Genomic DNA, 57,671 nt, shown 5'->3' with positions numbered 1-57,671 from the left:
CAGTACAAGCAATTGATCCGTCAGATGATCTCTGAGCTGGAAGATGTGCTTGTGGTGCTAAAAAAGTAATTCTCTGTTTTAAATACTTCCACTTTTCAAAAGCTTGCGGTATATTCCTCAACGTTTCCTGAGAAGTGAAACAGGTTTCACGCCTAGTCGGGGCGTAGCGCAGTCCGGTAGCGCACTAGCATGGGGTGCTAGGGGTCGAGTGTTCGAATCACTCCGTCCCGACCATATTTTCTGATTTAAATCAGACACTTAAGCCGATCATCTAGATCGGCTTTTTTGTGCCTGCGCAAAACCCGCGCAATAATCGCGCAAAACTATTCGGTAATTTCGCTGATATTTAGGTCTGGAATTGCTTCTGACCATACGATCTCGGCGTGGTCTCGCTGGTAGTTTTTTGGTCATCGTCTCGCTGGAGTGCCCGGTGATCTTCTGACCATCCTTTCCGGCTTTCTGATACAGGTGCAGCGACAGCGCCCGCACTTCGTGGAAGCCCGGTATTTCCTCCTCTTTCCATCCCTTGTAGCAACCCGCCGCTTCCCGGGCTTCTTTGAAGGCTCGCGACAAATATCGCTCTTCGACTTGCGTCCAGTGGTCCTTCGTCTGTGCCTGTTTCTGCTTCTTGCGTTCAGGCCGGCGGAGGATCAAGTAAGGCGAGACGATGTCATCCCGGAACCGACTGATCACGGCCTGTAGTTCTTCGGTCACCTTGAACCGGATCCATGCCGCGTCGCTGGCCTTGGCCGTCTTCTGTTGCACCACATACAAATACCCTTCCTGAACACGATCGAATCGCATGCTCAAGATGTCCGTCCGGCGTTGTGCGGTAATCAGAGCAAGGTCGGTCGCGTTCTGTAGCCAGAGCGGCGACTTCTCCCGGATGGCTTTCAGACCTTCGACGGTGTGCCGCTTGCGATGTCACTGGCGAACTGCTCATCAAGAACTGGAATCCCTCAGGGCTTGGTCAGATCATTTCGCTTCGCACAACCCGTGGCCGGAATCCGTTACTATGCGAGCCTGTGGGAAGCACTCCTGCGAATGAGAATATTTACTTTAGGACGGGCTAATGTTCGCAACATTGAATGGGATTCAAGCGCTTCGAGCGGTCGCTGTAGTGTTTGTTCTTTTTTCACATCTTTTCAGAGTTTAGGGGAAATATGCTGCAGAGACTATTCTGCCGAACGCTACCCTTATCGGCGTGTCCGGAGTGGATATTTTCTTCGTGATTAGTGGGTTCATCATGGTCTACGTAACAGACGGAAAGCGTGATGGACTATTGAGGGCAATCGAGTTCTTGTATCGTAGAGCTGTTCGGATTTACCCAATATATTGGGTGTATACTTCGCTGGTTTTAGTGTTATATATCGTTGCGCCAAGTATGGTTAATAGTGGTGCGCCTGCTGATATTTTGGCATCCTATGCGCTGTGGCCGACAGAAAATCCATTTCTCGTGGCAGTAGGGTGGACGCTTGCTCATGAGATGTATTTCTATATTATCTTCTGTCTACTATTTTTTATATCGGATAGATATCTGAGCTTATTCCTTGTGGCTTGGGCTGTAGTAATTTTCTTAGTTGGCGGACTTTATGATGGGGATTCACCGGTACTTAAGGTGGTATTAAGCCCGCTTACTATAGAGTTTATAGGTGGTGCTATGTTGGGGCAGTTGATTCTGCTTAGAAAACCATTAATGCCAATGTTGATTGCCATATCAGGCCTTGCTGCATCACTTATCGTCTTGATATTTGCTGGTGGGTGGTATCTTGAAGCCACAGGAACTACACCTAGCGGGTGGTGGAGGGTTTTGGTTTCTGGTGTTCCTGCCGTATTCATTGTGTTTTTTATGTGCAGTGCTGAGTTAGCCGGTCTTAAAATACCTAAGCTCCTCACTGTTGTTGGTGATTCATCGTATTCCATCTACCTTTCTCATGTGCTGGTTATGTCAGCGATGGGTCATGTGTGGTTTAAGATTCATGGTTATGTGGATATAAGTAGCGTGGTAGTTCTTCCGGTTATGGTGGTGGCCTGTATTGTGTACGGCTATTTAAGTTATCGGTTTATCGAGAAGCCAATCATTTCATCATCTAAGCTTGTGGGATTGAATAAGTTAGCGCGAGCTTGATATTAGCTGTATGTCATTTTTCTACGAAAGTTTTTTGTGAGCTATATAGCTTTCGTTGTTCCGGCGCTCAACCCCGGTTTCCGGGAAGGACGCCTTTTCGTTCTATCGAAAAATTGGCGTAGGGGATGTGATCGTTCGGCAGGACGCCGGAGGAGGGGATGCCTTGCGTGACTTTTGCGTGACTCTCTCACGCACTTGTAGACGTTCCTGTGCATTCGATTGCAGCGAGCGCAGAGGTTACAAGGCTTTTTCCGTGGCTCGCAGAGAGTACTGCGCGCATGGGGTGCTAGGGGTCGAATGTTCGAATCACTCCGTCCCGACCATATTCCTAAAAGAGATCAAGCACTTAGCGGCTTGATCTCTTTTTTCGTTTAGAGGCGGCGCAAACTGATCGCGCTGGCGGTAGTTGAATTTCGTGCCCCAGTGGTTTTCTCATCGTTCCGTTAAGCATTTAGATAGAGACGCAAACAGCTCTCTGTCACAGGTCGGTACCCCCTTTCTCCTCCCATTCCTATACCAGGCTGGCATTCATTGGATGTTCGGTGTGGTCATGGCTGTTGTAGTGGCCGTCATTTCACGCTGCACACCCAACGATGATTATTCCGGTATGGCGCACGAATGAAGGTCACATCCGTAAGCAGGATCATGCCTTTGTCCTGCAGGGCTTCAGTCAATTCAACAAGTGTCTCTGCTTCGATAGTCATTGCTGTTACCTCGTCAGATTTACTGTGTTCATAGTTGTGGACTGAATCCGCGCTCGTGGAATTCAATTTTCCTGCGCGGTTGATTGGGTTCCCAAGGGGTAGCTGTGACCGGGTTCCAATCTGGGGCTTGGTGCCCGGATTGATGAGCGGGTTCGGCCTGGCTTGCTAGGTTATCGGCTCGATGGGGGGGAGGGCGCACGGGTGGCAACTACTCCTGCCACGTCCATGACTTGGCACTTGTTACGGCTGGATCACGCAGACTAGTGGAGGGTGGCAATGCGCCGGTTTTCGCCAATCCTGATTCGGTCCAGCGCTCGGTTGAGTGCGTCCAGGGCATTGAGCAAGGCTTGTGCCTCGGTTTCCCGACCCTGACCCCAGAGGCGCTCGGCCATCTTGTTCAAGGCCTGGATGGAGCGCTCGATATCGGCGGCAGTGACTGCCTTGGCATCCTCCGGCTCTTTTCTAGGCATGGGCTGAGGCCTCGATTGTGGTTTGCTGGCGAACTGGATGACGGGTTTGCCAGTGTTCGATGGAGGGCTGTTTCCGGTTCGGTCTGGCGAGATTCATGGAAGGCCTGTCACTGACGACATTTCAAGGCCGCGGCTTGTATGTCGGAGGCGCTACCGACGTTGACGACGCTCATGCTGTCGGCGCCAAGTTCGGCTGCTTTATTGAAGGCCATATTCAGCGCGTCCCCATTGGAGGAGCCCTTCACGGTAAATGCCGTCAGAACCTTGCAGGCCTGTGCCGAGGAGGCCGTCACCAGATCGACCTGCCTTCCTGCTTCCGTCAGTTGTGTGGTGCAAGCCGAGACCGAAGCCGCAGCGACGACAAGCAAGACAAGGCCACGCAGATTACGCATCACTGAACACTCCTGTCGACGAGGTTGCCGCCCTATCCCGGCCAGCCAGCCCCGGGCAATCATCGCGAGTACATCGCCCACCAGAACACATGGCCCAGGATCGAGATCTGCTGTTCCTGGATTTCGGCGAAGCTATAGTCTTCGTCCGGATGTTCATCCCGGTTGAAGCTGCGCAGGCGCAGCCCGATCGGCAAACGGTAAACCTGCTTCACGCGCAACTGGCCATTGTGGTTGAGTGCATACATCTCCCCGTCGACTACATCCTTCAGGGCATTCCTGCCGACGTTCACGCCAACGGTTGCGCCGTCGCGCAGCACCGGGACCATGCTGTTGCCGCTGACCGACACGCACTTGGCGTTGTTGAACTGCACCCCGTTCTGACGCAGATCTTTCTTGAAGAAGCGCAGCCGGGCGGTATCGCTTTCTTCGATGACAAACCGGCCCGAGCCTGCAGCCAGCTCCACCTCGTGAAGAAAGGGGACGTAGACCTCGTTGTCATCGAGCGGGGTCGCATCGTCCCAGGTATCGATATCGTCCAAATGCACGCTTGGCTGGGTGCGTGCCGATGCGGTATCCGCCGCCTTGAGCATTTCTCCAACGCCTTCAGCGAGCCACATGGAAGAAACGCCGCATACCGAGGCAATCTGGGCGACAAAGGCCGTGGCCTTCGATTTGCCACGTTCCAGGTCGGAGATTGAGGTTTGGGTCAGGCCGGCACGTTCAGCGAGCTCTGTTTGATTGAGCTGGGCGTGGCGACGAGCTGTTTTGAGTCGATCTTTAAATTCCATTCGCCCAGTATTACGGGGCTTCCCATAAGCTTGCAAATGGGTATTCCTATATCGTACTATATGGGTGTTCCCGTAAGGGTGTCAGGCAGATAATCAAATGGATTTGCAGATGTTAAAAGAATGCAGATGTGGAAGTTGCAATCGACTTCTCGCTCGAGTGGGCGAGTTTACTGAGCTCCAGATCAAATGTTCCCGCTGTGGAACCTTGAATCATGTAAAGGCCGCGAGTCTCGAGCTATCGCCAGGAGCGGCCAGGTGTGACAGCGGCGTCGGTCATTGAGCCTGTGATGCAACGGCTCGTCCGGGACAGAGGCCCGAACTCCTGTTGCATGACGGTTCCAGGCCGCGCGTAGCGCTGTCGCAGTCATTATTGGAATGGGTGGAGCTCTCACGCCGTGGCGGTCATAACTGCGCGTTGAAGCTATCGCCCCCTTCGTGAAAGCCAAGAGCTTCGATTTCCTCGCCTTTGAGCGACATGCAGGCGGAATCCTCCGCATCCATCATTCGACTCAATAGGTAACAACATGGCTTGGATTCGATACGACTTTACCGATAACGGCTCTTCTGTGCTGCCGGCTCGCTACTACATGGCGCCGAACCAGTATCTTCAATCCCCCAACAAGCGCTTCAAGCTGCTCTTCCAGCCCGATGGCAACCTGGCACTGTATGACGGCGCCCAGTTGGCATGGGTGGCTGACCAGAACACGCCGTTCACCAACGTGAGCAAGGGCAACAAGAAAGATCCGATGATGGTCTTCATGAACTACGGCTTTGTCCTGGATGACCCGCTGCGCGGCCGTATCTGGTCGACCACTCCGAGTGACCCCACCATGGGTTCGCGCGAAGATGCCTCGCTGCGTGCGTTCACCCAGCTTCAGGACGACGGGAACATCGTTACTGTCGACACCATCCCGCACTGGTATGCGCCCAATGGTCGTGTATTCACCCCGGCGGTGGGTACGGCAATGATCATCAGCGGTCCGGCCGAGCTGGTACCGGGCCAGTTCTACAGCGCTGGCGATCACGCTCTGGTCTTCCAGGGCGATGGCAACCTGGTGGTGTACGGGCCGAACTGGAGCGTGGTCTGGGCGACCTATACCCAGAACAAAGGTGGTGTGCGCTGCGTCATGCAGGCAGACGGCAACCTGGTGATCTACGCCGCGAACAATGCGGTCGTCTGGCAGAGCGGCACGGCTGGTCACCCCGGCGCAACCATCCGCCTGCAGGCCAACGGCAGTTTCACGATAGTGACCGAGCGGCCGATCTGGGCCCGCTTCGGCTATACCCCGACCATCAAGCCGCCGCGGGTGTTCTACCCCGATCACAAGTGGAAAACCGGTAGCTACACTTGGGACAACGTGTTCTAACGGCCTGCAAGAGGCTCCGCGACGATGCGGGGCTTCTACAGGCTTCACTCAAGGGCCCGGCAGGCTTGTTCTGCCGGGCTCTGCCCATTGGTGGCGCAGATTGAACGGGGTCACGAACGGGCAAGCGACAGCTGGCCTTCAAAGGCCGTGCGTTCAACCTTGAAAAACAGATTCTCCTGAGTACCGCCATTCACCTGCTTCAGGACGGTGTGCGACAACTGCCCGCCGATTTTCTCCATGGCTCGCTGTGAGCGGATATTCGAACCCGCAACATGGAACCAGACGGTGTCGACCCACTGAAAGGCGTGCCCGAGCATCAGGTACTTGAGTTCCTTGTTGGCACGGCCTCCCCATTTTTCGCGCGCCAGAAAGGTGTAGCCGATGGCAACTTCACGCTGGTCCTCGTTGAACTCGTAGTAGCGGGAGCTGCCTGCAACCTTGCCGCTGTCGCGGTCGATCACGATCAGGGTGCTCCTGGCCGCCAGTGCGTCGTCGAACCATTGGCGAAATACCGGCTCCTGATAGCGGGTCGAGCTTTGGTGCTGAGCCCAGATCAAGGGATCGCAGGCGACGCCATACAGCGCCGCGAAGTCCACGGCCTCAAGTGGGCGCAGTTCAAGTGATTCACCAACGAGCAGGGGCGAGAGGGGCAGCGATTGCATCAGTGGTCTCCAAAGGACGAATGCATCTGTTTCGTTGCGCGAGGCTTGCTGGATGAGCAATATGCTCCGGTTGCATCACGGCTACGCGGGAGCCGGAACCTTAACAAGGCTCTGGCAGGCCTGAATAGCGCGGCACGGCTGCTGTTGGCCGCGAGCATCCCTGATCGGCCTGTGGCGCACACCTGGTCAACCCCGCGCAATACTCAACAAGCGCGCAAGCGCTCTGAGCACATCAATGGATGGCAACGCGACGATGAAATACCCCATTAGCCTGTTGGCATGCACGCTCTTACTGGCCTCGCCCGCGTGGGCGCAGGGCAAGCGGGTGATTCCGGGTAGCGAGCAGGTCGAGGCGGGTTATCTCTCGTCGCAATTGTTGCTGAAGCCCTGTACGGACGTGACGACGCTGGGCTTCAGCGCGGACGACAGCGCCCTGCACGATGCCGCCGCCGCGCGCCAGGCCTTGCCTGCGGGAACCTGCAACGACGCAGCGCTGGTGGAGAAACTGTTCAAGGCGCGCTTTGTGCAGTACGGCTCGATCACGCAGGTGTTCACCCCGTGGCAATTGGCACGGCAGGTCGATAGGCAGAACCGCGCCATCAGCCGTTGCCCGGATACCCGATGCCTGGGCCGCGAGCTGGATGCAGTGATTGCCGCGCTGGCGCCGGTGTATCTCGGCGCCCGCCGGGCCTGGCCCAGGGGCAAGGGGCTGTGCGCCAGCGAGCCGGTGGACAGCCCGGCGAACCAGGCCCTGGCGGTTCTGGGCGCCGACACCCGTCAGCAGATCAATGCTCAATGCGCGCAGGAGGGGGTGATTGCCACAACCTGCCGCGGCCCCCATGGCCAATTGCTGTTCTTGAGCTGTGGCATGAGCGGCAATCAGGTCAACTCAAGCCAATGGCTTTATCGTGCCGGCAAGGCACACGCCGAGCCGCTGTTCGCCGTCGAGGATGGCCCCCTGGGCGTACTGGCGACTTCCTGCAACGGCATGCCCGACCTGATGACCAGTGCACGGGTCAGTGCCGGAGAGCACAACGACACCTTCTACCGGTACGACGGCAAGGCCTATCAGCAGGTGTATTCCTACATCAGCACCTTTGTCGGTATCGATGCCAACGGCAATGACCTGGCCATCGCCCAGGCCGGAGCACTGGCCAAGGTCGCGTGCCGCTAGGGGCGCGCATTGCTCACAGCGCGCGGCAAAGATCAAGATTGACCTCCCTGGCCGACGCCCAGAAGATGCGGCCCTTCGTATCCAGTCTCGGGAGAGGGCATGCAGGCTCATGACGCTTACTTCACTATCGACGCCGTGGCGCTGCAGGACCGCTCCCTGGCCGAGCTGGCCGAGCTGGCCGCCGGGCAGCCGCTGCCGCTGCGCTGCGCAGGGCTGGACCTGAGTGGCCAGGACCTGTCCCGCATCAGCCTGCCCGGGGCCTGGTTCGAACGCTGCCTGCTGACCGGCGCCGATCTCACCGCGGCCAACCTGATCAATACCCGCTGGACCAGCTGCCGCGGCGGCCAGGCCAACCTGCGTTCTGCAGTGCTTACCGATGCCCGTTTCGAACGCTGTGACCTGAACAACACGCAATGGCAGCGCAGCAAGGTGGCCCATGCAAGCTTCGATGGCTGCAAGCTCACCGGCGCCCACTTCGGCGACGTGTCGGCCCTGGGCCTGAGCTTTTCCGACTGCCTGCTCAACAGCGCCATGCTCTCGGGCATCTCGTTCTACAAGTCGCAGTTGCACAACATCGATTTCAGCGAAGCCGACCTGACCTACTGCGACTTTCGCAAGGCGGTGTTTGTCGACGGCGGCAGCCTGTCCATGGCCCGGGTCAACAATGCCCGCTTCGATGACGCCGACCTGCGCGAAGCCAGCCTGCATGGGCTGCGCCTGGTGGATGCCAAGCTGTTCAAGGGGGCGATCATTTCCCGCAGCCAGGCCGGCATGCTCCTGGCCGGGCTGGGCCTGACCGTGCTCTGACTAGAGCCCGGCCGCTGCGGGTTGGGCCTGCAGCAATTCGTCGAGCACCCCCATGAACGCTTCCACCAACTGGCTGCGGCCCTGCTTGCGGGTCAGTACCAGCAACTGGGCGGTGGCGCTGGGGTCGGCGAGGGGGCGGTAAGTCACGCCTTTTTTCGCCAGGGTCTGGGTGCAGCGGGGCACCAGGGCAATGCCCTGGCCGGCGGCGACCAGGGCGATGATCGAGGTGATCTGCCGGCCGCTGGGGCCCGGGCGCAATGGCAGGCCGTTGCGTCGGTAGAGTTGTTCGATGGCTTCGTTGAGCCCCGAGCCGTAGTCGGCGGGAAACAGGATCAGCGGATGCTCGCTAAGCTCGGCCAGAGTCACTTGCGCCTGCGCGGCCAGGGGGCTGTCGCTGGAGATCGCCGCCACCAGCGGTTCGTCCCCCAGGGACAGGGACTGGATATCGCTCTGCTCGCTCGGCGGTTGCATGCGGCTCATGCCGATGTCGATGCGCCCGTCGACAATCTGCGACCACTGGCTGACCGAAGCACCTTCCACCAGGGTCAATTGCACGTCCGGGAAGCGCTGGGCGAAGGCCTGGATCGCCTGGCTGAACAGGTCCGAGAGGGCGATGGAACTGGCGTAGCCCAGGGCCAGTTGCCCGGCGCAACCTGCAGCCAGCTTGCCGGCCATGACCTGGGCCAGGTCCACCTGTTCCAGCACGGCCCGGGCGTACGGCAGGAAATGCCGGCCCTGGGCGGTGAGGGTCACGGTGCGGCTGGTGCGGTCGAACAGGCGAAACCCCAGTTCGGTTTCCAGGGCCGAAATCTGCCGGGTCAGCGGCGGTTGCGCCAGGTGCAGGCGCAGGGCGGCGCGACCAAAATGCAGCTCTTCGGCGACCGTCAGAAAATAACGCAACTTGCGTAGATCGAGCATCCTGTTCCCTGGGTATTGATCGGTCGGAATTCGGTATTGGTCTTGGCTTGGCGACGTATTTTATAAAGGCCTTTGGTCATAAAACGAGAGGTTTCATGAATTCGCGTCAGCATTGTGCGCGCATCGCCCTGTTTCTGTGTGGTTGTGCGGCATTTCTCAACCTGTATGCGACCCAGGGCATTCTCCAGGAATTTGCCCAGAGCTTTCAGGTGAGCATCCGGGAAGCCGGCTGGAGCATCACCGTCACCACCCTGGCGGTGGCCTTCACTGCGCCCTTTGTCAGCCGCTTTACCGGGCGTTTCGATCAGCGCCGGGTGATTGTGGTGGCCGCGCTGTTGCTGGCGGTGCCGGCGGGGCTGGCGGCCTGTGCCGGCAGTTTTACCCAGCTGCTGGTCTGGCGCCTGGTGGAGGGCATGCTGATCCCGGTGGTGTTCGCCACCAGCGTGGCCTACATCGGCGACCGCTGGAGCGGCGGCACCGTGACCGAAGTCACCAGCCTGTATGTCGCCGGCACCGTGCTGGGCGGCTTTGCCGGGCGTTTTGTCACCGGTTTCATGACCGAATACGTGGGCTGGCGCGAAGCCTTTGCCTTGCTCGCGGGCCTGAGCCTGCTGATCGGGGTGGCCATTCATTTGCTGCTGCCGACCAACCCGCCCCTGACCGCGCCCCGGGCATCCGGCGGCCTCGGTGCCCTGCGCGAGCTGTGCCGGCGGCCCTTGCTGGCGGCCTACGGCGTGGGCTTCTGCGTGCTGTTCTCGCAAGTGGCCACCTTTACCTACGCCGGGCTCTACCTGAGCCAGGCGCCGTTCGACCTGGGGGCTGCTGCCCTGGGCGCGATCTACAGCGTGTTCCTGCTGGCCCTGGTGGTGATCCCCATCGCCGGGCGCCTGAGCAAGTCGCGGCCCCAGGCCGAGCTGCTGGTGGCCGCGGCGTTGCTCGGGGTCTGCGGTTCGGCCCTGACCCTGCTGCCGTCGCTGTGGCTGATCGTGCTGGGCCTGGCCCTGAGTTCCACCGGAGTGTTCCTGGCCCAGGCCGCCGCCAACTCCTTTACCACCGCCACCGCCCGCCACAACAAGGCCGGCGCCGTGGGCCTGTACCTGACCTGCTACTACCTGGGCGGCAGCTTTGGCGCCGTGGTCCCGGCCCTGCTCTGGAGCCACTGGGGCTGGCAGGGCTGTGTGGCGCTGATCGTGCTGTTCCAACTGCTGTCGCTGCTGATTGCCTGGGGCGGCTGGAAGCCCCTCGAACCCCAAACCCCGGTCGCGGCTCGCGAACCGTCCAACCCGATAGATTCATCATCCAACAAGGAATACGTGAGGTGACCATGAATAACGTACTGACCCGGCAGAGCCAGTTGCTGAAGATTGTCGAACCTGTGTTGAACGACATGCCGGCCAGTGTCTTGAAGCATGCGCTGTTCGAGGCGTTCTGGAGCGAAGAGGGCGCCCTGGTGGACATCGAGCATGCCTTCGAGAAGCTCACCTCCCGTCGCCACGAGCCGGCGGTGCTGCGCAAGTTCTTCGCCAGTTGGTCGAAGACCAACAACTCCGCCACCAGTGTGTCCGGGCTGGCCAACCGCATCACCTTGCTGGCCCGCTCCGGGCAGGGCTCGGAAGCCGCCGACGGCCTGTACCGGGCCTGCGGCAGCCTGCAGCGGATCACCGATGAAGACCTGGGCGCCCTGGGCAATACCCTGCATTCGGACCTGTTCTACAACATGGCCACGCCGATCTGCGGCGATGACCAGTGGCTGCTCAAGGAAAACTGCCTGCCCTCGGCCCAGGGCTTCAAGGACTGGACGGATTTTCGCCGCCTGCGTGACCGCGACCTGCTGCAGGGCCTGCTGACCACCCTGATCCACGAGGTCTACACCCACGGCGAAGTGGAGTTCATCCACCCGCTGTACAAGCAGTGGTTCGTCCGCGACATGGGGGTGCCGGCAGAGAAGGCGCGCACCACCGTGGCCTGGGTCACGGTGCACACCGGCGGCACCGAGAGCAATCACTTCGCCCATGCGGTGGCGGCGGTCAACGAGTTCGTCGATGCCATGCAGGTGCGGGTCGACCCGCAGGCCGCACGGGAAATCTTCGCCGAATACCTGCAGCGCAAGGCTCGGGTAATGCGCGACTGTGCCCAGCTGTTGCGTTGATGGCTCCGGCCCGGCCCCGGCAACGGGGCTTGTGGCTGACCCAGGCTCGCCTATCCTGTTGCTGATTGACCCTTCCTTTTCATTTTGCAGCCTGTCTCGACAATGAATGACCTGAAACATCACGCCTCCCCGGAGGCATTGCCGGCGTCCGATGTGTCGGTGCGCCGCCGTTCCCTGGTGGCCGGTTGCGGCGCCCACGCGGTGCATGACGGCCTGACTGACGTGATCTATGTACTGCTGCCGATCTGGCAGGCGCAGTTCGCCATGAGCTACGCCCAGATCGGCCTGCTGCGCGGCGCCTATTCCGGGATGATGGCCGGCTTCCAGTTGCTGGCCAGCCGTGGAGCCAAGCGCTGGGGGCGCGAGCGCCTGCTGGTGGGTGGCACTGCCCTGGCCGGGCTGGCCTACCTGCTGGCGGGGCAGGCCGGGGGGCTGGGGGTGCTGCTTCTGGCGCTGCTGCTGGGCGGCCTGGGGGCCAGTACCCAGCACCCGCTGGCGTCCTCGATCATCACCGACACCCACGAGGCTGGCGGCGGGGTCAAGGAAGCGCTGTCCCAGTACAACTTCGCCGGGGACATCGGCAAGACCCTGATTCCCGGGTTGGTGGGGCTGCTGCTGACCGTGATCAGCTGGCGTGCCAGCGTGACCCTGATCGGCCTCCTGGGGCTGGCCGCTGCGCTGGCGCTGTGGTGGCTGATCCCGTCCCGGGCGGCGACCCTGGCCATGCAGGAAAAGGCGCCGAAGACGGTCAAGGGCCAGGGCTCGGTCGGCGGCCTGCGGGCACTGATCCTCACCGGCACCCTGGACAGTGCGGTACGCATGGGTTTTCTGACCTTTCTGCCGTTCCTGCTCAAGGCCAAGGGCGCCGGCACCGCCGGTATCGGCCTGGCCCTGACCCTGCTGTTCGTCGGTGGCGCTTTCGGCAAGCTGCTGTGCGGTTACCTCGGGGCGCGCATCGGCATGATGAAGACCGTATGGATCACCGAGTTCACCACCGCCAGCCTGATCGTGCTGGCGGTGTTCCTGCCCTATGTGGGGTTGATGGTGATGTTGCCGCTGCTGGGGCTGGCGCTGAACGGCACCTCGTCGGTGCTCTATGGCGCGGTGCCGGACCTGGCGGGGGCGGGCAAGCGCGAGCAGGCGTTCTCGCTGTTCTACACCGGCACCATCGGCGGCGGGGCGCTGGCGCCGGTGCTGTTCGGCAGCCTCGGCGACGTCACCGGGATTCCCCTGGCGGTGATGGCCCTGGCCGCGACCCTGCTGCTGACCCTGCCGCTGTCCTGGTACGTGCAGCGTGGCCTGGACGCCGACGCCCGGTCCTTACCCAGCCCCGGCTGAGGTCCCGCCAATGCCCTGAAAGCGCAGGCCCGGAGCGGGATTGTCCGGGCCTGCTGCTTGCTGGTGGAGCGCTAGCCGCGCAGGCGCCATTCGGGCCCCGCGGCAGGGGCCGGCAGCGGCGCTGCCAGGGTCCTGGCCAGTTCGACGAAGCGCTCCAGGCAGCGCGACCCCAGGGGCGTGCGCCAACTGACCGTCTGTTCCAGCACATAGGGCTCGGCCAGCGGCACATAGACCACCCCGGGACGCTGCAGGGTCGCGGTGTAGTCGGGCACCACGGCCACCCCGCGCTCCGCCGCCACCAGGGACACCAGGGTGGTCATCTGTGACGCCGTGGGCCCCAGGCGCGGGATGATCCCGCTGTGGGCGCAGAGGTCCTCCAGGGCGGTGTTCAGGGCCGATCCGTAGGCGCTGGGAAAGGTCACGAAGGATTCCCCCGCCAGTTCGCAAAACCCCAGGCTGCTCCTGCCGGCGAAAGCGCTGCGCGACGGCACCGCCACCACCAGGGAATCGCGCGAACTCACCAGCGACTGCAAACCGTGGGCCGGCAAGTTGGGCGCCCCCCAGCCAAAGCCGATATCCAGGCTGCCATCGATCAACTGCTGGCGCTGGCTGGCGGTGGACACCTCGCGAAACGCCAGCTCCACCTCCGGCAGGCTGCGGCTGGTGTTGCGGATCATCTCGGAGAAAGCGTTGGACAGGGGAATCGAGCTGGCATAGCCGATGACGATACGGCCGATGGCGCCATGGGCGATCTTGCGCGCGGTGGCCTCGGCCTCGCCGACGGCACTGATCACCCCCCGGGCCTGCTGCAGGAACAGTTCGCCCTCCGGGGTCAGGCACACGGTGCGGGTCGAGCGTTCGAACAGGCGGATGCCCAGGCGCGCCTCCAGGGCGGCGATATGCCGGGTCAGCGGCGGTTGGGCGATCCGCAGGCGCAGGGCGGCGCGGCCGAAGTGCAATTCATCGGCAACGGTGACGAAATAACGCAGACGACGGAGCTCTAGCATTTCTTGTTTTTCCAGTATCAATCACGACGCAAACAGTATTGGCCGCTATTTGCGACTGTCATCAGAATGTAAGACGACCAGCCTAGACCAGCTTTCCAGGTTGCCGGAGGCGCATGGGTACAGGCTCGGTTCACTCTGTTTTCCGATTGTTTTCGCAGGTACAAAAATGACAAGCAGCGAAGCCACGGCCGTCCGTTTTTCTTTGTCCCAGCGTGCGCTGGGCCTCAGTGCTCCAGGCACCTCGAGCATGCGCAGCAAAGCCAACGCCCTGAAGGAAAGCGGGATCAAGGTGATCAATTTCGCCGCCGGCGAATTGTCCTTCGATGCCTGCGAGGACATGCGCGCCGGGGCCATCGAAGCCATCGCCAATGCGCGCAACCGCTACACCCCGCCCATCGGCCTGCCGGCCCTGCGCGAGAAGCTCGCGCAACGGGTCAGCCAGCGCACCGGGGTGGAGTTCGCCGCCAATGAAGTGGCGGTCACCGCCGGGGCCAAGCAGGCGCTCTACAACGCCTGCATGGTGCTGCTCAACCCCGGGGACGAGGTGATAGTGCCGACCCCGTACTGGGAAACCTTTCCCACCCAGATCCGCCTGGCCGGCGCCACCCCGGTGTGCGTCCAGACCCGCGCCGACCACTACCGGCTGACGGTGGACGCGGTGCGTGGCGCGCTCACCGAGCGCACCCGGATGATCGTCATCAACACCCCCAACAACCCCACCGGCACCGTCTATGAACGCGAGCAACTGCTGGCCATCGCCCAGTTGGCCCAGGAGCGGCAACTGTGGGTGATGTTCGACGAGTGCTATCGCGGCCTGGTGCGCGAAGGCCACGAGCACCACAACATCCTGGCGCTGTGCCCGGCATTGAAAGGGCAGACGGTGCTGATCGATTCCTTCTCCAAGAGCCAGGCGGTGACCGGCTGGCGGGTCGGCTACGCCTGCGCCCCGGCGCCGGTGATCGCGGCCATGCACAACCTGCAGGGGCACACCACCTCAAACCCCAGCAGCCTGTCCCAGTACGCCGCGCTCAATACCCTGAACGCCGATTCGTCGCACTTTGCCGACCTGGTCAACCCGTTCCTGCAACGCCAGCTGCACGCCGCACGCACCTACCTCGACCGCCTGGAAGGGGTGAGCTATGCGCCGCCGGAAGGCGCCTTCTACCTGTATATCGATGTCTCTTCCCGGCTTGGCGGCTACTACCACGGCGAAGCGGTGCGCGATGTGGATCACCTGGCCGACCTGCTGCTGACCGAGGCGCACATCGCGGTGGTGCCCGGCTCCGGTTGTGGCGACCCCCACTGCATCCGCATTTCCTACGCCGTGGAATATGAGGAACTGATCGAGGGCCTGGGCCGTTTCGCCCAGTTCATCTCGGCGATCGTCATCGACTGAAGCGGCTCCCGGCAGCCCAGCCCCCAGGGGGATCAAGCCCGTTCCCGAGCCCACCGTGGCCCGGGCCGGCGTCGTTCATCTTGTTGTCCGTGAAGTGAAGAACAATTACAGGAGAAAAACATGGAGAGTTCCCGCAAGGCGTTCATCGGCTACGTGCACCAGGCCCTGGTGGATGTCGAGGACCGCAACCTGGTGGAGGCCCTGCTGACGGGCTTTGAAAACCACCCCGACAAGCTGGACGGCTACTGCCTGACCTACCAGCGCATGACCTCGCGCAAGTGGTCCGAGGACTCGCTGTGCACCTTCTTCTGCGGCTGGCGCAGCCCGGATGGCGCGGCCCATGCGGTGTCCAGCATCATCGTGCGGCTACTGCAGGAGTCCGAGGACCTGCCCGGTGATGACAACAAGCTCAAGCTGCTGGAGGCGGCCCGGCACTGCGGCGAGATCATCGTCGAGGACGTGGGCCTGGGCGAGATGCACGGCCATCCCCACCATTCCAAGCTCTACCACCGCATGGCCTCGGCCATTTGCGGCTCGGACAACTGGCGCCTGCAGGACAAGTACCTGAACCCCATCACCAAGGAGTTCTCCACCTGGGTCGGCGAGAAGCGCCCGCTGGCCCCGAACCTGGTGGAAGCCCTGGAGATGATGGCCCTGACCGAGCTGTTCAACACCGGCGAGTACAACCTGATGACACCACTGTGGAAGAACTGGCTGCGCGAATCCTGCGGTTACCCCGCCGGGGAAGCCAACCGCATCGCCGGCTTCCTCAGCGTTCACTGCGGCGCCGTCGAGGCCCGGCATTTCCGCCACGCCACCGACGCCCTGAAGCTCTACACCCAGGCCACCGGCCAGCAGGTCAACTACCGGCGCATCGCTGCGCTGTCCGATGAGTACGTGCTGCGCGCCTGCCAGCACCTGGAGAAGATGGCCTCCGTACTCAAGGAATAAGCGCCTGCCAACCAGGCCGGGCAGGGCGCCTGCCCGGCACCGCAGGCCGGACCCTCATTCATTTATTGGAGAACTACCCACATGCGTCTTGAATCCGACTCGATGGGTTCCATTTCGGTACCGTCCAACAAGTACTGGGGAGCCCAGACCGAACGCTCCATCCACAACTTCCCCATTGGCCGTGCACGCTTCCAGTGGGGGGCGCCGATGATCCGCAGCATGGGCATCCTGAAGAAGGCCGCGGCCCTGGCCAACCTCAAGCTCGGCGAGCTGCCGGAAGCCATTGCGCTGCCCATCGTCAAGGCGGCGGATGAGGTGATCAGCGGGCAATTGGACGAGCATTTCCCGCTGGTGGTGTTCCAGACCGGTTCCGGCACCCAGTCCAACATGAACGCCAACGAAGTGATCGCCAACCGGGCCATCGAGATGCTCGGCGGCGAGCTGGGCAGCAAGAAGCCGATCCACCCCAACGACCACGTCAACCGTGGCCAGTCGTCCAACGACACCTTCCCCACGGCGATGTACATGGTGGTGGTGACGGAGATCTTCGAAACCCTGCTGCCGGGCGTCTCGGTGCTGCGCGACACGCTGTTCGAGAAGGCCGAGCAGTACCGCGATGTAGTCAAGGTCGGACGCACCCACTTGCAGGACGCCACCCCCATCACCCTGGGCCAGGAGATCGGTGGCTGGGTCGAGCAGATCGACTATGCCCTGGCGGCCATCCAGCACAACCTCACCGGCCTCTACGATCTGGCCATCGGTGGCACTGCGGTGGGGACCGGGCTCAACTCCCATCCGCAGTTCGGCGACGAATGCGCACGAATCATCGCCGAGCTCACCGGCTACCCGTTCAAGTCCTGCGCCAACAAGTTCTTCGCCCTGTCGGCCCACGATGCCCTGGTCAACACCTCGGCGGCGATCCGCACCCTGGCCATGGCCCTGATGAAGATCGCCAACGATGTGCGCTGGCTGGCCAGCGGGCCGCGCTGCGGCATCGGCGAGATCGACATTCCAGAGAACGAGCCGGGCTCCTCGATCATGCCGGGCAAGGTCAACCCGACCCAGTGCGAGGCGCTGACCATGGTCTGTACCCAGGTCTTCGGCAACGACGCCACCGTGGCCTTCGCTGGCAGCCAGGGCAATTTCCAGCTCAACGTCTACAAGCCGGTGATGGTGCACAACGTGCTGGAAAGCATCACCTTGCTGGCCGAGTCCTGCCGGGCCTTCAACGACCACTGCGCGGTGGGCATCGAGCCGAACCGGGCGCGCATCGAGGCCAATATCGAGAAGAACCTGATGCTGGTGACCGCCCTCAACCGCCACATCGGCTATGACAAGGCCGCGATCATCGCCAAGACCGCCCACCACGAGGGCAAGTCGCTGCGGGAAGTGGCCCAGCAGCTGGGCTATGTCTCGGCGGCGGATTTCGACCGCTACGTGGTGGCCCTGGACATGACCCATCCCTGAGCGAACCCGGTGTTCCCCAACCACAAGAGGCGTGTGAATCCCATGCAGGAAGCTGATATTCGCCGAACCAACCTGAGCCAGTTGCTGCGCCGCAAGCGCTGCCTTCGCGTGCTCGAAGCCCACAGCCCGATCTCCGCCCTGCTGGCGGAGCAATCCAGGCTGGAGCGGGGCAGCGGACCGAGCCTGGTCTACGACGCCATCTGGTCCAGCTCCCTTACCGACTCGACCCACAAGGGCCTGCCGGACATCGAGATCCTCTCGCCGAGCAACCGCTTGCACGGCATCCGCGAGATCTTCGATGTGTGTTCGTTGCCGATGATTTTCGACGGCGATACCGGGGGCAAGGCCGAGCACTTCGCCATCCACGTGAAGATGCTGGACCGGGCCGGGGTCTCGGCGGTGGTGATCGAGGACAAGTGCGGGCTGAAGAAGAATTCGCTGTTCGGCAACGCGGTGAGCCAGCTCCAGGACTCCATCGAGGAGTTCTGCGAAAAGATCCGCGTGGGCTGCGCCAACCGCAGCCACGAGGATCTGCTGATCATCGCCCGTTGTGAAAGCCTGATCCTCGACAAGGGCATGGACGATGCCATCGAGCGCTGCCTGGCCTATGTCGCGGCCGGCGCTGACGGGATCATGATCCACAGCCGCAAGAAGGACGGCCTGGAGATCCTCGAGTTCGCCCGGTTGTTCCGCCGCCACTGCCCGCGGGTGCCGCTGATCTGTGTGCCCACCAGCTACGCTCACTTGAGTTTCGACGAGCTGGAGGGGGCTGGCTTCAACGCGGTGATCTACGCCAACCACATGCTGCGCAGTGCCTACATGGCCATGCGTGATGTGGCGGTGGGGATTCTCGAGCATGGCCGGACCCTGGAGGTGGAACCGCGGTGCCTGGGCATCGACGAGATCCTCGACCTGGTGCCGGGCACCCGTTAGGCACTCGCGGCCAACCCCCGTCGCAGGGCCCTGGAGCGGGCGTGCTTTATCCGGTGCCGTGGCAAGATTCGGAACGTCCTGAAATCAGAATTTTCCTACAGACGCTGTGGGGGGCGCTCTCTAGACTCGCTCCCCGTTCGCCCGGCCAGCTACCACAGGCAACACGCTGAATGGCGGTGGTTGGTCAGGGCGGGCTGCAACACGGCTGTACCTGCCTGCCCGGTCCATGTTTCGCCTACTGCCCTGGCTGACCGGGTTGGTTCTACAGCGTGGGGCACTCATGGCCCCGGTCCCCGCATCCCCCCAACATCTCATCGCCCCAGCCCCCTGATACCCGGCCGTCGCCAGTGGCTCAGGGCAAGGTCTGGGCGCGGGCCAGGCTCGGTGCCTGCGCGCCATCCTCCCAGGCACCACCCAGGGCCCGGAACAGATTTACCTCGGCCAGCAACTGCGCCAGGCGGTCGTTGATCAGCCCTTGCTGGGCGCTGAACAGCGAGCGCTGGGCATCGAGGAACACCAGGTTGCTGTCGACGCCGATGCGGTAGCGGTGCTCGGCCAGGTTGTAGTAGTCCTGGCTGGCCTGCACCAGGCTGTGCTGGGCACTCAGTTGCTGCTGGAAGGTCTGGCGCGCGGCCAGGCCGTCGGCGACTTCCTGGAAGGCGGTCTGGATGGCCTTTTCATACTGGGCGACGCTGATGTCCTTCTGCAGCCGGGCGTAATCCAGGCTGGCCCGCAGGCTGCCGGCATTGAAGATCGGCAGGTTGATCTGCGGCTGGAAGGTCCAGGCCCCGGCACCACCCTTGAACAGCCCGGACAGCTCCTTGCTGGCGCTGCCGGCGTTGGCGGTCAGGCTGACGCTGGGGAAGAACGCTGCACGGGCCGCGCCTATATTGGCGTTGGCGGCCTGCAACTGGTACTCGGCCTGGAGAATGTCCGGGCGCCGCTGCAGCAGGTCCGAGGGCAGGCCCGCGGGCACCTGGGCCAGCATGCCCTCGGCCAGCCCGCGCCGGGGCAGGGCGTCGGGCAGCGGCGCCCCCACCAGCAGCGTCAGGTTGTTCAGGTCCTGGGCCACCTGGCGCTGGTAGCGGGCCAGGCTGGCGCGGGCACTGTCGACGCTGGTGCGGGCCTGGGCCACATCCAGGGCCGAGATCTTGCCGGCGCTGCCATTGCGGGCGGTCAGGCGCAGGCTCTGTTCGTCCGCGGCCAGGGTCTTGCGGGTCAGCTCCAGCAACTCCTGGTCGGCACACCAGCTCAGGTAGGCCGTGGCGACATTGGCCACCAGGCTCAACTGCGCGCTGCGCCGTGCCTCTTCGCTGGACAGGTAGGTCATCAGCGCCTGCTGGCTGAGGCTGCGGATGCGCCCGAAGAAGTCCAGCTCATAGGCACTGATGCCCAGGTTGGCGGAGTAGCTGGAGCTGATCAGTGCCTTGCTGCCGGTCATCTGTTCCGGCAGGCGCTGGCGCTTGCCCGAGGCGCCGGCGCTCACCGCCGGGAACAGGTCGGCACGCTGGATGCGGTACTGGGCCTGGTAGGCCGCGACATTCAGCGCCGCCACTCGCAGGTCGCGGTTGTTCTGCAGGGCGCTGTGAATCAATTGCTGCAGCAACGGGTCCTGGAACAGTCCCTGCCAGTCGGCCCCCGGGTTGCCGACAGCGGGGGCGAAGGCTGCGCCCTGTGGGTACTGGGGCGCCACGGGAGCGGTCGGGCGCTGGTAGTCCGGGGCCAGGGAGCAGCCGCCTAGGGCCAGGGCCAGGGCCAGGGCCGCCAGGGTCAGTGGGGAGTTACGCATTGATCAGCCTCGTGACAAGGACATCCTGATGGCGGACAGCCAGGGGCGTGCGGGCGGTTTCAGGCGCCGACCATCCACTTGGCCAGCCCGTGACGGCCGCTGACCCCGAGCTTGGCGGCGGCGCGCTTGAGGTAGGTTTCCACCGAGCTGTTCTTGACGCTCAGGCGCTGGGCCATTTCCGGCACGGTGCCGCCGGTCAGCAACCCCAGGCAGACTTCCTTTTCCCGCGCCGAGAGGGTGATGTCGCCCAGGGACAGGCGCTCATCGAACTCCCGTTGCAGCGGTGTCTGCTGCAAGGCATCGGCGGGCTTGGCACTCCAGCTGCGCAAGTTCTTCAGGGCCTGTTGCCGGTGCAGTTGGGCGTGGCGTTCCAGCAACGGCAGCAGGGTCTGCGACAGGCTCTTGAGAAACGACAGTTCGGACAGGGAAAAGCCGCCCTGGTCGGGAGCCCGGTAGAGGGCGATGACACAGCGGCGATTGGCTTTGCGCGAGACCAGGTGGCATTGGTGCGCGGTGGTGCGGGAAGGGCCGCTGCGGGCCTGGGCATTCATTTGAATCAGCAGCGAGTCGTCCATTTCCAGCATCTGCTGCAGCAGCGGGTCATGGCGTCGCGGCGGCTCCGGCAGTGGCAGGTCCTTGTGCAGCCCGGCGCGTCCCAGCAGGGTAATGGCCAGGGGGCTGGCCTGGCGTTCGTCCAGGGTCCATTCGCTGAGCACCAGTTGGGTCAGTGGCACCAGCTTGTCCACCAGTTGCAGCATTTCGCTGGCGAACTGCGGGTGGCCGGAGCAGGAAATCAACTGCCCCAGTTCGAAGTAGAAGTGCGGGGTTTCCAGGTTCGCAATACTGCTGGTCAGACTCATATCCTTATCATCCTTGATCGAGACAAATCGCTGATCGACGCGCGCTTGCCGCGGCATGCCGTGGCAGATTCCCGATGAACCTGATCCAGTTCCCGGGCGTTGATTTAAGCCTATGGCTTTGCCTGGCGTCTGTAGGGGGAAACCGGGACATCATGGCCCTGCCAGGGCCTCGCCAAGGCTCTGGGTCAAGCCCTTGCGACGGTCCCGCCGCCCCCGCCGGCGGGGTGTTTCCCGGCGTCAAGGTTGCCCGAGGGGCAAGCCTGCGGTGGAACGCAAAAGCCCTCCGCCAGGCCATGAGCGTCGTTCACGCGTAGCCAATTTCCTACAGCCGATTCAGCTGATCAGCAGAGCCGCTGCAACAGCCCGGCGCGGTGCTGCCCGAGATGGCCGACCGGGGCCGGAACTGTCCGGGTTTCGGGTGACATACAGGCCCTGGGGCCGATGCTTAAATCCGCGGACGCCGGTGCCCGGGCCCATCACATGAGAAGGATCTTATGACGCATTTTTCCGCCGCAGCCGTGGGCGCTTTCGTCGCGCCAGTCACCCCAGCCAGCCACTGCCCGCCATGGGCCGGGCACCCCGCCCGGGGGCGCGCATGAACGCCGGCCCGGTACAGGCCCGGGGCCTGCCGCTGACCGCCGGGCAGCGCGATATCTGGCTCGACCAACTGAGCCGGGGTGACTCGCCGCTGTACAACATCGGCGGCTATGCCGTGCTCAAGGGGCCGTTCCGGCCCGAGCTGATGCAGCGCACCGTGGAGCTGCTGGTGGACAAGCACGACGTGCTGCGCACCGTGCTGTCCCTGGAGGGCAGCGTCGACGGCCTGCCCTTGCAGCACTTCGACCGGCAGTGGCCGGTGGAGCTGGTGTTCCATGACCTGTCCGCGGCGGCCGATCCGCTGGCGGCGGCCCAGGCGCAGATCCGCCGGCAGATGCAGCAGGCGTTCAAGCTCGACGGCGAACGGCTGTGCCGCTTCTCGCTGTTCCGGGTGGGCCCCGAGCATCACCTGATGGAAGTCGAGGCCCATCACCTGATCCTCGACGGCTGGGGGTTCGCCCAGCTGTCCCAGTCCCTGGGCGGGCTCTACAGCGCCCTGGCCAGCGGCGAGGAGCCCCAGGCCACGGCGCCGTCCTTTGTCGACTTCATCGAGGACGACGCCCGCTACCACCAATCCAGCCGCTATGCCCGGGACCGCGACTACTGGCTGGACAAGTACCAGAGCCTGCCGGAGCCGGTGCTGCGCCCGCGCTACCGGCCCGCCGCCGACGCCGCGACCCCGGGGGCGACCCTGGTCCAGGCGTTCCCCGCGGCCTTGCACGAACGCATGAAGGCCCTGGGCAAGAGCACCGGGGCCTCGGCCTTTCATGTGCTGCTGGCGGCGCTGCATGTGTACTTCACCCGCACCCTGCAACGGGACGAATGGGTCCTGGGCATGCCGGTGCTGAACCGCCCCAATGCGGCCTTCAAGGTGACCCTGGGTTCCTTCACGCAGGTCAGCGCGGTGCGCATGGACTTCGGCCGCGAACTGAGCTTCGAGGCCCTGGTGGGGGCGGTGCGCGATGTACTGAAACAGGACTTCCGCCATCAGCGCTTTCCCCTGAGCGAACTCAACCGCGCCCTCGGCCTGCTGCGCGAAGACCGCGCGCAGCTGTTCGAGCTGTCGCTGTCCTATGAACTGGAAGACCTGGACTACCGCTACGGCGAGGCGGCGGCCTCGTCGGTGAAAGTCTCCAACCGCCACGAGCCCACGCCCCTGGCCATCCACCTGCGCAGCAACAGCTTCGATGACAGCGCCTGGATGCACTACGTCTACGACTCGGCGTATTTCCAGCCCGAGGAAATCGAGGCCCTGGCCGCGCGCCTGCTGCATGTGCTGGAGCAGGGGCTGGACAATGTGCAACTGCCGGTGGCCCGCTTCTCCCTGCTGCCTGCCGCCGAGCTGCGCCGCTTGCAGGCCTGGAACGCCAACGAACAGCCAGCCGCCGCCGAACAGCGGATTCACGCCCGGGTCGCAGCCTGGGCCCGGCGCACGCCCCAGGCCATTGCCCTGGTCGCCCAGGGCCAGGCCCTCAGCTATGAACAGCTCGACCGCCGGGCCAACGCCCTGGCCCTGCACCTGCGCGAGCTGGGAGTGGGGCCGGATGCGCGGGTGGCCATCGTCGCCCGGCGCAGCCCGGAAACCCTGGTGGGGCTGCTGGCGATTCTCAAGGCCGGCGCGGGCTATGTACCCCTGGACCCGGCCCATCCGGCTGAGCGCCTGGCCTTCCTGCTGCACGACAGCGCGCCGCGGGCGGTGTTGACCCAGGGCGCCCTGCGCCAGTGCCTGCCGACGCTGAACGTGCCGCTGATCGACCTCGACAACGGCCAGTGGCTGGACGGCCCGGGCGAGATTGCCGAGGCCGCCGGGCTGACCGCCGAGCACCTGGCCTACGTGATCTACACCTCCGGCTCCACCGGCCAGCCCAAGGGCGTGATGGTGGAGCACCAGAGCCTGTCGAACCTGGTGGACTGGCATGGCCGGGCTTTCGACCTCCAGGCTGGCAGCCACACCTCATGCCTTGCCGGTTTCGGCTTCGATGCCATGGCCTGGGAAGTCTGGCCGGCCCTGTGCGCCGGGGCGACCCTGCACCTGGCGCCGGTCAGCGACGGCCCCGAGGAGCTGGACCGCCTGCTGGCCTGGTGGCGCGCCCAGCCGCTGGAGGTGAGCTTTCTGCCGACCCCGGTGGCCGAGTACGCCCTCAGCCAGCAACTGGGCCACCCGACCCTGCGCACCTTGCTGATCGGCGGCGACCGCCTGCGCCAGTTGCCTGCTGACCCCGGGTTTGCCGTGATCAACAACTACGGCCCCACCGAGGCCACGGTGGTCGCCACTTCCGGGGCCATCGAGGCCGGGCAGGCCCTGCATATCGGCCGGCCCATCGCCAATACCCGGATCTACCTGCTGGATGAACAGCAGCAACTGCTGCCCATCGGCGTGCCCGGCGAGCTCTATGTGGGCGGTGGCGGGGTGGCCCGGGGTTACCTCAACCGCGATGGGATGAATGCCGGACGCTTCCTTGCGGACCCCTTCAGCGACCGTCCCGGCGCGCGCATGTACCGCAGCGGCGACCTGGCTCGCTGGCGGGAGGACGGCAGCCTGGAATACCTGGGGCGCAACGACGATCAGGTGAAGATCCGCGGCCTGCGCATCGAGCTGGGGGAAATCGAGACCCGCCTGGGGGATCACCCGGCAGTGCGCGAGGCGCTGGTCCAGGCCCGGGACGGCCAGTTGCTGGCCTGGTTCATTCCGCGCCAGGCGGTCACGGCCCTGCAACTGCGGGAATTTCTGCGCCAGCAGTTGCCGGAGTACATGTTGCCCATGGCCTACGTACCGCTCGACGCCTGGCCGCTGACCGGCAACGGCAAGCTGGACCGCCGGGCGCTGCCGGCGCCGGGGCCCGAGGACCTGATCAGCCGCGCCTACGAGGCGCCCCGGGGCCCGCTGGAAATCACCCTGGCCGGGCTCTGGAGCGAACTGCTGCAGGTGGAGCAGGTGGGCCGCCACGATCACTTCTTCGAACTGGGCGGGCATTCGCTGCTGGCCCTGCAACTGATCCAGCGCATGGCCCAGGCCGGCCTGCAGGCCGATGTGCGGGTGCTGTTCGGCCAGCCGACCCTGGCCAGTCTCGCTGCGGCGGTGAGCACCGGGCAGGTCGTCGAGGTCCCGGCCAACCGCGTTCCGCCCGACTGCCAGCGCATCACCCCGGCGATACTGCCCTTGGTGGAGCTGGACCAGGACAGCATCGACCGCGTGGTGGCCTGCATCCCCGGCGGCGCTGCCAATGTGCAGGACATCTACCCCCTGGCGCCGTTGCAGGAGGGCCTGCTCTATCACCACATGACCGCCGCCCGCGATCCCTACCAGCAGCACGCGCTGTTCGCCTTCGCCCGGCGCGAGGACCTGGACGCCTTCGCCCTGGCGCTGCAGGCAGTGATCGAGCGCCACGACATCCTGCGCACCAGCCTGGTCTGGGACGTGCTGGAGCAGCCGCTGCAGGTGGTCTGGCGCCAGGCCCGGCTGACGGTTCAAGAATGGCAGGCCGGGCCCGGCGGCCATGTAGCGGAGCGACTGCGCGAGCACTTCGACCCGCAGCACAACCCGCTGGATATCCGCCAGGCGCCGATGCTGGCCCTGGCCTGGGCCGAGGACCGGGCCAATGGGCGCTGGATCGGCCTGCTGCGCTTCCATCACCTGGTCAACGACGCCACCAGCACCGCGGTGCTGCTGGCGGAAATCGCCGCCCATGTGCAAGGCCGGCAAGCCAGCCTGGCGCCGGCCTATGCCTACCGTGACTACGTGGCTCGCACGCGCCAGGGGCAGGCCGCCCACAAGGCGTTCTTCGAGGCCGGCCTGGGCACGGTGGACGAGCCGACCCTGGCCTTCGAACTGCAGGAACGGCCCGGGGAACATCTGGACCTGCAACACGCCAGCGGCCTGCTGGAAGCCGAGCTTGGCCAGCGCCTGCGAACCCAGGTGCGCCAGCTCGGGGTCAGCGCCGCCAGCCTGTTTCACCTGGCCTGGGCCCTGGTACTGGGGCGTACCAGCGGCCGTGAGGACGTGCTCTTCGGCAGTGTATTGCTGGGCCGCCTGCAAGCCGGGGCGGGGGCCGACCGGGCCCTGGGCATGTTCATCAACACCTTGCCACTGCGCCTGGAACTGGCGGGGCTGACGGTGGCCGAGGGGCTGGGCCAGGCCCAGCAGCGCCTCAGTGCCTTGCTCGCCCACGAGCAGGCGCCGCTGTCCCTGGCCCAGCGCTGCAGCGCGGTGGCGGCGCCGACCCCGCTGTTCAATGCCTTGCTCAACTATCGCCACAACCTCGGCGGCGACCTGTTGCAGGGTTTGCCTGGGGTCGAGTTGCTGAGCAGCGAAGAGGTGCTCAGCTACCCGCTGATGCTGGCGGTGGACGACCTGGAACCGGGGTTCCGCCTGGGCTGCCGGGCCCCGCGGCGGATCGGCGCGCAACGCCTGCTGGGCTACCTGAGCACCGCTCTCGAAGCGCTGGTGCTGGCCCTGGAACAGGCGCCGCAGACGCCGTTGCACAGCCTGTCGATCCTGCCGCCGGTGGAGTCGCGCTACCTGCTGCAAACGCTCAATGCCACCCGTTCGCAATACCCGCGGGAGCTGACCCTGCATGCCCTGTTCGAGGCCCAGGTGCGGCGCACGCCCGAGGCCATTGCACTGCAGGCCGGCGCGCGGCAACTGAGCTACCGGCAGCTCAACCAGCGCGCCAACCAGCTGGCCCATTACCTGCGCGAGCAGGGGGTGGGGCCGGATGTGCGAGTCGGGCTCTGCGTGCAGCGCAGCCCGGAACTGCTGATCGGCCTGTTGGGCATCCTCAAGGCCGGCGGTGCCTATGTGCCCCTGGACCCGGACTACCCGCTGGAGCGCCTGCGCTACCTGGTGCAGGACAGCCAGCCACTGGCGGTGCTGGTGCACCAGCCGACCCGCGAGCTGCTGGGCCCGCTGCCCCTGTCGCTGATCGACTTCGACCGCAGTACCTGGGAGCAGGCGCCGCAGCATGATCCCGTGGTGGCAGGGCTGACGGTTTCGCACCTGGCCTACGTGATCTACACCTCGGGTTCCACCGGTACACCCAAGGGGGTGATGGTGGAGCACCGCGGCCTGGGCAACCTGATGCACTGGAGTTCGCAGCTGTGTGGCGAGCGGGCCCGGGGCACCCTGCTGCAAAAGGCGCCGTTCAGCTTCGACGGCTCGGTCTGGGAGCTGTTCTGGCCCCTGGTCACGGGCATGCGCCTGTTGCTGGCGCGGCCCGACGGCCAGCGCGATCCGCTGTATCTGGCGCAATTGGTGCGCGAGGAGCAGGTGAGCATGATCAAGTTCGTGCCGGCCATGCTCCTGCAATTTCTGCAGCTGGAAGAGGCCGGCCAGTGCCACAGCCTGACCGATGTGTTCTGCGGCGGCGGCGAGCTGACCGAAGCGATTGCCCGGCTGTTCCGCCAGCGCCTGCCCGGGGCCCGTTTGCACAACGTCTACGGCCCCACCGAGGCCACCGTGGACAGCAGCGCCTGGACCCTGGAGCCAGGGGCGGCGGTGCCGCCGGTGCAACTGCCGATCGGCAAGGCCATCACCAACACCCGGCTGTATGTGCTGGATGCCCATGACCAGCCGGTGCCCCAGGGCGTCAGCGGCCAGCTGCACATTGGCGGGGTCGGGGTTGCCCGGGGTTACCTGGGCTTGCCGCAGTTGCAGGCCGAGCGCTTTATCGACAGCCCCTTTGTCGCCGGCGACCGGCTGTACCGCAGCGGTGACCGGGTGCGCTACAACGCTGACGGCGACCTGGAGTTCCTCGGGCGCAACGACTTCCAGGTCAAGCTGCGGGGGCTGCGCCTGGAGCTGGGGGAAATCGAGGCGCGGCTGGCCAGCCACCCGGCCCTGCGCGAGGTGGCGGTGCTGATGCGTGGCGAGCGCCTGGTGGCCTATTTCAGCCTGCACCCCGGGGTGGCGGCGCCGGGGATCGAGGCGCTGCGGGCCCATGTCCTGGAGCGTCTGCCGGAGTACATGGTGCCGGCAGCCTATGTGCAACTGGCGGCGCTGCCCCTGAGCGCCAACGGCAAGCTGGCGCGCGATGCACTGCCGGAGCCGGGCCTGGAAGCGGTGCTGAGCCGCGATTTCGAGCCGCCCCAGGGGCCGCTTGAAACCACCCTGGCGCGGCTCTGGGCCGAGGTGCTGCAAGTGGAGCGGGTAGGGCGCCACGACCACTTCTTCGAACTGGGCGGGCATTCCCTGCTGGCGGTCAGCCTGGTGGCGCGGATGCGCCAGGAAGGCCTGCACGCCGATGCCCGCCTGTTGTTCAGCCAGCCGACCCTGGCGGCGCTGGCGGCCCATACCCTGGGCCAGTTGCAGCGCCTGGAAATCCCCGCCACCACCATCCCCCAGCTCAAGCGCCAGCGGCGTCTCTGAGGCCGCTGCAAGTGCTTTTCCCCGCGCCGGCCCCAGGGCCGGCGCGGGCCGTGGTACCTCAGCGGGACAGGCCCCGCGCCATGTCCCGGCTTCCCATGTCAGCCCCGCTGCGGCGGATGTTTTAGCGTCTGCGAGCTGCCAGCAAGCCTGGCGGGCTCACTGTCCCTGGTGCTTTTTGCGCAACGGCGCGACAGCCCCGCGCGGTGCCTGGCAGCGGCGCTTGTCGCCCGTCCGGGCAGCGGGGCGCCGGTGAAAGGTTGCATCTGAAACAAGGACGTTCTCTTCAACCGTTTCCGAATTCTCAGGCAGGTTACAAGATGCAGTTCAGCGAATTGATGGCAGTGCTTTCGACCCTGGCGATCCGTCTTCAACGGGAACAGGAGGACCTGCTCGTCCAGGGCGATGACGAGGCGCTGGACGACGGGCTCTGGGACAGCCTGGTGCAGCACAAGGCCCGGCTCCTGGAACTGCTCGACGGCCAGGGTGGCAGCTGGCTGAGCCCGGCCTTCAGGATCACCCCGGACATGCTGCCCCTGGTGCAGCTGGACCCGCCCGCCATCGAGCGTATCGTCGCCGCAGTGCCCGGTGGCGCCGCCAACGTGCAGGACATCTACCCCCTGGCGCCGCTGCAGGAGGGCATGCTCTATCATCATTTGTCCGCCGCCCAGGGCGACCCCTATGTGCTGCAGGCGCGCTTCGCCTTTGCCAGTGCCGAGCGACGGCAAGCCTTCGCCGAAGCCTTGCAATGGGTCATCGACCGCCACGACATCCTGCGTACCGCCATCGCCTGGGAAAGCCTGGATGAGCCGTTGCAGGTGGTCTGGCGCCAGGCGCCGCTGGTGATCGAGGCCGTGGCGCTGGACCCGGCCGACGGCGATGTGCTCGGCCAGTTGCAGGCCCGCTACGACTCCCGGCACTTTCGCCTGGACCTGCGTCAGGCGCCGCTGCTGCGCCTGGTGCACGCCGAGGACCCGGCCAACCAGCGCCAGGTGGCGCTGCTGCTGTTTCATCACCTGGCCCTGGACCACTCCGCGCTGGACCTGGTACGCCAGGAAATCCACGCCCGCCTGCAAGGGCACAGCGAGCGCCTGCCGGCCCCGGTACCGTTTCGCAACCATCTGGCCCAGGCCCTGGCAAGCCGCAGCGAGGCGGCCCACGAACGCTTCTTTCGCGAGATGCTCGGCGATATCGACGAGCCGACCCTGCCGTGCGGCCTGGGGGATGTGCAGGGCGCCGGGCGGGTGATCGAAGAGGCCCGGCTGACCCTGGACCGCGAGCTCAGCCAGCGCCTGCGGGCCCAGGCCCGGCAACTGGGGGTGAGCAGCGCCAGCCTGATGCACCTGGCCCTGGCCCGGGTGCTGGGCCAGCTGTCGGGGCGCGAAGCGGTGGTGTTCGGCACCGTGCTGCTGGGCCGCATGGAGGCCGGCGAAGGCGGCGAGCGGGCCCTGGGCATGTTCATCAACACCTTGCCGCTGCGGGTGGATGTCGGCGCCCAGGGCGTGCGCGCCGGGGTCCTGGCCACCCATCAGCGGCTCAGTGCCTTGCTCGCCCATGAGCATGCGTCCCTGGCCCTGGCCCAGCGCTGCAGCGGGGTCAGTGCGCCGACGCCGCTGTTCAGCGCCATGCTCAACTACCGCCACAGCCACGCCGCCGATGGCGCCCAGGTGCAGGAGGTGGCCCCGGGCATCCAGGTGCTGGGCGCCGAAGAACGCACCAACTACCCGCTGACCATCAACATCGATGACCTGGGAGAGGATTTTTGCATCACCGCCCTGGTGGATCGGCAACTGGGCGCCGAGCGCATCGCCGGCTACCTGCTGACCGCCCTGGAGAGCCTGGCCCTGGCCTTGCAGAGCACTCCGCAGGCACCGCTGTACAGCCTGGAGATGCTCCCGGCCAGCGAGCGCCGCTACCTGTTGCAGGGCCTGAACACGCCGCTGGGGCACTACCCGGACAGCCCGCTGATCCACCAGCAGGTGGAAGCCCAGGCCCGGGTCCAGCCCGAGGCCCCGGCGCTGCTGTTCGGCGAGCTGCGGCTGAGCTACGGCGAGCTCAACCGGCGCGCCAACCAGGTGGCCCACCGTTTGCTGGCGCTGGGCGTACGCCCGGACCAGCGGGTGGCGATCTGTGTCGAGCGCGGCGTGGAAATGATCGTCGGCCTGCTGGGCATCCTCAAGGCCGGCGGCGCCTACGTGCCCATCGATCCGGCCTACCCCCGCGAGCGCATCGCCTACACCCTGCAGGACAGCGACCCGGTGGCGCTGCTGGTGCAGGCCGGCACCCAGTCCCTGGTGGCCGACCTGCGGGTGCCGCTGATCGACCTCGACAGCCGCACCCTGGCCCATGAAGCCCAGGACGACCCCGAAGTGCCGGGGCTGACCCCGGCCCACCTGGCCTATGTGATCTACACCTCGGGCTCCACCGGCCTGCCCAAGGGGGTGATGGTGGAGCACCGCAACGTGGCCCGGCTGTTCAGCGCCACCCGCGACTGGTTCGACTTCAACTGGCGGGACGTGTGGGCGCTGTTCCATTCCTTCGCCTTCGATTTCTCGGTGTGGGAGATCTGGGGGGCGCTGGTGCATGGCGGCCAGTTGCTGGTGGTGCCCCAGGCCGTCAGCCGTTCGCCGGATGACTGCTACCGGCTGCTCTGCGAAGCCCGGGTGAGCATCCTCAACCAGACCCCCAGCGCCTTCCGTTCGCTGATCGCGGCCCAGGACCAGAGCCCCCTCAAGCACTCCCTGCGCCAGGTGATCTTCGGCGGCGAGGCCCTGGAACCGGGGATGCTCAAGCCCTGGTATGCCCACCTGGAAAACGTCGGCACCCAGCTGGTGAACATGTACGGCATCACCGAAACCACGGTGCACGTGACCTATCGCCCGTTGCAGGCGGCGGACGCCCAGCTGGTGGGCAGCAGCCCCATCGGCCGGCGCATTCCCGACCTGCAACTGTATGTGCTCGATGCCCACCGCGAGCCGCTGCCCAGCGGCGTGGTGGGTGAGTTGTATGTGGGCGGCGCCGGGGTTGCCCGGGGCTACCTCAACCGCGATCAGCTGACCGCCGAGCGCTTTATCGCCGACCCCTTCAGCCACGAGCCGGGGGCGCGGCTGTACAAGACCGGCGACCTGGCGCGCTGGCGCAGCGACGGCAGCCTGGAGTACCTGGGGCGCAACGATGACCAGGTGAAGATCCGCGGCTTTCGCATCGAGCTGGGGGAGATCGAGGCCCGCCTGGCGGCCTGCGACGGCGTGCGCGAAGCGGTAGTGATCGCCCGGGAAGACACCCCGGGGGACAAGCGCCTGGTGGCCTATGTGATCCCCTGGCCGGGGGCCGCTGCCAGCGCTGCGCAACTGCGCGAGCAACTGCAACAGAGCCTGGCCGAGCACATGCTGCCCAGCGCCTTCGTGACGTTGCAGGCCTGGCCCCTGACCCCCAATGGCAAGCTCGACCGCAAGGCCCTGCCGGCGCCGGACAGCCAGGCCCTGGCGCGGCGTGAATATGCAGCGCCCCAGGGCGAGGTGGAACAGGCCATCGCGGCGATCTGGCAAGAGCTGCTGGGCTTGCCGCAGGTCGGGCGCCAGGACAACTTCTTCGAGCTGGGCGGGCACTCGCTGCTGGCGGTCAAGCTGATGGAGCGCATGCGCCAGGTGGACCTGTGCGCCGATGTGCGGGTGCTGTTCGGCCAGCCGACCCTGGCCGCGCTGGCGGCGACTGTAGGCGGGCAGCGCGAGGTGCAGGTGCCGGCCAACCGCATCGCCGCCGATTGCCGCCACATCACCCCGGACCTGCTGCCCCTGGCGGACCTCGATCAGGCCGCCATCGACCGGCTGCTGGCGCGGGTGCCCGGCGGCGCCGCCAACGTCCAGGACATCTATGCCCTGGCGCCCTTGCAGGCGGGGATCCTCTATCACCACCTGAGCAGCGCCGAGGGCGATCCCTATGTGCTCCAGGTGCAGTTCGAATTTGCCGGCGAAGACGCCCTGCAAACCTTCACCCTGGCCTTGCAGCAGGTTATCGCGCGCCACGACATCCTGCGCAGCAGCATGGCCTGGGAAGGCCTGGAACAGCCGGTGCAGGTGGTCTGGCGCCAGGCGCCCCTGGACATTCAGGTGGTCGAGGCGGACCCGGCCCAGGGCCCGGTGCTGGAGCAGCTGCAGGCGCGTTTCGACCCCCGTCGCTACCGCCTGGACCTGAGCCGGGCGCCGCTGCTGCAACTGGCCTGCGCCGCGGACCCGGGGCAGCAGCGCTGGCTGGGCCTGCTGTTGTTCCACCACCTGGCCCTGGACCACAGCTCCCTGGAGGTGTTGGTGGAGGAGATCAGCGCGGTGCTGCAGGGCACCGCCGCGCAGTTGCCGGCGCCGGCACCGTACCGCAACTATGTGGCCCAGGCGCGCCTGGGCCATGGCGAGGAGCAGCACCAGGCGTTCTTTCGCGAGATGCTGGCGGACATCGACGAGCCGACCCTGGCCTTCGGCCTGCAGGACGTGCAGCGCGACGGCAGCGGCATCCGGGAGCGTCAACTGCGCCTCGACCCGGCGCTGTGCCGGCGCCTGCGGGAGCAGGCGCGGCACCTGGGAGTGAGCCTGGCCAGCCTGCTGCACCTGGCCTGGGGCCGGGTGCTGGGGCAACTGGCGGGCCGCGATGACGTGGTGTTCGGCACCGTGCTGCTGGGAAGGATGCAGGGCGGCGCCGGTGCCGACCGGGCCCTGGGCATGTTCATCAACACCTTGCCGTTGCGGGTCAGTGTCGGGGAACAGGGCGTGGCCGAGGCCTTGCGCGCCACCCATGCCCGGCTGGCCCGATTGCTGGGCCACGAGCACGCCTCCCTGGCCCTGGCCCAGCGCTGCAGCGGCGTGCCGGCATCGCTGCCCCTGTTCAACAGCCTGCTCAACTACCGCCACAGCGCTGCCGACACCGCGCAGCAGGGGCCGGCGAGCTGGGAGGGGATCCGCGTGCTCGAGTCCCGGGAGCGCAGCAATTACCCCCTGGCGCTGAATATCGACGATGACGCCCAGGGCCTGCGCCTGACCGTGCAGGCCGTGGCGCAGGTGGACGGCGATCGGGTCTGTGGCTACCTGCAGTGCGTGCTGGAACACCTCGCCCAGGCCTTGGAGCAGACCCCGGCCCTGGCCCTGGAGGACATCCCGGTACTGCCGGCGGCCGAGCGCCGCCAGGTATTGCTGGAGTTCAATGCCAGCACCCGCGACTACCCGCGCCAGCACACCGTGCACCGGCTGTTCGAGGCCCAGGCCCAGGCCCACCCGCAGCGGGTGGCGGCGGTCGAAGGCCAGGCGCAGCTCAGCTACGGCGAGCTCAATACCCGGGCCAACCAGTTGGCCCGGCACCTGCTGGAGCTCGGGTTGCAGCCCGGCGACCGGGTGGCGATCCTGTTGCCCCGGTCCCTGGACCTGCTGGTGAGCCAACTGGCCGTCTGCAAATGCGCCGCGGCCTATGTGCCCCTGGATATCAACGCCCCGGCCCAGCGCCAGGCCTTCATGGTGGAAGACAGCGCCAGCGTGCTGCTGCTCAGCCGCAGCGACCAGGTGCTTGCGTGCCCGGCCAGAAGGGTCGACCTGGACCGCCTGCAACTGGCGCCATTGCCCGGGCACAACCCGGACCTGGCGCAGTCGTCCGAGACCGTGGCCTACATCATGTACACCTCCGGCTCCACCGGCGTGCCCAAGGGCGTGCGGGTGCCGCACCGGGCCATCAGCCGCCTGGTGCTCAACAACGGCTATGCCGATTTCAACCCCGAGGACCGGGTGGCCTTCGCCTCCAACCCGGCCTTCGACGCCAGCACCATGGATGTCTGGGGCGCCTTGCTCAATGGCGGCCGGGTGCTGGTGATCGATCACTACACCCTGTTGGAGCCTGCGCGTTTCGGCCAGGCCCTGAGCACGGCCGGGGCCACGGTGCTGTTTGTCACCACGGCGCTGTTCAACCAGTACGTGCAACTGATTCCCGAGGCCCTCAAGGGCCTGCGGATTCTCCTCTGCGGCGGCGAGCGTGCCGACCCGGCGGCCTTTCGCCGCCTGCTGGCGCTGGCGCCGCGGCTGCGCCTGGTGCACTGCTACGGCCCCACCGAAACCACCACCTACGCCACCACCCATGAAGTCACTGCCCTGGCCGATGACGCCGAGCACGTGCCCATCGGCCGGCCGATCGGCAACACCCGGGTGTATGTCCTGGACGCTCAACAGCGGCCGCTGCCCATCGGTGCCCCGGGGGAGATCGTGATCGGCGGCGACGGCGTGGCCCTGGGTTATCTCAACCGCCCCGAACTCAATGCCGAGAAATTTATCCGCGACCCTTTCAGCGAACAGCCCGGGGCCTTGCTGTACCGCACCGGGGACATTGGCCGCTGGCTGGGCAACGGCCTGCTCGAATGCCTGGGGCGCAACGACGATCAGGTGAAGATCCGTGGCCTGCGCATCGAACTGGGGGAAATCGAGGCGCGCCTCACTGCCTGCGCCGGGGTCAAGGAGGCCGTGGTCCTGGCCCGGGAAGACGAGCCCGGGGACAAGCGCCTGGTGGCCTACTACACCCTGCAGGCGGACGCCGCGCCGCTGCCGGCCGAAGCCCTGCGCGCGGCCCTGCAGCAGCAACTGCCGGACTACATGGTGCCCCTGGCCTACGTGCAGTTGCAGGCCTTGCCCCTGACCAACAACGGCAAGCTGGACCGCAAGGCGCTGCCGGCGCCGGCCCCGTCGGCCTTGCTCAGCCGTGAATTCGTCGCCCCCCGGGGCGAGGTGGAAATCGCCCTGGCGCGGATCTGGAGCGAGCTGCTCAAGGTGGAGCAGGTGGGGCGCCACGACCACTTCTTCGAACTGGGCGGGCACTCGCTGCTGGCGGTGAGCCTGATCGAGCGCATGCGCCAGATCGGCCTGAGCGCCGATGTGCGGGTGCTGTTCAGCCAGCCGACCCTGGCCGCCCTGGCCGATGCCGTGGGCAGCGGCCGGGAAGTGCAGGTGCCGGCCAACCTCATCAGCGCTGATTGCCCGCGCATCACCCCGGACCTGCTGCCCCTGGTGGAACTGGACCAGGAGGCCATCGACCGGGTGCTGGCCAGCGTGCCGGGCGGTGTGGCCAATGTGCAGGACATCTACCCCCTGGCGCCGTTGCAGGAGGGCATTCTCTATCACCACCTGAGCGCCGGGCAGGGCGACCCCTACCTGCTGCAATCGCGCCTGGCCTTCGACAGCCTGGAGCGCCTGCAGCGTTTCGCCGGGGCCCTGCAGCAGGTCATCACGCGCCATGACATCCTGCGCACCGCGGTGCTCTGGGAAGGCCTGCCGCAACCGCTGCAAGTGGTCTGGCGCCATGCCGAGCTCCGGGTCGAGGAACAGCACCTGGACCCGGCCGGGGGTGACCTGCTGGCGCAGTTGCAGCAGCGCTTCGACGCCCGTCACTGGCGCCTGGACCTGGCCCAGGCGCCGCTGATCCGCCTGGTCTATGCGCGAGAGCCCGGGCAGCAGCGGGTGCCGGCGATCCTGCTGTTCCACCACCTGGCCCTGGATCACACCGCCATGGAGGTGATCGGCGAGGAAATGCGCGACCTGCTGTTCGACCGCGCGCAGCACCTGGGCACACCGGTGCCGTACCGCAACTATGTGGCCCAGGCACGCCTGGGTGCCGGGCAGGCGGAACACGAGGCGTTCTTTCGCGACATGCTCGGGGACATCGACGAGCCGACCCTGGCCTTCGGCGTAGAGGATGTACAGGGTGACGGCCTGGGTATCGAAGAGGCCGAGCTGGTGCTGCCCGAGGCCCTGAGCCAGCGCCTGCGGCAACAGGCGCGGCACCTGGGGGTGAGCGCCGCGGCCCTGATGCACCTGGCCTGGGGCCTGGTGCTGGGGCAGTTGGCCAACCGTCGCCAGGTGGTGTTCGGCACCGTGCTGATGGGCCGCATGCAGGGCGGCGCGGGCGCCGACCGCGCCCTGGGGGTGTTCATCAATACCCTGCCGCTGCGGGTCGATGTGCAGGGCAGCGTGCGTGCCGCGGTCAAGGCCACCCACGCCCGGCTCAGCGCCTTGCTCGGCCATGAGCACGCCTCCCTGGCCCTGGCCCAGCGCTGCAGCGCGGTGGCGGCCGGCGCGCCGCTGTTCAACACCTTGCTCAACTACCGCCACAGCGTGCCGAACACGGCGGCGCCGGACGGCCTGGATATCTGGCAGGGCGTCGAACTGCTGGGGGGCGAGGAGCGCAGCAACTACCCGCTGAGCCTCAGCGTCGATGACCTGGGCGAAGGCTTCAGCCTGGCGCTGCTGGCCCAGGCCGGAATCGGTGCGCAGCGTGTCGGCGCTTATATGCAAAGTGCCCTGGAGCAACTGGCCCAGGCCCTGGAACACAACCCCCAGGCGGCCCTCGAACAGTGCTCGGTGCTGCCGCCACAAGAGCGCGAGCAACTGCTGGAGGGCTGCAATGCCAGCACCGCCGACTACCCCCGCGGGCAGACCCTGCACGGGCTGTTCGAGGCGCGAGCGGCACAGGCTCCCGACGCCGTGGCGCTGGTGCAGGGGCCGTTGCGCCTGAGCTACCGCCAGCTCAACCAGCAGGCCAATCAGCTGGCCCGGCAACTGCTGGAGTTGGGCGTGCACCCAGACGATCGCGTGGCCCTGTGCCTGCAACGCGGGCCGCACTTGTTGCGGGGCATGCTGGCGGTTCTCAAGGCCGGGGCGGCCTATGTGCCCATCGACCCGAGCCTGCCGGCCGAACGCATCGCCTACCTGCTGCAGGACAGCGCGCCGCTGGCGGTGCTGGTACAAAGCGCCACCCGCGAGCTGCCGGGCAGCCTTGCGGTGGTGTCGATCGATCTCGATGGGGTTGCCTGGCAGGAGGCCGAGCAGGGCAACCCGCTGCTGCCGCACCTGACCCCGGCGCACCTGGCCTATGTGATCTACACCTCCGGTTCCACTGGCCTGCCCAAGGGCGTGATGGTGGAACACCAGAGCCTGGAAAACCTGGTGCACTGGCACTGCGCGAGTTTCGACCTGGGCCCGGGGCGGCACAGCTCCAGCGTCGCCGGCCTGGGCTTCGACGCCATGGCCTGGGAGGTCTGGCCAACCCTGTGCAGCGGCGCGACCCTGCACCTGCCGCCCGCCGAAGTGGGCAGCCAGGATATCGAAGCGCTGCTGCACTGGTGGCGCGCCCAGCCCCTGGATGTCAGCTTCCTGCCGACCCCGGTGGCCGAATACGCCTTCAGCCAGGGGCTCGGCCACCCCACACTGGACACCTTGCTGATCGGTGGCGACCGCCTGCGCCAGTTCGCCGCCGACCCGGGTTTTGCAGTGATCAACAACTACGGCCCCACCGAAGCCACGGTGGTGGCCAGCTCCGGGCGGATCGAGGCCGGTAGCGCCCTGCATATCGGCCGGCCCGTGGCCAATGCGCGGCTCTACCTGCTGGACGAACTGCAGCGCCCGGTGCCCCAGGGGGTCAGTGGCGAGCTGTATGTGGCCGGCGCCGGGGTGGCCCGGGGTTACCTCAACCGCCCGCAAATGACCGCTGAACGCTTTCTCAACGACCCCTTCAGCGCCGAGCCCGAGGCACGCATGTACCGCACCGGTGACCTGGCCCGCTGGCGCGCCGACGGCAACCTCGACTACCTGGGGCGCAACGACGACCAGGTGAAGGTGCGCGGCATGCGCATCGAACCTGGGGAAATCGAGGCGGCGCTGCTCACCCATCCGGCCCTCAAGGAAGCCCTGGTGCTGGTCCGCGAGGGGCGCCTGCTGGCCTATTTCACTTCCCGTACCGAGGGTGTGCAAGCCGCCGCCGAAGACCTGCGCGACCACCTGCAAGGCCGGCTGCCGGACTACATGCTGCCGGTGGCCTATGTGCGCCTGCCGGCCATGCCCCTGACCGCCAACGGCAAGCTCGACCGCAAGGCCCTGCCACCGCCGGGGGAAGAGGCCTGGCTGAACCGGGAATTCGTGGCCCCCGAAGGCGAGGTGGAACAGGCCCTGGCGCGGATCTGGAGCGAGGTGCTGCAGGTGGAGGCGGTGGGGCGCCATGATCACTTCTTCGAACTGGGCGGGCATTCGCTGCTGGCGGTGAGCCTGATCGAACGCATGCGCCAGATCGGCCTGGACGCCGACGTGCGGGTGCTGTTCGGCCAGCCGACCCTGGCTGCGCTGGCGGCTGCGGTGGGCAGTGGCCGCGAGGTCGCGGTCCCGGCCAACCGGATCACCGCGGATTGCCCGCGCATCACCCCGGACCTGCTGCCGCTGGTGGAACTGGAGCAGGAAGCCATCGACCGAGTGGTGGCCAGCGTGCCCGGCGGTGTGGCCAACGTGCAGGACATCTACCCCCTGGCGCCGTTGCAGGAGGGCATCCTCTATCACCACCTGAGTGCCCGGCAGGGCGACCCCTACCTGCTGCAATCGCAGCTGGCCTTCGCCAGCCGGCAACGCCTGGATGATTTCGCCGCAGCCCTGCAGCGGGTGGTCGAGCGCCACGACATCCTACGCACCGCGGTGCTCTGGGAAGGCCTGAAGCAGCCGCTGCAAGTGGTCTGGCGCCAGGCAGGTGTGCAGGTGCAAGAGGTGCAAGCGAACCCCGCCCAGGGCGAGGTCCTGGAGCAACTGCAGGCGCGCTTCGATGCCCGGCACCTGCGCCTGGACCTGACCCGGGCGCCGCTGATGCGCCTGGTGTATGCCCAGGACCCGGCCCGCCAGCGCATCGTCGCCATCCTGCTGTTCCATCACATGGCCCTGGACCACACCGCCCTGGAGGTGGTGCGCGAGGAAATCCAGGCCTGCCTGCTGGGGCAGTCGCCCGCGGGCACGGCGATTCCCTATCGCAACTACGTGGCCCAGGCGCGCCTGGGTGTGAGCCGTGAAGAGCACGAGGCATTCTTTCGCGAGATGCTCGGCGATATCGATGAGCCGACCCTGCCGTTCGGCCTGCAGGACGTGCAGGGCGATGGCGATGCCATCGAAGAGCGCCAGCAGGCCCTGGAGCCGTCACTGAGTGCGCGCCTGCGGACCCAGGCCCGGTTGCTGGGGGTGAGTGCGGCGAGCCTGTTCCACCTGGCCTGGGCCCGGGTCCTGAGCGTCACCTCGGGCCAGGACCGGGTGGTGTTCGGCACCGTGCTGCTGGGGCGCCTGAGCGCCGGGCAGGGCGCCGACCGGGCCCTGGGCATGTTCATCAACACCTTGCCGCTGCGGGTCGACCTGGATGCGCGTGGCAGCCGTGCCGCGGTCAAGGACACCCACGCCCGGCTCAGTGCCTTGCTGGGTCATGAACACGCCTCCCTGGCCCTGGCCCAGCGTTGCAGCGGGGTGGCCGCGCCGCTGCCGCTGTTCAGTGCCATGCTCAACTACCGCCACGGCAGCGACGGGGTGCCGAGCCAGGCCGTGCAACAGGCCTGGCAGGGCATCGAGACCCTGCACAGCGAGGAGCGCACCAACTACCCCCTGAGCCTCAACGTCGACGACCTGGGCCAGGGGTTCCGTCTCACCGCCATGACCCTGGCGCGGATCGGTGCCGAGCGTATCTGCGGCTACATGCAGCAGGCCCTGCTGGCCCTGGTGGAGAACCTGGAGACGGCGCCGCAGCGGCCCCTGCGCGAGGTGCCGATCCTGCCGCCGCAGGAGCGTCAGCACCTGCTGCAAGGGTTCAACGCCACGGCCGTGGATTACCCCCTGGAGCAGACCCTGCACGGGCTGTTCGAGGCTCAGGTACGGCGCAGCCCCGAGGCCACTGCGGTGCAGGCCGGCGAGCAGCAGCTGAGCTACGGCGAACTCAACCGGCGCGCCAACCAGCTGGCCGGGCACCTGCTGCAACTGGGCGTCGGCCCCGACAGCCGAGTGGCGATCTGTGTCGAGCGCGGGGTGGAAATGGTGGTCGGCCTGCTGGCGATCCTCAAGGCCGGCGGCGCCTATGTGCCCATCGACCCGGGCTACCCCGCCGAACGCATCGCCTACATGCTCGACGACAGCGCGCCCCTGGCGGTGCTGGCCCAGGGCGCGACCCGGGCATTGCTCGGCGAACTGGCGCGGCCCCTGGTGGACCTCGACCAGCTGGCCTGGAGCGGGCCGGCGCCGGGCAACCCGCAAGTAGAGGGGCTGACCCCGGGACACCTGGCCTATGTGATCTACACCTCCGGTTCCACCGGCCAGCCCAAGGGCGCGATGAACGAGCACCGGGCCGTGGTCAACCGCCTGTTGTGGATGCAGGCGCAGTACCGCCTTGGCACCGAGGACGCGGTGTTGCAGAAGACCCCGTTCAGTTTCGACGTCTCGGTCTGGGAGTTCTTCTGGCCGCTGTTCACCGGCGCGCGCCTGGTGATGGCGCGCCCCGACGGGCACAAGGACCCGGCCTACCTGCGCCAGGTGATCCGCGAGCAGGGCATCAGCACCTTGCACTTCGTGCCCTCGATGCTCGATGTGTTCCTGGCCCAGGGCGAGGGCGCCGAGGACCTGGGCCTGCGCCAGGTGATGTGCAGCGGCGAGGCACTGCCGGGCAGCCTGGTGCGGCGCTTCAAGCAGCAACTGCCACAGGTGGCATTGCACAACCTCTACGGCCCCACGGAGGCCGCGGTGGACGTCACTGCCTGGGATTGCAGCGGCCCGCTGGCCGATACCCCGGACCACACGCCCATCGGCAAGCCCATCGCCAATACCTGCATCTACCTGCTGGACGCGCAGATGCAGCCGGTGCCCCTGGGGGTGGTGGGCGAGCTGTACATCGGCGGGGTGCAGGTGGCCCGGGGTTACCTGAACCGCGAGCAGTTGAGCGCCGAACGTTTCCTCAAGGACCCGTTCAGCAAGGAACCGGGGGCGCGCCTGTACCGCACCGGCGACCTCGGGCGCTATCAGGCCGACGGCACTATCGAGTACCTGGGGCGCAACGACGACCAGGTGAAGATCCGCGGCCTGCGCATCGAACTGGGGGAGATCCAGGCGCGCCTGACCCAGCTGGAGGAGGTCAAGGAGGCGGTGGTACTGGCCCGCGAGGATGTGCCCGGCGACCAGCGCCTGGTGGCCTACTACACCACCGTTGCCGGGCAGCCGGCCCTGGCGGTGGAACAACTGCGCCGGGCGCTGCTGGAACACCTGCCGGAGTTCATGGTGCCGGCGCTGTTCGTGCACCTGGCGGCGCTGCCCCTGAGCGCCAACGGCAAGCTGGCGCGCAAGGAACTGCCGGCCCCGGGGCTGGAGGCGGCCCAGGTGCGCGAGTACGAGGCCCCGGTGGGCGACACCGAAATCGCCCTGGCGCGGCTGTGGGCCGAACTGCTCAATGTCGAGCGGGTGGGGCGTCACGATCATTTCTTTGAACTGGGTGGGCACTCACTGCTGGCGGTCAGCCTGATCAGCCGCATGCGTGAGCTAGGCATGGAAGCCGATGTCCGGGCGTTGTTCGAACAGCCGACCCTGGCGGCCTACGCGGCCATGACCGAACGAATGGAGATCGTCCTGTGAGCGTGATCGAACTGTTGGCGACACTGAAGGAAAAGGATGTGCAACTGGTGCTCAAGGACGACCAGCTGGTGGTCCAGGGCAACAAGCAGGCCCTGAGCGAGCCGCAGCTGCTGGCCCGCTTGCGCGAGCACAAGCCGGAGCTGATCGAGCTGATCCGCGCCGGCCAGTATTCGCCGAGCAAGGCCGGGCAGGTGCAGGTGCCGGCCAATGGCATCACCCCGGGCATCAGCCGCATCACCCCGGCGATGCTGCCCCTGGCCAACCTCGACCAGGAGGCCATCGAGCGCATTGTCGCCAGCGTCCCGGGCGGGGTCGCCAACGTGCAGGACATCTACCCCCTGGCGCCCCTGCAGGAGGGCATTCTCTACCACCACGTCAGTGCGCAGCAGGGCGACCCCTATGTGATGCAGGCGCAGTTCGCCTTCGCCAGCGAGGAACGCCTGGAAGCCTTTGCCGAGGCCCTGCGCGGGGTCATTGCGCGGCACGACATCCTGCGCACCGCGGTGCTCTGGGATGGCCTGGAGCAGCCGATGCAGGTGGTCTGGCGCGAGGCCGGGCTGGAGCTGCAAGAGGTCGAGACCGACCCTGCGGCCAGTGAGGTTCTGGCCCAGTTGCATGCGCGTTTCGACGCCCGCCACTATCGCCTGGACGTCAGCCAGGCGCCGCTGCTGCGCCTGGTGCATGCCCGGGATGAAGCCGGGCAGCGCATCGTCGCCATGCTGCTGTTCCACCACATGGCCCTGGACCACAGCGCCCTGGATGTGGTGCGCCACGAGATGCAGGCCTTCCTCACCGGGCAGGCCGAGCGCCTGGGGCCGGCCATGCCGTTTCGCAACTACGTGGCCCAGGCGCGGCTGGGCATCAGCGAGCAGGAGCACGAAGCGTTCTTCCGCCAGATGCTCGGCGATATCGACGAGCCGACCCTGCCTTACGGCCTGCAGGATGTGCAGGGCGATGGCCGGGCCATCGAGGAATGCACCCAGGCCCTGGCAACCGAGTTGAGCCAGCGCCTGCGGACCCGGGCCCGGCTGGCCGGGGTCAGCGCGGCCAGCCTGTTCCACCTGGCCTGGGGCCGGGTGCTGGGCACCCTGGCGGGCAAGCACAAGGTGGTGTTCGGCACTGTGCTGATGGGCCGCCTGCAAGGCGCCGAAGCCACCGAGCGGGCCCTGGGGATCTTCATCAACACCTTGCCGTTTCGCCTGGATGTGGACAGCCAGGGCCTGGGCGAGGCCCTCAAGGCCACCCATGCCCGGCTCACCACCTTGCTGCGCCACGAACACGCGGCCCTGGCCCTGGCCCAGCGTTGCAGCGGCGTGAGCGCACCGACCCCGCTGTTCAGCGCCTTGCTCAACTACCGGCACAGTGCTGTCGGGGCCAGTGCCGCGGCCCAGGCCGCCTGGGCCGGGATCAGCACCCTGAGCTCCGAGGAGCGCACCAACTACCCCCTGACCCTGAGCGTCGACGACCTCGGGCAGGATTTCAGCCTGACCCTGCTGGCCAGCACCCAGGTCGACCCGCGGCGCATCCTCGGCTACCTGCTGTGCACCCTGGAGAACCTGGCCCAGGCCCTGGAGCAGACGCCGCAACTGGCCCTGGAGCAGTTGCCGATCCTGCCGGTGGCGGAGCGCGAGCAAGTGCTGGAAGGCTTCAACCGCAGCGCGGTGGACTACCCCCCGGGGCAGGCTATCCATGGCCGCATCGAGGCCCAGGCGCAGCGCACCCCAGACGCCCTGGCGGCCTGCTACCAGGGCCGCTCGCTGAGCTATGCCGAGCTCAACCGACAGGCCAATGTCCTGGCCCGGCAACTGCGCGGGCTGGGGGTGCAGCCCGATGACCGGGTGGCCATCGTTGCCCGGCGCAGCCTGGAAACGGTGGTGGGCCTATTGGCGATTCTCAAGGCCGGGGCCTGCTATGTGCCCATCGACCCGGCCCACCCGGCCGAGCGTCTGAACTACCTGCTTCAGGACAGCGGCCCGCGGGCGGTGCTGACCCAGGCCGAGCTGCTGGGGCGCCTGCCGGCCCTGGCGGTGCCGGTGATCGAACTCAACCAGCGGTTGTGGCTCGATCAGACGGCGGACAATGCCCAGGTGCCGGGGCTGAGCGCGGCCAACCTGGCCTATGTGATCTACACCTCCGGCTCCACCGGCCTGCCCAAGGGGGTGATGGTGGAGCACCGGACCCTGGGCAACCTGGTGGACTGGCACTGCCAGACCTTCGACCTGCGTCCCGGCAGCCAGGCCTCGTGCCTGGCCGGCTTCGGTTTCGATGCCATGGCCTGGGAGGTCTGGCCGGCGCTGTGTGTGGGCGCGACCCTGCACCTGGCACCGGCCCAGGACGGCAGCGAGGACCTGGATGCCTTGCTCGCCTGGTGGCGTGCCCAGCCCCTGGACGTGAGCTTCCTGCCGACCCCGGTGGCCGAGTACGCCTTCAGCCAGGAGCAGGGCCACCCGAGTCTGCGCACCCTGCTGATCGGCGGCGACCGCCTGCGCCAGTTCAGCCACGACCAGGGCTTTGCCCTGATCAACAACTACGGCCCCACCGAAGCCACGGTGGTGGCCAGTTCCGGGCCGATCCACGCTGGTGGCGAGTTGGACATCGGCCGGCCGGTGGCCAACGCGCGCATTTACCTGCTGGATTCCCAGCAGCGTCCGGTGCCCATCGGCGTCGCCGGTGAGCTGTATGTGGGCGGCGCCGGGGTGGCCCGGGGGTACCTCAACCGCCCGCAATTGACCGCCGAACGCTTTCTCGACGATCCCTTCAGCGACCAGCCTGGGGCGCGCATGTACCGCAGCGGCGACCTGGCGCGCTGGCTGGCGGACGGGCGCATCGACTACCTGGGGCGCAACGACGATCAGGTGAAGATCCGCGGCGTGCGCATCGAGCTGGGGGAAATCGAGACCCGCCTCTGCCAGTTCCCCGGTATCCAGGAAGCGGTGCTGCTGGCCCGCGAGGATCAGCCGGGCAACCCGCGGCTGGTGGCCTATTTCACCCAGCAGCAGGACGTCGCCCTGGACGTGGCGCAGTTGCGCGCCCACCTGCTGGCGCAGTTGCCTGACTACATGGTGCCGGTGGCTTATGTACGGCTCGACGCCTTGCCCCTGACCGCCAATGGCAAGCTCGACCGCAAGGCCCTGCCGGCGCCGGATCAGGCGGCGCTGTTTGGCCGTGAATACCAGGCCCCGCAAGGCGCTACCGAAACCACCCTGGCCGCGATCTGGCAGGAGGTGCTGCACCTGCCGCGGGTCGGGCGCCAGGATCACTTTTTCGAGCTGGGCGGCCATTCGCTGCTGGCCATGCGCATGGTGTCCCAGGTACGCCAGCGCCTGGGGGTGGAACTGGCCCTGGGCGAGCTGTTCGCCAATGCCGAGCTGAGCGCGGTGGCCGCGGTGCTGGAGCGCGCCGGGCGCAGCCATCTGCCGGAGATCTTCCCGGCGGTGCAGGATCACGACCTGCCGCTGTCCTTCGCCCAGCAGCGCCTGTGGTTCCTGGCGCAGATGGACGGTGCCGCCAGCGCCTACAACATTCCCATCGGCCTGGGCCTGCGCGGGCAGCTCGATCGCTCGGCGCTGCGCCAGGCGCTGCAGGCCATCGTCAGCCGCCACGCCACCTTGCGCAGCCGTTTCGTGCGCGTCGAGGATCAGCCCCAGGTGCTGATCGGGCCCCTGGACAGCGCTCTGGAACTGCACGAGGAAGACCTGCGCCAGGCGCCGCTGACCCTGGCCGGGCGGGTGCGTGCCGAAGCCGCCCAGGCCTTCGACCTGGAGCAGGGGCCGGTGATCCGCGCGCGCCTGCTGACCCTGGCGGACGATCACCATGTGCTGCTCCTGACCCTGCACCACATCGTTGCCGATGGTTGGTCCATGGGCGTGCTGACCCGGGAGCTGGTGGCCCTGTACGAGGCCTTCAGCCAGGGCCGGCCCGATCCCTTGGCGCCGCTGGCGGTGCAGTACAGCGACTTTGCCCTGTGGCAACGGCGCTGGCTCAGCGGCGAGGTGCTGCAGCAGCAGAGCGACTACTGGCGCCAGGCCCTGGCCGGCGCGCCCAGCCTGCTGATGCTGCCCACCGACCGGCCGCGGCCGCAGCAGCAGGATTTCAGCGGTGGCAGCATCGAGCTGCTGCTGGACCGGGCCCTGAGCGACCAGCTCAAGGCCCTGAGCCAGCGCCATGGCTGCACCCTCTACATGACCCTGCTGGCCGGCTGGGGGCTGCTGCTGAGCCGCCTTTCGGGGCAGGACGATCTGCTGATCGGCAGCCCGGTGGCCAACCGCATGCGCGCCGAGGTGGAAGGGCTGATCGGGCTCTTCGTCAACACCCTGGCCCTGCGCCTGGACTTGGACCCGGGGCAGAGCGTGAGCGGGCTGCTGGCCCAGGTCCGGGCCCGCAGCCTGGAGGCCCAGGCGCACCAGGACCTGCCGTTCGAGCAGGTGGTGGAAATCGTCCGGCCCCAGCGCAGCCTGTCCCACAGCCCGCTGTTCCAGGTGGTGCTGACCTGGGTCGACAACTTCGCCCAGGACCTGCAACTGGGGGACCTGAAACTCGAAGGTGTGGCCGGGGCCAGCGCGGTGGCCAAGTTCGACCTGACCCTGAGCCTGGGAGAAAGCCAGGGGCAGATCCGCGGAACCCTGGACTACGCCACCGCGCTGTTCGATGAGGCCACGGTGCAGCGCTATGCCGCCTACCTGGTGCAGGTGCTGCGGGCCATGGTGGCCGACGATCAGCAATGCCTGGCCCAGGTGCAGTGGCTGGATGAGACCGAGCGCCGGCAACTGCTGGAGGATTTCAACGCCAGCGCCGTGGACTACCCACGGGGCCGGACCCTGGCCCAGCGCTTCGAGGCCTTTGCCGCTCGGCAGCCCGAGGCCACGGCCCTGCAGGTGGGAGCGCAGCGCCTGAGCTATGGCCAGTTGAATGCCCGGGCCAACCAACTGGCCTGGCACTTGCGGGCGCTGGGGGTGGGCCCGGATCAGCGGGTGGCGATCTGCGTCGAGCGCGGGCCGGGGATGGTGATCGGCCTGCTGGGGATTCTCAAGGCCGGTGGCGCCTATGTGCCCATCGACCCGGGTCACCCCGCGGAACGCATCGCCTACCTGCTGCAGGACAGCGCGCCGCTGGCGCTGCTGGTGCAGGGCAGCACCCGGGCCCTGGTGGGCCAACCGGCCATGGCCCGGGTGGACCTCGACCAGCCCGAGTGGCAGGCCCGCCCCGAGGGCAACCTGCAGGTGCCGGGCATGAGCTGCGCGCACCTGGCCTATGTGATCTACACCTCCGGTTCCACCGGCCTGCCCAAGGGCGTGATGGTGGAGCATGCCAGCCTGGAAAACCTGCTGGACTGGCATTGCCAGGCTTTCGACCTGGGGCCGGGGCGACATGCCTCCAGCGTCGCCGGTTTCGGCTTCGACGCCATGGCCTGGGAGCTCTGGCCGACGCTCTGCGGCGGCGCCACCCTGCACCTGCCGCCGGCCGGTATCGGCCACCAGGACCTCGACCAACTGCTGCACTGGTGGCAGGCCCAGCCCCTGGACCTGAGCTTTCTGCCGACCCCGGTGGCCGAATACGCCTTCAGCCAGGGCCAGGGCCACCCGACCTTGCGCACCCTGCTGATCGGCGGCGACCGCCTGCGCCAGTTCAGCCAGGAGCCGAGCTTTGCCGTGGTCAACAACTACGGCCCCACCGAAACCACGGTGGTGGCCAGCTCCGGGCGGCTGCTGGCCGGCGGGCCCCTGGACATCGGCCGGCCCATCGCCAATGCACGGATCTACCTGCTGGACCCGCAGCAGCGGCCGGTGCCCATCGGCGTCGCCGGTGAGCTGTATGTGGGCGGCGCCGGGGTGGCCCGGGGCTACCTCAACCGCCCGGAGCTGACGGCCGAACGCTTTCTTGAAGACCCCTTCAGCACCGTGCCGGGCGCACGCATGTACCGCAGCGGCGACCTGGCGCGCTGGCGGGCGGACGGGCGCATCGACTACCTGGGGCGCAACGACGACCAGGTGAAGGTGCGTGGCGTACGCATCGAGCTGGGGGAGATCGAGACCTGCCTCAACCGCCTTCCGGGCATCCGCGAGGCGGTGCTGCTGGCCCGGGAAGACCAGCCGGGGCAGACCCGGCTGGTGGCCTATTTCAGTGCAATCCCCGGCGCCGAGCCGAGCCCGGCCGAGCTGCGCAGGCGCCTGCTGGAGCAACTGCCGGAGTACATGGTGCCGGCGGCCTATGTGCACCTCGCTGCCTTGCCCCTGACCGCCAACGGCAAGCTCGACCGCCGGGCGTTGCCGCAACCGCCGCTGGAGGCGCTGCTGAGCCGGGACTATGTGGCCCCCGAGGGCGACAGCGAGATCGCCCTGGCGCAGATCTGGAGCGAGCTGCTGCAGGTCGAGCGGGTAGGGCGCCACGATCACTTCTTCGAACTGGGCGGCCATTCGCTGCTGGCCATGCGCATGCTGTCCCAGGTGCGGCAGCGCCTGGGGGTGGAGCTGGCCCTGGGCGAGCTGTTCGCCAATGCCGAACTGTGCGCCGTGGCCGCGGCCCTGGCCCGGGCCGAGCGCAGCAGCCTGCCGGACCTGCTGCCGGCGCCGCGCAACCAGCCGCTGGCGCTGTCCTTCGCCCAGCAGCGCCTGTGGTTCCTGGCGCAGATGGAAGGGGCCAACACCGCCTACAACATTCCCATCGGCCTGCGCCTGCGCGGGCCACTGGACGGCGCGGCCCTGCAGCAGGCCCTGGAGCGCATCGTCGCGCGCCATGAAACCCTGCGCAGCCGCTTTGCCCAGTACGGTGACGAAGCCCAGGTGCTGATCGCCCCGGCCGAATCCGGGCTGGAGCTGCTGCTGGAAAACCTGCGGGGCCACCCCCAGGCCAGCGACGCCTTGCAGGCCCTGGTGCAGGGCGAGGCCTCGGCGCCGTTCGACCTGCAACGCGGGCCGCTGATCCGCGGGCGCCTGGTCAGCCTGGCGGACGACCACCATGTGCTGTTGCTGACCCTGCACCATATCGTCAGCGACGGCTGGTCCATGGGCGTGCTGACCCGGGAACTGGTGGCGCTGTACCAGGCCTTCAGTCGTGGCCTGCCCGACCCCCTGGCGCCGCTGGCGGTGCAGTACAGCGACTTTGCCCACTGGCAGCGGCACTGGCTCAGTGGCGCGGTGCTGGAGCAGCAGGCGCAGTACTGGCGCCAGGCCCTGGAGGGGGCGCCGCCGTTGCTCATGCTGCCCACCGACCGGCCACGGCCGGCCCAGCAGGACTACGCCGGCAGCAGCGTCGAGGTGCGCCTGGATGCGCAATTGACCGCCGGCCTGCGAGCCCTGAGCCAGCGCCATGGCACCACCTTGTACATGACCCTGATGGGCGCCTGGGCGCTGCTGCTGGGGCGGCTCTCGGGGCAGGCCGAGGTGGTGATCGGCACCCCGGTGGCCAACCGCATGCGCGCCGAGGTGGAAGGGTTGATCGGGCTGTTCGTCAACACCCTGGCCCTGCGCCTGGACCTGGAGGCGGCGCCCCGGGTCCAGGCGCTGCTGGCCCAGGTCCGCGCCCGCACCCTGGAGGCCCAGGCTCACCAGCACCTGCCGTTCGAGCAGGTGGTGGAGATCCTGCGGCCGTTGCGCAGCCTGTCCCACAGTCCGCTGTTCCAGACCCTGTTCACCTGGCAGAACGGCGACGGCCCGCAGTTGGAGCTGGGGGACCTGCAACTGGAGGGCATCCACGAGGCCAGCCACTTCGCCAAGTTCGACCTGTCCCTGAGCCTGGGGGAGGTGCAGGACCGCATCGAAGGCAGCCTGGAATACGCCACGGCGCTGTTCGATGAAACCACCATGCTGCGGTATGCCGGCTACCTGCAGCGGGTGCTGCAGGCCATGGTGGCCGATGAACAGATGCTGCTGGCACAGGTGCCGCTGCTGGATGCCGCCGAGCGCGAACAGCTGCTGCACGGCTTCAATGCCACCGCCCGCGATTACCCCCTGGAACAGACCTTGCACGGGCTGTTCGAGACCCAGGTGCTGCGCCGCCCCGAGGCCATCGCCGTGCAGGCCGGCGAGCAGCAGTTGAGCTACCGCGAGCTCAACCAGCAGGCCAACCAGCTGGCCGGGCACCTGCTGCACCTGGGCGTCGGCCCCGACAGCCGGGTGGCGATCTGCGTCGAGCGCGGGCTGTCCATGGTGGTGGGCCTGCTGGGCATCCTCAAGGCCGGCGGCGCCTACGTGCCCATCGACCCGGGCTACCCCGCCGAACGCATTGCCTACATGCTCGACGACAGCGCGCCCCAGGCGCTGCTGGCCGATAGCGCGACCCGGCCGCTGCTGGGCAACCTGGCGCTGCCCCTGGTGGATCTCGACCAGCCGCAATGGCACCGCCAGCCCCGGGTCAACCCGCGGCTCAACGGCCTGACCCCGAGCCACCTGGCCTATGTGATCTACACCTCCGGTTCCACCGGCCGGCCCAAGGGCGCGATGAACGAGCACCGGGCCGTGGTCAACCGCCTGCTGTGGATGCAGGAGCAGTACCGTCTCACTGCCGAGGACGCGGTATTGCAGAAGACCCCGTTCAGTTTCGACGTCTCGGTCTGGGAGTTCTTCTGGCCGTTGTTCACCGGCGCACGGCTGGTGATGGCGCGCCCCGATGGGCACAAGGACCCGGCCTACCTGCGCCAGGTGATCCGTGATGAACGCATCAGCACCTTGCACTTCGTGCCCTCGATGCTCGATGTATTCCTGGCCTATGGCGACACCCGCGAATGCGCCGGCCTGCGCCAGGTGATGTGCAGCGGCGAGGCGCTGCCGGGCAGCCTGGTGCGGCGCTTCAAGCAGCAGTTGCCGCAGGTGGCGCTGCTCAACCTCTACGGCCCCACGGAAGCGGCGGTGGACGTCACCGCCTGGGATTGCGCCGGCCCGCTGGCACAGACCCCGGACAACACCCCCATCGGCAAGCCCATCGCCAATACCCGCATCTACCTGCTGGACGGGCAGATGCAACCGGTGCCCCTGGGGGTGGTGGGCGAGCTGTACATCGGCGGGGTGCAGGTGGCCCGGGGTTACCTGAATCGCGAACAACTGAGCGCCGAACGCTTCCTCAAGGACCCGTTCAGCCAGGAACCGGGCGCGCGCCTGTACCGCACCGGCGACCTGGCCCGCTACCTGGCCGACGGCACTATCGAGTACCTGGGGCGCAACGACGACCAGGTGAAGATCCGCGGCCTGCGCATCGAGCTGGGGGAAATCCAGGCGCGCCTGACCCAGCTCGAAGGGGTCAAGGAAGCGGTGGTGCTGGCCCGGGAAGATGTGCCGGGCGACCAGCGCCTGGTGGCCTACTACACCACCGTTGCCGGGCAGCCGGCCCTGGCGGTGGAGCAATTGCGCCGGGCGCTGCTGGAACACCTGCCGGAGTTCATGGTGCCGGCGCTGTTCATGCACCTGGCGGCGCTGCCCCTGAGCCCTAATGGCAAGCTGGAACGCAAGGCCCTGCCGGCCCCGGGGCTGGAGGCGGCCCAGGTGCGCGAATACGAGGCCCCGGTGGGCGACACCGAGATCCTCCTGGCGCAACTCTGGGCCGAACTGCTCAAGGTCGAGCGGGTGGGGCGCCACGACCACTTCTTCGAACTGGGCGGCCATTCGCTGCTGGCGGTGAGCCTGATCGGCCGCATGCGCCGGGCCGGGCTCTCGGCGGATGTGCGGGTGCTGTTCGGCCAGCCGACCCTGGCGGCCCTGGCCGCTGCCGTGGGCCGCGGTCGCGAGGTGCAGGTACCGGCCAACCTGATCTACCGCGACTGCCCGCGCATCACCCCGGACCTGCTGCCGCTGCTGGCACTGGACCAGGCCGCCATCGACCGGGTGGTGGCCACGGTGCCCGGCGGTACCGCCAATGTGCAGGACATCTACCCGCTGGCGCCGTTGCAGGCCGGCATCCTGTTCCACCATCTGGCGGCTGGAGCGGGTGACCCCTACGTGTTGCAGGCGCAGTTCGCCTTTGCCAGCACCGAGCGCCTGCAGGCCTTCGCCCAGGCCTTGCAGGGGGTGATCGAACGCAATGACGTCCTGCGCAGCGCGGTGCTCTGGGAAGGCCTGGAGCAGCCGCTGCAAGTGGTCTGGCGCCAGGCGCCGCTGTGCTGCGAAGAGATCGCCCTGGAGCCTGGCGACGGCGAGGTGCTGGGCCAGTTGCAGGCGCGCTTCGACAGCCGTCGCTACCGCCTGGACATCGCCCAGGCGCCGCTGCTGCGCCTAGTGCATGCCGCCGACCCGGTGAACCAGCGAGTGGTGGCCCTGCTGCTGTTCCATCACCTGGTGATGGACCACGTGGCCCTGGAGGTGCTGCAGCACGAACTGCAAGCCTTCCTCCTGGGCCAGCAGCAGCGCCTGGGGGAAGCGGTGCCGTACCGCAACTACGTGGCCCAGGCGCGCCTGGGCATCGGCGAGGCCGAGCATGAGGCGTTCTTCCGCCAGATGCTCGGCGATATCGACCAGCCGACCCTGCCGCTGGGCCTGCAGGAAGTACCGGGAGGCAGCGCCGAACTCAGCGAAGCGCGCCAGCCCCTGGACCGCCTGCTGAGCCGGCGCCTGCGCTTGCAGGCGCGGCAACTGGGGGTCAGTGCCGCAAGCCTGATGCACCTGGCCTGGGGCCGGGTGCTGGGCAGCCTGGCGGGGCAGCAGCAGGTGGTGTTCGGCACCGTGCTGCTGGGGCGGATGCAGGGCGGCGAGGGCGCCGAACGGGCCCTGGGAGTGTTCATCAACACCTTGCCGCTGCGGGTCGATCTGGGCGAGTTGCCGGTGCGCGACGCCCTGCTGGCCACCCATGAGCGGCTGGCGCAGCTGCTTGGCCACGAACAGGCGCCGCTGGCCCTGGTCCAGCGTTGCAGTGGGGTGGAGCCGGGTACACCGTTGTTCAGCAGCCTGCTCAACTACCGCCACAGTGCCCCGGCGGCAAACCAGGCGGGGCAGGCCGGCAGTGCCTGGGAGGGCATGCAGTTGCTCAATGCCCAGGAGCGCAGCAACTACCCGCTGACCCTGAGCATCGACGACCTGGGGGACGGCTTCATGCTCACCGCCGTGGCCGCCGGGATCGATGCCCGGCGCATCTGCGACTACCTGCACGGCACCCTGGAACAGCTGCTGCTGGCCCTGGAGCAGCAACCGGAACAGGCCATCGGCCAGGTGCCGGTGCTGCCGCAGGCCGAGCGCCGGCAGGTACTGGAGGGCTTCAACGACACGGTGCGCGACTACCCGCGCGAGCAGGCCCTGCACCAGTGTTTCGAGGAGCAGGTGCTGGCCCGGCCGCAGCAGGTGGCAGCGGTGCAGGGCGCCGAACAGCTCAGCTATATCCAGCTCAACACCCGGGCCAACCAGCTGGCCCAGCATCTGCTGCAACTGGGGGTGCAGCCCGGGGATCACGTGGCGCTGCTGCTGCCGCGCTCCCTGGACCTGCTGGTGAGCCAACTGGCGGTGAGCAAGTGCGGCGCCGCCTATGTACCGCTGGACGTCAATGCCCCGGCCGAGCGCCTGGGGTTCATGCTGGCCGACAGCGGGGCGCCGGTGCTGCTCAGCCACAGCGAGCGGGTGCTGGAAGCCGCGGTGCAACGGGTCGACCTGGACCGCCTGCGCTTCGACCGGCTGGCCGGGCACAACCCGAACCTGGCGTTGTCGTCCGAGGCGGTGGCCTACGTCATGTACACCTCTGGTTCCACTGGAGCGCCCAAGGGCGTGCGGGTGCCGCACCGGGCCATCACCCGGCTGGTGATCAACAACGGCTATGCCGATTTCAACCCCGAGGACCGGGTGGCCTTCGCCTCCAACCCGGCCTTCGACGCCAGCACCCTGGAGGTCTGGGGGCCGCTGCTCAACGGTGGCCGGGTCGTGGTGGTGGACCACGCGACATTGCTGGACCCGCACGCCTTCGGCTCGCTGCTGGAACGCACCGGGGTCAGCCTGCTGTTCCTTACCACCAGCCTGTTCAACCAGTACGTGCAACTGATTCCCCAGGCCTTCAAGGGGCTGCGCATGCTGCTCTGTGGCGGCGAACGGGCGGATGCCACGGCCTTCCGGCGGATCCAGGCCGAGCTGCCGCACTTGCGCCTGGTCAACGGCTACGGGCCCACCGAGACCACCACCTTTGCCGTGACCCATGAGCCCGGTGAGCTGGCGGCGGATGCCGACAGCGTGCCCATTGGCCGGCCGCTGTCCAACACCCGGGTGTACGTGCTCGATGCCCTGGGCCAGCCGCTGCCGGTGGGGGTGGTGGGGGAGCTGTACATCGGGGGTGATGGCGTGGCCCTGGGCTACCTCAACCGTCCGGACCTGTCGGCGCAGAAGTTCCTCATCGACCCGTTTCACCAGCAAACCCACGGCACCGCTGCGCCGGCCCTGATGTACCGCACCGGCGACCTGGGCCGCTGGCTGGAAAATGGTCTTCTGGAATGCATCGGGCGCAATGACGAGCAGGTGAAGATCCGCGGCCTGCGCATCGAACCCGGGGAAATCCAGGCGCAGTTGGCCCGCTTCCCCGGCCTGCGGGACGGCGTGGTCGTGGTGCGTGAAGACAGCCCCGGGGACAAGCGCCTGGTGGCCTACTACACCCTGCACGAGCACACCCCGGCGCCGGACGCCGAGCAACTGCGCAGCCACCTGCAACAGCAGTTGCCGGACTACATGGTGCCCCTGGCCTATGTGCACTTGCAGGCCTTGCCCCTGACCCGCAACGGCAAGCTGGACCGCCATGCGCTGCCGGCGCCCGGCAGCGCGGCCCAGCTCGCCCAGGCCTATGCCGCGCCCCAGGGCGCGCTGGAGCAGGCCCTAGCCGGGCATTGGGCGGCGGTGCTGAAGCTCGAGCAAGTAGGGCGCCACGACCACTTCTTCGAACAGGGCGGGCATTCGCTCTCGGCCATCCAGTTGCTCAACCGCCTGCAACAGGCGGCGTTCGACGTGACCCTGGCGGAGCTGTTCCAGCACGCCACGGTGGCGGCCATGGCGCGCCTGTTGAGCGAGCGCACGGCCGCGCCGCGCTCCACCGAGCTGATCCCGGTGCGCACCGGCGGCAGTGGCCCGGCGCTGTTCCTGGTCCATGAGTTCACCGGGCTGGACGTGTATTTCCCGGCCCTGGGCCAGCACCTGGAAGGCGATTTCCCGATCTACGGCCTGCCCGGCGTGGCGGTCGGCGAGCCGCAGTTGCGCACCCTGGAATGCCTGGCCACACGCTTGCTTGACGTGATGCGCAAGGCCCAGCCGCAGGGGCCGTATCGCCTGGCCGGCTGGTCCTTCGGTGGCGTCCTGGCCTATGAGATCGCCCAGCAGTTGCTGGGCCTGGACCAGGAGGTGGAGTTCCTCGGCCTGATCGACAGCTACGTGCCGCGCCTGACCGACCAGGGCAAGGCGCGCTGGTCTGGCGAGCACGCGCACAAGCGCCACCTGCTGTTGCAGTGCCGCGCCTACTGGAGCGCCCAGGGCGCGGCCGGGGTGCAGCCTCTGGCGCATTTGGAACAACTGGAGGCGCTGCTGGAGCCACTGGACTTTGCCGACCTGCTGCAACGCTGCCGCGACCAGGGGCTGCTGTTCGAGCAACTGGCCACGGCGCCGCCGCAAGCGCTCGGCCATTACCTGGACCGCGAGGTCGCCCACGGCCATGCCCTGGCCCATTACCGGGTCCATCCCCTGGGCATGCCGGTGCATCTGTTCTGCGCCGCCGAACGGCCCACCGAGCTGTCCCGGCGCAGCCCGACCCTGGGCTGGGGCGAGATCCTGCCGGCGGGCGAACTGCACTGCATCAGCGTGCCCGGGGACCACCTGAGCATGATGAAGGCGCCGCATATCCAGGCCCTGGGGCACGCCCTGGGCCAGGCCCTGGCGGCGGCCAGGGCCAAGGGCGCGGTGAGCGCTGTGCCGCACCAGCCCTTGCTGCGGATCCAGAGCGGGCGCCCCGGGCACACGCCGATCTTCTGCGTGCCCGGGGCCGGTGACAGCATCACCGGCTTTATCGGCCTGAGCGAGGCCCTGGGGGCCGAATGGCCGATCCTCGGCCTGCAGGCCCGGGGCCTGGACGGCTGCGGGGTGCCCCATGGCCAGGTCGAAGTGGCGGCCCGGCATTACCTGGAGGCGATCACCGCCGAGTACCCCGACGGGCCGCTGCACCTGATCGGCCATTCCTTCGGCGGCTGGGTGGCATTCGAGATGGCAGGGGCCCTGCAGGCCGCCGGTCGCGAAGTGGTGTCGCTGACCCTGATCGACAGTGAGGCTCCCGGAGGCAATGGCGCGCTAGGGCGGCCCTATACCACCACCGCGGCGCTGTGGCGCTTGATCGAATCCATGCAACTGGCAGCAGGCCAGGACATGGGCATCGACCCCGAGCGCTTCGCCGCCGAGGACGACGGCATGCAGATGCACCTGCTGCATGCCGGCATGGTACGGGTCGGGCTGTTGTCCCCGCGCGCCGACCCGCGGGCCATGCACGGCCCGGCGCGAACCTTCGCCAGCGCCCTGCGCACCCGCTACCAGCCTCTGCGCCCGTACCAGGGCAAGGTGCGCCTGGTGCTGGCGGATGACCCGAGCCTGGACGCCGCCGGCAACCGCCGGGAGCAGCAGGGGATGGTCCAGGGCTGGCGCCGGCAGGCTGCGCACCTGCAGGTGTGGTACGGCCCGGGCAACCACTTCAGCCTGCTCAAGGCGCCCAACGTCTACCACCTGGCGGCCTGGTGGCATGACGGCCTGGCGCTGCCCCAGGGGGAGGTCATGTCATAGGGCGCGGGGCAACACAGGCGCTGGCCCTGCCGGCGCCTGGACACCCGGTTTCATTCATCTGGAACACCGCTCACTACGGCAGCACGGTGTTCTGTAAGGGGGCTCGCCGCTGGCCGGTGCAGCCCGCCCTCAACGGACTTGTGGTCATCTATGGAAAAGTCGAAGTTTCGCAAAATCGGTATGGGGCTGTTGCTGGTGGTTGTGGCCGGGTTGATTTTCTATACGGTGCAGGCGCCGGCGGAGCCGCCGCAGTACCTGACCGCCAAGGTCGAACGGGGGGATATCGAGAACGCGGTCCTGGCCTCGGGCCTGCTCGAAGGCATCAAGCAGGTGGATGTCGGGGCCCAGGTCTCCGGGCAGTTGAAGTCGCTCAAGGTCAAGGTCGGGGACAAGGTGAAAAAGGGCCAGTGGCTGGCGGAAATCGACCCGCTGGTGCTGCAGAACACCCTGCGCCAGGCCCAGGTGGACGAGGAGAACCTGCAGGCCAAGCGCCGCGCCACCGCGGCCCAGCTCAAGGAAACCAAGGCCATCTACGAGCGCTACCGTGACTTGCAGTCCGACGCCTCGATTTCCCAGCAGGATTACGAGACCGCCGAATCCAACTACGAGGTGCAGCGGGCCAACCTGCTGTCCCTGGACGCGCAGATCAAGAGCGCGCACATCCAGATCGACACCGCCAAGGTCAACCTGGCCTACACCCGCATCGTCGCGCCGATCGATGGCGATGTGGTGGGGGTGGTGACCCAGGAAGGCCAGACGGTGATCGCCAACCAGCTGGCGCCGGTGCTGCTCAAACTGGCGGACCTGGACACCATGACCGTCAAGGCCCAGGTCTCGGAGGCCGATGTGATCCATATCGCCCCCGGCCAACAGGTGTACTTCACCATCCTCGGCGAGGCGGAAAAACGCTACTACGCCAAACTGCGGGGCACTGAGCCGGCGCCGCAGAACTTTCTCGAAACCCAGACCGCCGGCACCCCCAAGCAGAACACCGCGGTGTTCTACAACGCGCTGTTCGACGTGCCCAACCCGGACCATCGGCTGCGCATTTCCATGACTGCCCAGGTGCGTATCGTGCTGGATACCGCCAAGGACGTGCTGATGGTGCCGGTGGCGGCCCTGGGCCCGCGCAATGCCGACGGCAGCTTCGCGGTGCGGGTGCTGGACGCCAAGGGCCATGCCCAGGCGCGCAACGTCAGCACCGGGATCAACAACAACGTCAAGGTGCAGATCAAGGACGGCCTGGCGGAGGGTGACCGGGTGGTGATCGGTGATCCGCTGCCCGGC

Annotated in this window: 24 protein-coding genes, 1 tRNA gene and 2 pseudogenes (2 of these 27 only partly in view); 17 read left to right on the top strand and 10 right to left on the bottom strand. The window is 67.0% G+C overall.

Annotated features, from left to right (window positions below; all coding sequences use genetic code 11):
* Window positions 1-69: the 3' portion of a MerR family transcriptional regulator gene (locus AC1RL5_RS17050; RefSeq protein WP_007920509.1), read on the top strand. It extends 288 nt beyond the left edge of the window; only the last 69 of its 357 coding nucleotides appear in the window; its start codon lies beyond the left edge, outside the window; the stop codon is at window positions 67-69.
* Window positions 70-157: 88 nt separating this feature from the next.
* A tRNA-Pro gene (locus AC1RL5_RS17045) sits at window positions 158-234 on the top strand.
* Between the two features lie 89 nt (window positions 235-323).
* On the opposite strand, the pseudogene AC1RL5_RS17040 reads toward AC1RL5_RS17045, so the two are convergent.
* A pseudogene (locus tag AC1RL5_RS17040) lies at window positions 324-921 on the bottom strand (tyrosine-type recombinase/integrase); the annotation flags it as partial.
* 283 nt (window positions 922-1,204) lie between these two features.
* On the opposite strand from AC1RL5_RS17040, the gene AC1RL5_RS17035 reads away from it, so the two are divergent.
* The gene (locus AC1RL5_RS17035; RefSeq protein ID WP_258028847.1) at window positions 1,205-2,128 is read left to right on the top strand and encodes an acyltransferase family protein; all 924 of its coding nucleotides are present in this window, start codon (window positions 1,205-1,207) and stop codon (window positions 2,126-2,128) included.
* Between the two features lie 569 nt (window positions 2,129-2,697).
* On the opposite strand, the gene AC1RL5_RS17030 is transcribed toward AC1RL5_RS17035, so the two are convergent.
* The 4 genes from AC1RL5_RS17030 to AC1RL5_RS17015 form a co-directional block, all read right to left on the bottom strand.
* The gene (locus AC1RL5_RS17030) at window positions 2,698-2,832 is read right to left on the bottom strand and encodes a hypothetical protein (protein ID WP_258028848.1); all 135 of its coding nucleotides are present in this window, start codon (window positions 2,830-2,832) and stop codon (window positions 2,698-2,700) included.
* Between the two features lie 260 nt (window positions 2,833-3,092).
* On the bottom strand, window positions 3,093-3,302 hold the full coding sequence (locus tag AC1RL5_RS17025; RefSeq protein WP_011060426.1) for a hypothetical protein: 210 nt from the start codon (window positions 3,300-3,302) through the stop codon (window positions 3,093-3,095).
* A gap of 107 nt (window positions 3,303-3,409) precedes the next feature.
* A complete protein-coding gene (locus AC1RL5_RS17020) occupies window positions 3,410-3,694 on the bottom strand; it encodes a DUF4156 domain-containing protein (RefSeq protein WP_019094684.1) in 285 nt (94 codons plus the stop codon).
* A 59-nt stretch (window positions 3,695-3,753) separates the two neighbouring features.
* Complete coding sequence (locus AC1RL5_RS17015; RefSeq protein ID WP_492589802.1) at window positions 3,754-4,482, bottom strand: XRE family transcriptional regulator; 729 nt, start codon at window positions 4,480-4,482, stop codon at window positions 3,754-3,756.
* A gap of 109 nt (window positions 4,483-4,591) precedes the next feature.
* On the opposite strand from AC1RL5_RS17015, the gene AC1RL5_RS17010 reads away from it, so the two are divergent.
* Together AC1RL5_RS17010 and AC1RL5_RS17005 are read left to right on the top strand one after the other, a co-directional pair.
* Window positions 4,592-4,762, top strand: a complete 171-nt coding sequence (locus tag AC1RL5_RS17010) for a Com family DNA-binding transcriptional regulator (protein WP_072444854.1) — start codon at window positions 4,592-4,594, stop codon at window positions 4,760-4,762.
* A gap of 244 nt (window positions 4,763-5,006) precedes the next feature.
* Window positions 5,007-5,849, top strand: a complete 843-nt coding sequence (locus tag AC1RL5_RS17005) for a putidacin L1 family lectin-like bacteriocin (protein WP_047285119.1) — start codon at window positions 5,007-5,009, stop codon at window positions 5,847-5,849.
* Between the two features lie 110 nt (window positions 5,850-5,959).
* Here the strand turns inward: AC1RL5_RS17005 and AC1RL5_RS17000 are convergent, their stop codons facing one another.
* Window positions 5,960-6,511 (bottom strand): GNAT family N-acetyltransferase, encoded by a 552-nt coding sequence (locus AC1RL5_RS17000; RefSeq protein ID WP_492589800.1) that lies wholly within the window; start codon window positions 6,509-6,511, stop codon window positions 5,960-5,962.
* A 253-nt stretch (window positions 6,512-6,764) separates the two neighbouring features.
* Here AC1RL5_RS17000 and AC1RL5_RS16995 point away from each other — a divergent pair, with 253 nt between their 5' ends.
* Both AC1RL5_RS16995 and AC1RL5_RS16990 read left to right on the top strand, forming a co-directional pair.
* On the top strand, window positions 6,765-7,685 hold the full coding sequence (locus AC1RL5_RS16995; RefSeq protein ID WP_259699756.1) for a hypothetical protein: 921 nt from the start codon (window positions 6,765-6,767) through the stop codon (window positions 7,683-7,685).
* 99 nt (window positions 7,686-7,784) lie between these two features.
* Complete coding sequence (locus AC1RL5_RS16990; protein WP_093406096.1) at window positions 7,785-8,492, top strand: pentapeptide repeat-containing protein; 708 nt, start codon at window positions 7,785-7,787, stop codon at window positions 8,490-8,492.
* Here the strand turns inward: AC1RL5_RS16990 and AC1RL5_RS16985 are convergent, their stop codons facing one another.
* A complete protein-coding gene (locus AC1RL5_RS16985; protein WP_011060434.1) occupies window positions 8,493-9,410 on the bottom strand; it encodes a LysR family transcriptional regulator in 918 nt (305 codons plus the stop codon). It abuts the gene before it with no gap.
* 95 nt (window positions 9,411-9,505) lie between these two features.
* On the opposite strand from AC1RL5_RS16985, the gene AC1RL5_RS16980 reads away from it, so the two are divergent.
* The 3 genes from AC1RL5_RS16980 to AC1RL5_RS16970 all read left to right on the top strand — a co-directional run bounded on the left by AC1RL5_RS16980 (window position 9,506) and on the right by AC1RL5_RS16970 (window position 12,897).
* On the top strand, window positions 9,506-10,732 hold the full coding sequence (locus AC1RL5_RS16980) for an MFS transporter (protein WP_072451509.1): 1,227 nt from the start codon (window positions 9,506-9,508) through the stop codon (window positions 10,730-10,732).
* A gap of 2 nt (window positions 10,733-10,734) precedes the next feature.
* Complete coding sequence (locus tag AC1RL5_RS16975) at window positions 10,735-11,559, top strand: hypothetical protein (protein ID WP_011060436.1); 825 nt, start codon at window positions 10,735-10,737, stop codon at window positions 11,557-11,559.
* Between the two features lie 102 nt (window positions 11,560-11,661).
* The gene (locus AC1RL5_RS16970) at window positions 11,662-12,897 is read left to right on the top strand and encodes an MFS transporter (protein ID WP_011060437.1); all 1,236 of its coding nucleotides are present in this window, start codon (window positions 11,662-11,664) and stop codon (window positions 12,895-12,897) included.
* A 71-nt stretch (window positions 12,898-12,968) separates the two neighbouring features.
* Here AC1RL5_RS16970 and AC1RL5_RS16965 read toward each other — a convergent pair whose 3' ends face one another.
* On the bottom strand, window positions 12,969-13,904 hold the full coding sequence (locus tag AC1RL5_RS16965; RefSeq protein WP_011060438.1) for a LysR substrate-binding domain-containing protein: 936 nt from the start codon (window positions 13,902-13,904) through the stop codon (window positions 12,969-12,971).
* 166 nt (window positions 13,905-14,070) lie between these two features.
* Here AC1RL5_RS16965 and AC1RL5_RS16960 point away from each other — a divergent pair, with 166 nt between their 5' ends.
* From AC1RL5_RS16960 to aepX, 4 genes are all read left to right on the top strand, one after another.
* Window positions 14,071-15,300 (top strand): pyridoxal phosphate-dependent aminotransferase, encoded by a 1,230-nt coding sequence (locus tag AC1RL5_RS16960; protein ID WP_019094691.1) that lies wholly within the window; start codon window positions 14,071-14,073, stop codon window positions 15,298-15,300.
* 120 nt (window positions 15,301-15,420) lie between these two features.
* Entirely contained in the window at window positions 15,421-16,251 is an 831-nt protein-coding gene (locus AC1RL5_RS16955) for a hypothetical protein (RefSeq protein WP_011060440.1), read from the top strand.
* 81 nt (window positions 16,252-16,332) lie between these two features.
* Window positions 16,333-17,718: a class II fumarate hydratase gene (fumC, locus tag AC1RL5_RS16950; protein WP_093406083.1), complete on the top strand. Its 1,386-nt coding sequence runs from the start codon at window positions 16,333-16,335 to the stop codon at window positions 17,716-17,718.
* Window positions 17,719-17,760: 42 nt separating this feature from the next.
* Entirely contained in the window at window positions 17,761-18,651 is an 891-nt protein-coding gene (gene aepX, locus AC1RL5_RS16945; protein WP_011060442.1) for a phosphoenolpyruvate mutase, read from the top strand.
* Window positions 18,652-19,003: 352 nt separating this feature from the next.
* Here the strand turns inward: aepX and AC1RL5_RS16940 are convergent, their stop codons facing one another.
* Together AC1RL5_RS16940 and AC1RL5_RS16935 are read right to left on the bottom strand one after the other, a co-directional pair.
* Window positions 19,004-20,440 (bottom strand): efflux transporter outer membrane subunit, encoded by a 1,437-nt coding sequence (locus AC1RL5_RS16940; RefSeq protein ID WP_492589798.1) that lies wholly within the window; start codon window positions 20,438-20,440, stop codon window positions 19,004-19,006.
* Window positions 20,441-20,499: 59 nt separating this feature from the next.
* Window positions 20,500-21,300: a helix-turn-helix transcriptional regulator gene (locus tag AC1RL5_RS16935; RefSeq protein ID WP_072451506.1), complete on the bottom strand. Its 801-nt coding sequence runs from the start codon at window positions 21,298-21,300 to the stop codon at window positions 20,500-20,502.
* Window positions 21,301-21,895: 595 nt separating this feature from the next.
* On the opposite strand from AC1RL5_RS16935, the gene ofaA reads away from it, so the two are divergent.
* The 3 genes and pseudogenes from ofaA to macA all read left to right on the top strand — a co-directional run.
* On the top strand, window positions 21,896-28,261 hold the full coding sequence (ofaA, locus tag AC1RL5_RS16930; RefSeq protein ID WP_492589796.1) for an orfamide A non-ribosomal peptide synthetase OfaA: 6,366 nt from the start codon (window positions 21,896-21,898) through the stop codon (window positions 28,259-28,261).
* Between the two features lie 509 nt (window positions 28,262-28,770).
* A pseudogene (locus AC1RL5_RS16925) lies at window positions 28,771-56,384 on the top strand (non-ribosomal peptide synthase/polyketide synthase); the annotation flags it as partial.
* Window positions 56,385-56,534: 150 nt separating this feature from the next.
* Window positions 56,535-57,671, top strand: the 5' portion of a protein-coding gene (gene macA, locus AC1RL5_RS16920; protein WP_011060449.1) for a macrolide transporter subunit MacA. It continues 15 nt past the right edge of the window; only the first 1,137 of its 1,152 coding nucleotides appear in the window; its start codon is at window positions 56,535-56,537; its stop codon lies beyond the right edge, outside the window.

The sequence above is a fragment of the Pseudomonas sp. GW822-FHT06D10 genome (assembly GCF_058799535.1).
Note: the sequence above shows the minus strand (reverse complement) of the source record. Positions and strands in the feature narration are given on the sequence as shown.

What these genes read in the sequence shown, in the direction of transcription:
- AC1RL5_RS17030 (WP_258028848.1), bottom strand. Translation starts at nt 2,832, where the DNA reads ATGACTATCGAAGCAGAGACACTTGTTGAATTGACTGAAGCCCTGCAG.
- AC1RL5_RS17025 (WP_011060426.1), bottom strand. Translation starts at nt 3,302, where the DNA reads ATGCCTAGAAAAGAGCCGGAGGATGCCAAGGCAGTCACTGCCGCCGAT.
- AC1RL5_RS17020 (WP_019094684.1), bottom strand. Translation starts at nt 3,694, where the DNA reads ATGCGTAATCTGCGTGGCCTTGTCTTGCTTGTCGTCGCTGCGGCTTCG.
- AC1RL5_RS17015 (WP_492589802.1), bottom strand. Translation starts at nt 4,482, where the DNA reads ATGGAATTTAAAGATCGACTCAAAACAGCTCGTCGCCACGCCCAGCTC.
- AC1RL5_RS17010 (WP_072444854.1), top strand. Translation starts at nt 4,592, where the DNA reads ATGTTAAAAGAATGCAGATGTGGAAGTTGCAATCGACTTCTCGCTCGA.
- AC1RL5_RS17005 (WP_047285119.1), top strand. Translation starts at nt 5,007, where the DNA reads ATGGCTTGGATTCGATACGACTTTACCGATAACGGCTCTTCTGTGCTG.
- AC1RL5_RS17000 (WP_492589800.1), bottom strand. Translation starts at nt 6,511, where the DNA reads ATGCAATCGCTGCCCCTCTCGCCCCTGCTCGTTGGTGAATCACTTGAA.
- AC1RL5_RS16995 (WP_259699756.1), top strand. Translation starts at nt 6,765, where the DNA reads ATGAAATACCCCATTAGCCTGTTGGCATGCACGCTCTTACTGGCCTCG.
- AC1RL5_RS16990 (WP_093406096.1), top strand. Translation starts at nt 7,785, where the DNA reads ATGCAGGCTCATGACGCTTACTTCACTATCGACGCCGTGGCGCTGCAG.
- AC1RL5_RS16985 (WP_011060434.1), bottom strand. Translation starts at nt 9,410, where the DNA reads ATGCTCGATCTACGCAAGTTGCGTTATTTTCTGACGGTCGCCGAAGAG.
- AC1RL5_RS16980 (WP_072451509.1), top strand. Translation starts at nt 9,506, where the DNA reads ATGAATTCGCGTCAGCATTGTGCGCGCATCGCCCTGTTTCTGTGTGGT.
- AC1RL5_RS16975 (WP_011060436.1), top strand. Translation starts at nt 10,735, where the DNA reads ATGAATAACGTACTGACCCGGCAGAGCCAGTTGCTGAAGATTGTCGAA.
- AC1RL5_RS16970 (WP_011060437.1), top strand. Translation starts at nt 11,662, where the DNA reads ATGAATGACCTGAAACATCACGCCTCCCCGGAGGCATTGCCGGCGTCC.
- AC1RL5_RS16965 (WP_011060438.1), bottom strand. Translation starts at nt 13,904, where the DNA reads ATGCTAGAGCTCCGTCGTCTGCGTTATTTCGTCACCGTTGCCGATGAA.
- AC1RL5_RS16960 (WP_019094691.1), top strand. Translation starts at nt 14,071, where the DNA reads ATGACAAGCAGCGAAGCCACGGCCGTCCGTTTTTCTTTGTCCCAGCGT.
- AC1RL5_RS16955 (WP_011060440.1), top strand. Translation starts at nt 15,421, where the DNA reads ATGGAGAGTTCCCGCAAGGCGTTCATCGGCTACGTGCACCAGGCCCTG.
- fumC (WP_093406083.1), top strand. Translation starts at nt 16,333, where the DNA reads ATGCGTCTTGAATCCGACTCGATGGGTTCCATTTCGGTACCGTCCAAC.
- aepX (WP_011060442.1), top strand. Translation starts at nt 17,761, where the DNA reads ATGCAGGAAGCTGATATTCGCCGAACCAACCTGAGCCAGTTGCTGCGC.
- AC1RL5_RS16940 (WP_492589798.1), bottom strand. Translation starts at nt 20,440, where the DNA reads ATGCGTAACTCCCCACTGACCCTGGCGGCCCTGGCCCTGGCCCTGGCC.
- AC1RL5_RS16935 (WP_072451506.1), bottom strand. Translation starts at nt 21,300, where the DNA reads ATGAGTCTGACCAGCAGTATTGCGAACCTGGAAACCCCGCACTTCTAC.
- ofaA (WP_492589796.1), top strand. Translation starts at nt 21,896, where the DNA reads ATGAACGCCGGCCCGGTACAGGCCCGGGGCCTGCCGCTGACCGCCGGG.